Below are 57,671 nucleotides of genomic sequence, written 5' to 3'. Positions count from 1 at the left end.
CAGAAAGGTGCACGGCATGAACCGCGATTACGATTACATGGGTTATGTCATTCGAGTCAGCACAGAACCCATCATGGAGCCGGCGCTGCGGAAGTTGCAGATGATTGACCGAGGCTACATAGCATTGGTGGCGATTTACAAGCCCGAAGATTCTCTCCCGTGCTGCCCGGAGATGCGCCTCACGGACCTCGGCGATAGATGGTTTTCGAACGAGGTCGATGCGCTTATGCGAGGCTTCAGTGTAGGGCGACGAATTGTGGAAGATGGACTCGGCCGCAGGGCAGCTTGACCGCTGCAATTGCGTAGGTTAGCCGGAGTTCCAGGGGAGCCCCGCTCGTGCTCAAGTGAGGCGACCTAGCTTTATCCCAAGGTCACTCTAACTCCGCCATACAAAGTCCCAATCCCGCTCAGCGTTCCGGTCCGTCCGTTGACCGTCGGCATGCTCGAGTCGCCTGGCACCAAACGCGGCGCTAAACCCGCAATGGCTGGCCGCGGCGAGGTCACCGTTATGCGCCGCTTCCATACACGCTTCAACAGAGTCTATACCGAGAATTTCAACAGTGACCGAGCACACTCAAAACGTCGATTTGAAGATTGTTTGAAAGACCCGATACTTTCGGTCTCTATTCTGCGACGCGAATGGGCCGACGCGATGCACGTGGTGGACCTTCGCTCAATCGCATAAGCGAAGTGAAGTATTCAGGCGACCGAGTCGCGAGCCAGGTCCTGACTGACGCTCGCGAGAGTAGCTGACGTCCCAGCACGAGGTGCAGACTTCGCTCAACCAGCATTAAGGGATATTCCGGACCGAGAAGCCCAACAATGGAAACCGCTTTCTGCAGTTTCCGTTCTTGCCGCTGCAGGCTCGCAACGTAATCGCTGTCACGTCTCACGCTTCGACTTTGAGTAACAAGCTCTGCCGCAGGTGAAGCTACAAGAAGCGCCAAGGCGAAATCTCCCGTGAAGCAACGAGTTTGCCGCATCAGTTCGAGCACCTGGCGCCGTCGAAAGTTACTCATGCAGCAGAGGCAGAGCGTCGTGCGTTCGGGCAAACAATCAGGGGCCGCGAATCGGCTCTCTGACTGCTCCTGCAAAGGCACGTCGAATGTCGAAACAGGCTGCCGCCCGCCGACAGCACCGCCTTCCGAGGTTGTGTGGACGATTCGAGAGACCAGCATACTGGGAATCCGCTTTATGCCAACTTCGTCGAGAAGCGAGATGAATCCCGTGTCGCGAAGCAAGTCATCGAGAAGTCGTCGTAACCGACGATTTTCTTCCGCGACGTGCGTCATTGCGTTGGCGGTGCGTTTTGTGCGGATACATTGCGCCCGCATCACGTCCTGCATCCGTTCAAGTCGTGGCAAGCGGCAATATTGCGATGTCTTCGATACATCGCTCTGCTGGTCACCGATGACCGGGCGAGTACGCGCAGTCATCTACGCTCCAAAAAACGTCCAACCTGCGTCAGTCCTACACTGTCAGTCAGGTCCAGCAGAATACGCAGGTCAGAATGGCGCAACAGGTTGAAATCCTCTGCGTTGGGACCCACGAGTGTTGCGAACTTACCCGGCTGAATACGTCCGGCGGGAATGACAAAGAAGTCGAGAAATTCCCGGATACCCCTCAGCATCCGGCAATACACCAAAAAGTCGATATTGAACCTGTCTGGCCACCGTGCACTCCAGTACGGAGTTTTCCCATCGACCATCCAGGGGGCACGAGCAACTATCTGAAATCGAATCAGGTTGTCGACACAAAGCGTGAGTGACTGCTTCTCATATGTCACCAAGTGGCCTCGTTCGGCGAGAACTTCGGAAGTCACGCGTGCTAAAAGCGCTTCTGCGCGGCGCTCGATGTCGCGATTCTCTTCGCGCTCGGGATTCAGGTTTGGCGCATAGCCAATCTCGCGATATGCCGCGTTGAGACTCCCAAACTCTGCCGCCACCGCTCTGGCAGAGGGCGCCCGGCGGTAATGCTTGAGTAACTTCTGGCTAACCTTCCCATATTTACGCACGAGCATCCTTAGACCATCGAGCAGTTCGTCCCGGTCCGGTGGGCGGCGGTAGTCGGCGAAGCGTGTCTGCACCGCTGAGAAGGTCTTCTGGTCAACGATGGCAGGGAACGCCTTCGGAACAGTTATCCACTGTTCTTCCGGAACTCGGTGCCAACCACCCGCCAGTTTCGATGACGTCCGACTGTAGACGCCGACTCCGGTGTAAGCGGGATTATGGAGAATCTGCGCGATGTGTCGGGGCAACCAGGGCCCGTTATCGCCGTTGACCAGACCAAAATCATTGAGCCTCCTGGCGATTTGTGTGCAGTCTGCCTTCCCCCATGCGTACCACTCGAAAATCTTGCCGATGATACCTACCTGTCCCGCTGCTGCTGGCATCAGCGTGACTCGGTCCGTCCTGATACTTTTGTATTCGTATTTCTCAAGCGTGCGTGTCGAGCCGCGTTTTTCTTCGTACAGGACTCGCTGATACCCGTAAGGCGGGCGGCCACAGACGTGAAACCCGCGCTCTGCAAGCACGCAATGACCGAGGAACACCTTCCGGGACAGTTCCCTGCTGTACTCGGCCGCCATTACCCGCTTGAGCGTTTTCATGACAGGCGACATTGGACTAGGGTCCACTTCGAATGGTTCTGCCACATAGACGACTTTAACGCCGTGGCGTCTGCACAGGTATTCGTAAAAGGCCGATTCGTCGACATCCTGAAATCTTCCCCATCTACTCACGTCGTAGACAAGCACAAGTGAGAAACGGCGCTGCGGGTCGGCAACATCGATAAGAAGCTGGTTAAGTGCTGGCCGGGCCCGAAGCGTCAGACCACTGATGCCTGCATCTTCGTAATCCCTGATAATGCGAATTGACCGCCCAGAAGCGTATTCGGCAATAGCTTGCCGCTGAAATATCGGTGAGCATTGCTGCTGGTCCGTTGACATCCGTAGGTATTGAACAGCGCGCTGTAGCGAATGAGCGGGCTGACGCCCGCTGCGGCTAGGTTGCATTTCGGTGCTCCTTCATGCTCGCGCTGATGGATAAGCCGTCTGACCGAAGTGGCAAGAAAGGGTGACGCAGCCTGTATGCAGCAACAGGGGGGCCGTCGTCAGCCCGGGTCATCGGCTGTGTTGCCTGGTTTCAGGGTCCGTCGGCCAGTCCCTGTTTGGCCAGCTTGTCGACACATACTTTGTGCAGCGTCTGCGCACTAGGCCGCCGGTAATCGATACGCCAACTTCCCGCAAACAACTGGTTGAGCCACGTTTCATCGTTGCATTCCGGCTTCTGGAGAAACTCTATCGCGACCATGACCGAGAGCTTCGACAGGGCAGCTCGTTCCCGCGCAGGGCAATTTGCGCCGTTTGCACACAGCCAGAGCAGCACCGATTCTCCAAGATGCTGAGAAACCAACCATTCTCCAGTCCGTGCTCGTGCAATGAGTTGAGAAACCACCAGATATGCCAGCAGTTCCGCGCGCGCCTGGCCGTCGAGGTTGTAGGGAATTGAACCGTATGCGTCCATGTTTCTCATGCGCCTTCATTAATCTCTTCAGCGGCCTCAGTGTCATCGACCAGCGGTATCGTGCATCCGCTTCGGCAACGTCTGGTCACCCAGCCAAGTCTCTTGCCCGTCATCAGCTATCTCCCCGCTGTCTTTGCCTCAACCCTTCGAAAGTTCTTCGACCGGGGTTCGCGTGTACTGGGCCTCGAGCGCGCTGACTGTGCGTCACTGCTGATGGTGTCGAATTGAGTCGAGTAATCGGGATGATGCTCATCGAGCCATTGTCTGAGGCACCCATTTCCCATCAGTTTTGCAACGTAAGCCGCTGACACCGTGAGATGAAGATGTTCGATTCCATACCGCTCGTCGGTCTGGGCAACGGCAGTCTGAAGCATGGCGAGTTCACGTTCCAGCGTAGCGAGTTGCTCCGCAACTTCGCTCCGCACCTTCCGGTCGGAACCCGGCTCAAGCTGCTCCGGCGGAGTCGCTGCGACAATTGCTCGCGCGAACGACGACGTAAAGTTTCCCTGGCCGCACATAAGCTCAACTGCAGCAATCTGACGCAGCGGTTTGAGGAGCTTCAACGCTCTAAATGTAGTCGCCGGACACATCTTATCCCCAAGCAAAGCCGCCGCTTCCGGCGAAATACCTTCCAGCAGACTGGCTCGACGCTTGACCGTGTTGACGTCAATTCCCAGTACCTGAGCGATACGTTCCCTTGAGACACCCTGCCCAATTGCCCTGGCTATCATCCGCGCGTCCTGTGCAGAGGTTAGTCGGCTAATGTATCGATTGTATGTGTACGCCTCATCATCCGTTGCGATGATGCACTGTGCCTTCTCAAGGCCTAAGCGACGCAACGCCTCAATCCGCAGTCGACCGTCGAGAATACGGAACACCTCTGCGCTGCTTGAAATGCGCGCGACAATCAACGGCTCCACCAGGCCGACCGTCGCGATGGATGCCAGAATCTGCAGGAATTTTTTTCCAGAGGTGGCTGTTCTCGGAAGCTGCCTTGACGATTCCAGTGTATTCAGCTGAAGAATGACGGGCTGCGTTTCGAAGGTAGTTTTAAGGGGTTGGACTGTCAATGAATCCATGATTTAACCTCCCCACGGATACGTTGGTCGAGGACTCGGGGAAGAGTGGTAAGGCCCTCCTGCTCAAGCAGGGATACGAATTCGCGCTCGCGCATGAGCTCACGTAGCGCATGGACAATAAACGACAAACGCGCATGCACCAATTCAACTCTTTTTGCTAGAACTCTTTGACGTTCACTTTCCCGCATGTATAACCGACGTAATTGGTCCGGAGCCAATTCGTGTGAACGAGGACCGGAAGGACCGGCGTAGATGGGTAACGATTTTCCTCCCGCACGCGAACGACGGCTCAGTAGCCTGCGAACGACGGCCAATTGAGGACCTGTTAGCGTTCCCTCCTCATATGCTTCAACCAACGCGGACTGAACGTCGGCGTCATTCGCCCGTGAAATCTGGACGGCGATAGCGATAGGCATTGTTCCGGCTTCAACGGCGGTGATAAGTCTTTCCTCGCCCTGGTCCAGGAGAAACATCAGGCTTTCCAGATACGCAGGCGAGAGTCCCACTTTTTCTGCAACGATGTTGTCGGAGTATCCGCTCATTCGTAAGTTTTGGATGTCTCTCAGCAGCTCAAGCGTTGAGTGATTGCGTCTGGCGATGTTTTCCACAAGACTCATCACCAGACACTCGTCTTCAGGCTGGTCAATGATATTCGCGGGAATAGTGCCATACCCCAGTGCCTGCACAGCTTCAAGTCGTCCCTGTCCGCAGACGAGGTCGAACTCGAACGTATGTTCTTGTGATGTGCAAGGCGTTACTGTGATGGGTTTTTTCAGGCCCACCGCTGCGATGCTCTCCTGAAGCGTTTGTCTTTGGCGCTTGCTACGGCTCCGCGGATTGAGTACGCGAATGCTGCTAACACTGATATCCGAGATTGGAGCCAAGGCGTTATCTGACATTTAAAGCCTCGATGCGAGTCCGCGCTGTCAATTCAAGCAGGACACTCTCGTCCGGATAACGGAATGTTTCAAAAGGACTGCTGCTTCCCACCCTGACGGAAAGTGAGAATTCGTAGCCGGGGGGCAAGCTACCTCGCGGAAAGACGTAGAAATCGAGAGGCAGTTCAAACGCGGAGTCCTGACGCAGTACGACCAGAAGGTCCGGAGAGAAATAGGTTGGCCAGCGCACCCGCCAGCGAGGGCGGTGAGAATCGAACTGGACAACAAGGCATGTTGCGAATCTGACAACCAGTTCGTCATCGACGCGGATGGTCGTCTCGTCTCTTGATATTTCAATGACGTGGCCCAGCGCCTTAAGTGCACCGGTCGTCCTTTCTATGCATCCCTGAAGTGCGGCTCGAGACGCACGATAGACTTCACGCCCTGCACCGACGTAATCACGTTCAAACCCCACGCGCGCGTACGCGAACTGCATGCATCCAAAACGCCTCCAGTATGTCTTTCCTCCAGGCATTCCGGACGCATCGTCGATGGCCTTTGCACTGACGACCTCACTCGAACGGACGAAATCCTTTAACCTTTTCAGGATTTCGTCGTCGCTAAGGTTCTGCGTCCTGTTTATCCGAATTGCTTCTGCTGCCTTAAACGTTACCTGGTCTACGAGAGCTGGGAATGCTCCGTGTGCGCGCGACCATTCAGAGGGTAGGTTCCTATGCCAGTTCGCACCGAGCTTTTTGGAAGTCCTGCCATAGATATTGGTCCCGGCATATTTTTCATTGCTCAATATGCTTGTGATTTGCTGAGGATTCCAGGGGCGACCGTGGTTATTGCGCAGGCCGAATACATTCAGCCTGTCCGCAATCCTCTTGCATCCTAGTCCCTGAATAACGTACCAGTCATAGATTCGCCGAACGAGCGAAACTTCGCGTTCATCTCCGGGTACCACTATGACCCTATCGGACTGGAGATTTTTGCGTTCCTTGTCGCATAAGCGTCCCTTGACCGTGCCGTCTGATGCGAGCAAAAGCCGTTGCAGTCCGTATCCTGGCGCAGCTCCTTGCCAGAAGCCGCGCTCAGCGAGTCGGCATTGCCCAACGAACACTTTTTGAGAAAGCTCGCGACTATATTCACCTGCCATCGTTCGCTTAATCGTTTTCATTAAGGCTGCCGAAGCACTTCCGTCCCAAGCGAATTGCTCTGCGCAATAAACGACCTGAACGCCTGCCTCTCTGCACAGGTACTCGTAGTGAGCGCATTCGTCGACGTCCTGGAAGCGTCCCCATCGACTGACGTCATAGACGAGAACGAGACTGAACTCGTTGGCGCGAGATTGGACGTCCTGAAGCAGGTCAAGAAGAGCTGGCCGACCTTTGAGTGTTACTCCGCTCTTGCCCGCATCCTCGTACGTCGCGACGACAGTGATGCCTTGCTTCTCCGCGAAATCGGCAATGGCTAGCTTCTGATTTTCAGTCGAATACTCCTGATGGTCCGTCGACATGCGCACATATTGCGCCGCGAGTCGTCCAGCCAGAGACGATGACGAGCCGACCACGTGTTGCATTCCAACCTCCAGATGCACGCCGTCCTTAGTGATAGCTCTGTTGCGGTGCAAGTCAAGCAGTTAAATTAACTAATTTCTGATTTTTTGTTAGGGACCCAACCGCATCCCCCATCCGCGACCGATAGAACCAAATAGGCTTTTTTTTACTTCTGGCCACTGCTGAGGTTATTGCTGGGTATGTGGTTACAGACATAGCGCAACCTCCTCACATCAAACTATTTTCCATACGGGTCAGCGCTGCGGACATTGCAGATGATTGACCGGCGCTATATAGCATTGGCGCCGATTTGCAGCCCTCGGCGATAGATGGTTCTCGAACGAAGTCGACGCGCTTGTGCGCTGCTTCAGCGTACGATGGCGAATCGTGGAAGATGGACGGGGCCGCAGGGCAGCTTGACCGCTGCGACTGCGGAGGTTAGCCGGTGCTCCAGAGAGGTCTGGCTCGTACTCAGGTGGGGCAACATAACTGCGTAGCAAGGCCATTTAGACTTCGCCCTACACAGTCGCATTCCTGCTCAGCGGACGATAAAAGCCGGCTCACCAGGGAACAAGCTTTTGGGGGCAAACTCGACACATCGCAGCGACAACGCTCTCGCCCTTAGATATGCCGGTGGCAACGCTCTGCATCGCCCATAGCGTCCTCCCTGGTAAGCAGCCGCGCAGCGGTCAATGATGTTTGCAAGCGAGTTGCTTCGGCTATTCCATCACCCACCAGTCGTCGTGACTCAATAAGGAATAGCCTACGAAAGGCAACGTTCAAATAGCAACCCCATCCTCAACCAAGATATCTTTTTTGAGGTTTGGTCTGAAATCTATAGGTAAGCATCGGGTCCCCTAGACGCAATCGTCGAAGGTTCCTTCCGCCGTTACACCAGCTCCGCCAGACTATTTCGGGTCCCGCGCCTCTAGCTTCGCCAGCGCGTCCGTTTTCTCAGGACCCATCCCCGTGGTACGGATTTCCCTAGCGCGCCACCGGTCACTCCCCGTCCGCGCTAGCGGTCACTCACCGAAGCCCTTCATTCGAAAGGGGCGGCCCTAAACGTCGGACGGCTCGTGCTCGGCGACGCGTGACAGACTATTTATATCATCCTGAATCCGAGGATGCCATGGCTCACGGAAACTATCTTTTAATTCGAATTCGTTCGACGGAAGTCACCCATAGACAAAAGAAAGAATTTTTAGCCCATCGGTTCGCTGGGGGTTTCGTTGCCTTTGTGAGGGCTCCGTCTCGGGTGCTTGCGTCGCCGCTCGACGGAGTCATGGTTGTCGGCCCGAGCCGCATATTTTCGGGCAGACTAGCTGCCAATATGCCCTTCAAATGTTCATCCAACGGTGCGATGAAAAGCAAAATTCAGGAACTTGGTGTCAACTAAAAGCACGCGTTTCGCTGCTTGCAAGTTTCGTCTGTTCAATGTGGATAGGTTTTTTCCTGTCTGTTTTGTTTCCATGGCTGCACCTGGAAAGTCATGGCGTCGAGCTGCGCTCATCAGCGGATTGCAGAGAATCCTGTTCACATCTTGGCAGCACGCAAACTTTCGTCACATCCTCGTGAACACTTCGAGATTGCTTGTGCTGGGCTGGCTCTGGACCTGGCCTAAGGTCACGAACTTTTGGGATGCCACAATAGGCTCGATGCCCGCAGCCGGAAGTTGTGCATGGCTATTGGGCGCGCCATACACGATTCATGTCGGTGCAGGCGGCCTGTATATCCGCGACAACGGCGAAGCTCTCGCACGGTACTCTGCACGGTGCAAGGCGCCCAGTTAGCGTTCCAGCAATGCTAAGCGCGCTAACTCGGCGAAATATTGCGAGCCGACCGACAGGATATCGTCGTTGAAATCGTACTGCGCATTGTGCAGAGGTATGCCTCCTTTATCGGTAGCAATACCGTTGCCAATGAAGATGAAATTTCCGGGTACGACTTGGAGGAAGGCACCGAAGTCTTCCGAAATCATCATCGGAGCAACGTTTGCATCAACATTCTTGGCTCCGGCGACATTCGCCGCAGCAGTAACGGCGACTTCGACGAGCTCTGGTGTATTCACCGTAGGGACAAACTCATGCGTGTACTCGAAGTCACATTCGACTCCATGCATGCGACAAACGCCTTCGCTGACTTCGCGCATCCTCGTACTCAGTAGTCTCTGGACGTCTGGCGAGTAGCTCCGCGTGTCGCCCTTGATGACAACGTTGGACGGAATTACGTTGCGAAGACCATCAGTGATGACTTCTGTGCAGGAGATGACCGCTGAAAGACTCGGGTCAAGGTTACGCGAAATGATGGTCTGCAATCCAAGGACGATTTGCGACGCAATAACGATTGGGTCGACACCCATATGGGGGCGAGCTGCGTGCGTCCCAACGCCTTTGATGTGAATGACAAAGTTGTCTTCACTGGCCATGATGCCACCGGCCCGTGTTGAGAAACTGCCAGCAGGCATGCCCGGCATGTTGTGCGCGCCGAAGATAGCGTCGACCGGGAATCGCTCAAACAGGCCGTCCGCAATCATTGCCTTGGCACCTCGACCATGTTCTTCCGCTGGTTGGAAAATAATGCGGACAGTCCCGTCGAAATTCCGCCGTTCGGAAAGCAGCTGCGCTGCACCCAAAATCATCGCCATGTGGCCGTCATGGCCGCACGCGTGCATCTTTCCAGGTGTGCACGACGCATATGGCCGATTCGGCGCGTTTTCTGTGATGTTGAGCGCGTCCATTTCAGCTCTTAGGCCAATGACTCGCTTTCCATCGCCGACCTTAAGATTAGCGACAAGTCCGGTTCCGCCTATATTGCGATGTACCTCGTAGCGGAGTGTCTTGAGAATTTTTGCGACATATTCCGAGGTTTGGACTTCTTCGAAGCCAGTCTCCGGGTTGCGATGCAACTGCTGGCGCCAACCCTTTAGCTGCTCTTGCAGGGACGTTTCCATGGGAATTTCCTTGGTCGTTACTTTTGGCGGTTCAGTGTTCCAGAGCCTTCATCCATTCACGCTGGCGTGCGAGGACTGCTTCGGCAGACTCTCCGACTAGCTCGCGATACACTGAGGGCGCTGTCGCTCCCTCGGTGTTGATAACTAGCACATGGGAATCCGCACCAAGTCCAACGGCAGTGGCGAATTCGGGGCTGCGCATCAGCACCGTCAAGCCCGCGAAGCCCGCTGCGCCAGATTCACCCACGACGAGCGGTGGGTCGCGGTCCGTCCCGGTCGAGAGGGTTCGCATCGCATCGATGGCGTCGTTGTCACTGATGGTCATGAACTGGTCGACGCAACGCTCAAGAATTTTCCAGGCGAGTGGCGATGCCTCGCCGCATGCGAGCCCGGCCATCACCGAGTCGACAGTGCCGGTCGCAGTGGTGGCGTGGCCTGCAATTGCGCTCTGGTAAAGGCAATCTGCCTGCTGCGGCTCGACTACGATAAATTGAGGCCGTTCTGCACCATAGTGTTCCCAAAGATAGCTTGCGACGCCTGCAGCGAGGCCACCGACTCCGCCCTGAAGGAAAACGTGGGTGACAGGCGAGCGCGAGGTACTGCTCTCGAGTTGGACAATGGTTTCGCTTGAAATCACGCCATAGCCCTGCATGACATCGCGAGGAATTGCTTCATAGCCCTCGTACGATGTATCCGACACGACGTTCCAGCCATTTTCCTTCGCCAGTTCCGCAGCGTACTCGACTGACTCATCGTAACCGCCCGCAATACGGACAATCTTCGCACCATACTGAGCAATTGCTTCTTCGCGCTCGGCACTGACGTTTGCATGAAGAACAATCACACACTGGCAACCGATATCCCGGGCAGCAGCGGCCAGCGATTTCCCGTGGTTTCCATCGGTCGCGCTAATCACCGTTACATTTGCAAGCAGTTGGGAATATTTTCCTGCAACAAGGTCTCGCGGATTCAGATTGTGGGTGTGCCACTGCCGCAGCAATAGACGCATCAATGCAATCGGCGCACCCAACGCCTTGAAACTGCCAAGCGGGGAACGAAACGACTCGTCCTTAAGACTGATGCTTGCCACGCCCAGCGCGGCCGCCATATCCGGCAAGGACCATAACGGCGTGGCCGTTCGGTTAATCTGGTCCCAACTGAAAAGCCACGCGCCGCTTTCGTCCGCTGCCTTTTTGTTCAGAATTTCTTGTAAATCCTCTGGGTAAGCAGAGCGCAACGAACGGGGATTGGTTAAAAGCATCGGGATAACTCCGTATTACAGCGAAGCAGTAGCGTCGCGTTTCATCATCGAAAGCGACTGGTCTAAGCCCAGTCAAGATGAAGAGATAATATTGCGTTCGCCGGTTAATTTGTAATCGAATTCATCAGCAAAAACGAGATAATTTCTCGTGACAGGGGCTTTTTAGGACGAGCTGCTTGGCATCACCGCTCATCACTTCCGCTTACTTGCGTACGACAGACTTGTCCGTCCATTCGCCCTTCACAAACTGGCGTACAGTAATTGCGCCATTGCGAATGTCGCCTGCCGTGTCGAACTGAATAGGTCCTGTCACGCCGTCTGTTTTGACTGACTGCAACTTCGCTAGATACACCTTCGGGTCTGTCGAATCGGCGGCCTGCATTGCGGCTGCTATGGTCATAACCGCGTCGTAGGCATACGGCGCATAGAGCTGGACCGGTGCATTGAACCGTTTTTCAAATCGATTGAAAAACGCCGTGCCTTGCGGCATTTGTGAAGGAGGAACGCCGGCCAGCGTGCAATACACATCACTCGTCATTGTGGAACCGGCAAGTTTGATGAATTGCGGGGTGCATGCCTCGTCGCCGGCGATGAACTTCACGTTGAGTCCAAGTCTACGCATCTGTTGAACAAACGCTGCAGCCTGGGTGTCACCGCCAGTGAAGGCAATGCCATCTGGGCGACGACTCTTGATGCTCGTCAGAATTGCCATCCAGTTTGTCGTCTTGTCGCTGCCGAATTCCCGGCCGACGACCGTCCCACCATCTGACTTGACCGATTTTTCTATTTCGTCGGCGAGCCCCTGCCCGTACGCAGTCCGGTCGTCGACGATGACAACCTTGCTCGCCTTCAGGTCATGGACCATATAGGAGCCCATTACCGAACCTTGTCGCACGTCGTTTGCGACCATGCGAAAAACGTTCTTGAGACCTCGCTGGGTCAACAGCGGGTTAGTAGCCGACTCGGTAATCATCGGGATTCCGGCATTGCCGTATATCGTGGAAGCCGGAATTGACGTACCAGAGTTTGCGTGGCCGACCACCCCTGCGACCTGGTCATCGACCAGCTTTTGAGCGACTGTCACTGCCGTCTTCGGGTCCGCAGCATCATCCTGTGAATCCAGAACGAAGGTCACCTGCTGTCCGCCAATCCGCAACTTCCTGCTGTTAAGGTCTTCAATCGCGAGACGAACGCCGTTCTCGTCGTCCTTTCCGATGTGCGCCAGTTCTCCTGTCAACGGAGAAACCTGGCCGATTTTGACCGTAGTATCGGCCAATGCTAAGGTCGCCGTCGTGGTGACTGAGGTAGCAAGAAGGAGTCGGCAAAGCAGTTTGGTTTTCATGTTTATATAGTCATACTGAAAGAGTATTTGCTTATCGTCGTTCGAACGAAAGAGTCCTTTAACCTGCCTTGCCCGTAAATTTCTGGTCGAAGCTAGCTGGCGTTGCATGCTCAAGGTAGGTGTAGGGTGGAAGCGTTTCATCGCTCCCGACCGACAGAACTCCCGGTGCAAGCGTGGACGCTGCATTTGCGGATATGCACGCACCAGCGAAAGCGATAGCAGTGGCGCTGAGAGAGACAATGCTGGCAAGCAGTCGAAGTTTCATTGTTAGCTCCGGTTTTCATCGGGCGGGGAACGGGGCAGGTTCGAACCCGCCGGCAATTGCTCTGTGACTCACCTCGCCATCGATTTGGGCGAGCAGTCCGGATATCACAGCAGGACCTAAACCCGCTTGACAAGAAGAGTTTATTGCGAGACAACCTTTAATCTTTATCTAAAAATGCTCGACTTTCGATAAAAATTCTCATGCCACCGACCTTGCGCAATTTGGAACTGGACGATTTCGACCTGAAAATTCTGGCAATCGTCCAACGGGATAATCAGACGCCCCATAGGGAAATAGGTCAGGAAATCAACCTGTCGGTGCCATCGGTCGCTCGTCGCCTGCAGAGGCTAAGAAGTGCGGGTGTGATTGCAGCAGACCGCAGTGTCCTAAGCCCCAATGCGCTCGGTGCGCGAGTGACGATAATCACGCACGTTCAGGCTGAGAACGAGGCAATCGAGTTACTCGACGCGATGAAGGCGAGGTTTGAAGCGTGCGAACAAGTGCAGCAGTGTTATTACGTGACGGGCGACGTCGACTTCATTTTGATTTTTTGTACGCGCGACATGGACGAATACACTTCGCTGACCAGGTCGCTTTTTTTCGCTGAAGGGAACGTCAAAAGCTTCCGTACGTTCGTTGCGATGGAACGGGTCAAGACGACTCTTAATGTTCGCATCGAATCAAAGAAACCTTAGGATTACGGAATTAAATAGCCAGGTTTTCAAATTACAGATGAAAAACAAATTTCAGGAACTTGGTGTCAACTTAAAAACACGCGTTTCGCTGCTTGCAAGTTTCGTCGGTTCAATGTGGATAGTTTTTTTCCTGTCTGTTTTGTTTCCATGGCTGCACCTGGACAGTCATGGCGTCGAGCCGCGCACCATCAGCGGATTGCAGGGAATCCTGTTCGCGCCCTGGCTACACGCAAACTTTCGCCATATCCTTGCGAACACTTCCGGATTGCTTGTGCTGGGCTGGCTCTGCACCTGGCCAAAGGTCTCAAACTTCTGGAATGCCACGATAGGCTCGATGCTTGGGGCAGGGATATGTACGTGGCTACTGGGAGCGCCTTACACGATACACATCGGCGCAAGCGGACTGGTCTTCGGTTATGCCGCGTACCTTGTAGGGCGCGGCCTTTATATCCGCGACATGCTTTCGGTAGCAGTCGCGCTCGTCGTGGTCGCGGCGTATGGAATGACGATGTTCATCGACGCGTTGCCACTGACGCCGGGCATCTCGTGGCAAAGTCATGTCGGAGGTGCGATTGGCGGGATTCTGGCCGCCCGTGCGGGTCGGGTGTCGCGCGCCAGCCTACGCTAGCTGCAACACATCCATGCATGCAGCGTAGAGCAGACAGGTTAGCCGTGGGTATCCACCCACGCGGCCGCCCACGAAATTCCGAAGGCCCGAGCCTATTCCTCGGTTTCGCAGGTAGCAAGTACGCCCGAGCCTTCGATTAGCTTTCTGCTAGACGTGTGCATGTCAGGTGGGACAATCTAACTGCGCAGCAAGCTCTGCCAGACTTCCGACCACGTAGTCCCAGTCCTTCTCGGCTTTCAAATCGGTCTGTTGGCCTTGCCCGTGTTCGAGCGGCCGGACAACGAAGGCCGTTTTTAGTCCGCATTGCCGTGCTGCAGCGAGGTCGCCATTATGCGCCGCGACCATGCAGACCTCGGCAGGGCTCAGACCGAGAATCTCAACGGTGTCTGAGTAGACGCGCAGCGTCGGCTTGTACGCTTTAACGACTTCCGCGCCGAGAATTGCATCCCAAGGTAGCGCAGCCCGCTTGGCCATGTCGACCATCAGTCGGATGTTCCCATTAGACAGCGGCGCGACGATAAATCGACGCTTTAGCCGCAACAGCCCCTCGACAGAATCAGGCCACGGACCGAGTCGATGCACCCAAGTTTCAATTCGGCCAGTTCCTCCGCCGGAATCGAGCCCACCTTGATGCCAAAATCCGTCAATACCTTAGTCAGGTTCTCCATGTGCAACAAGTCGAGCCTGACGAACGCGCGCCGGCCACTCCGAATTTCTTCCATGGCGGGCGAATACTGACGTCGCCAGGCATTGGCGAGTTCAAAGGCATCGACAGAACTTGCGTGGCGGGCGAGGAACGAGTCGACGTCGTGCGCCACGCCGCTTCGCCAATCAACGACAGTGCCAAAAACATCAAATAGTAGCGCTTTGATTTCAGAGGTATCCGTCATTTGGTGCCTCTCGACCGCGCCGTGACAGGCGAAGAGCGGCAGGTTGAGGCGCCAACGGACGAAAAGACGCTGCCACTAATGTCTTGTGGACATTTGCGCATGGATTCGCCCGACTACCTAGACGGTGTTTTTGGCACGGAGCCGGCAGCTATGGACCATGCCATTGATGAGTTGCTACCGCCTGTACTGGCAAACGCAAGCTGAAAATAACCAGAAAGTTGTGAGCCTGTCAGCGGTCTGTTCAGTCAGGATTTGACTTGGCAAGTCACTCGTCGGGGCGTGCAGACATGCTTTCGACCATGAGACTCGTCGTAGCATCGAGCTGCTTGCCCTGTCGCGTGATAACGCTAAAGAGCGACGAATAGGAGAACGCGGACGGAGCAAGGGAAAAGAGCTCTCTTTCGTCAACCCACCGCTGCGCGTAATGGCATGGCAGATAACCGATGTATGTACCCGTGAGCAGCATCGTCAGGATAGCCTCCATCGAGAATGCAGTCCCCACGCGGTTAAACGCCACATGCCGCGGCTTGTTGCTCTCCAGCATGTAGCCTCGCTCGACATACGGCGCCTCGGCAATCGCCTCCATCAGTCCGACCCCGGACGCCGTCGATAGCGGATGACTTTTCGCGCAATAGAGATGCTGCTCCTCGGAAAAGACAGGCGTGTAGACGAGTCCCGACAGGCGGTGGTGGAAAGCTCCAATCGCCAGCGCGATTTTCTCATCTAGCACCGCCTTTTCGAGCCCGTCAGGCGGCATGACATGCAGCGTCAGATGCGTCGACTCTAACCTCTTGCGAAAGCGCTGCAGCGCCGCGACCGTCGGTGAGCCCGGGTATGAGAGCAAGCCGTCGACCACCCCCAGTGCCAGTCTCGCGGTAGGCTGGCCGCTTAACGCACCCACGCTGTCAAGAAAGCGGCTCACATCGGAGAACAGGACGCGGGCTGCCTCGTAGACCGCTAGCCCCTCTTCCGTCACCTGAAAGCCCTGTCGTCCACGGTGACAGAGCTTGGTGCCAAGCCGGACTTCAAGGTCGCGAACCATGATGCTCAGGCGCGGCAGTCCCGTATTAAGGATTGTCTGGGCGGCGGTGAAACCACCGGCCTCGACAATCGTGCAGAACACGCGCAATGATTTCAGGTCGATGTCTGAGAGATTTCCAAGCATGGTTATCGTAAGCGATGGCACTCCGCCAGCCGCTTGAGGAAGCATGCGCGCACATGAGCGTTAAGGCTGCTTACGCGTCAAAGCGCTGACGATAAATCAGTTTTCTGCAAACGCAGGCTGTTCGCTCGCGATTGTACGACGTTGAGCGTGCGCTTCGGCAATCACGCAGAGCAATTCGAACATCATCGTGGCGCCCACCAACGCCGTATTACCGCTCGGGTCGAACGGTGGTGAAACTTCGACGACGTCGCCACCAACCAGGTGCAGGCCACGTAGGCCACGCAGCATCTGCTGCGCTTCCAGCGTCGTGATGCCACCAATTTCCGGGGTACCGGTACCCGGTGCAAAGCACGGGTCCAGCGCATCTACATCGAAGCTCACATACGTCGGCCCGGTGCCCACGACACGCCTCACTTCCTCGAGAGTTGCCGCGACACCGATATCCGCAAACTCCTCCATTTGGATAATCCGGATACCAGCGGCCTTTGCGAAATCCAGGTCGTCCGCGGAATACACAGAACCGCGAATGCCAATCTGCACGGTGCGATGCGGGTCAAGCAGACCTTCTTCGACGGCACGTCTGAAAGGCGTTCCGTGAGTGTACGGGTTGTCGCCAAAGTACGTATCGTTGGTGTCCGAATGTGCATCGAAATGCACCATCCCCACCGGCCGGTCTTTAGCTATCGCTCGGAAGATAGGCAGGGTAACGAGGTGGTCTCCACCCGCCGAAATGGGGATTGCTCCTGCCCGATGAATAGTCGAGAAGAATTGTTCAATCTGCCTGAGCGAATCCAGCAGGTCAATTGGGTTCACGGGCGCATCCCCCACGTCGCCGACACGCAGAAGGTCATACGGTGCAATGCCGCTCACGTGATGAACCCGGCGCATGAAGCTGGACATGTTGCGAATCTCGCGCGGTCCATGCCGCGCGCCAGCCCGATTTGTCGTACCGCCATCCCAAGGGACGCCGACAAGAGCAATGTCGACGTCCGTGAGATTAGTCACGGTTGGCAGACGCATGAATGTCGGAATGCCGGCGAACCGCGGCACGAGTCCCGCATCAAGCGGTTGAGGCAGATTGCTGGCCATGAAAGCTCCTTGAGGATGGGTCCGCACCTGACAAACGTAGCACCAAGCCGAGTCATGAAAATTTTCGGATGAAACAAGTCAGCTTTCCTTTCTGCGTAACTACGCATGTCGCTTTCGCAAGTCGATAAGTTGACTTTATGCCGCCGGAATTGATGAGGGATTTTGACCTTTCTAGAGTTTGGCCACCAAAGCGCTAAGGCGCCATTCCCTCATCGTGTGGAGTTGCCATGTCTAAACCGAATAACTTTTCTGGGAAAACGTGTCTGGTGACCGGCGCCGCGAGCGGCATTGGTTACGCGATTGCACTCGCCTTCGCGCGTCGCGGAGCGCATGTCCTGCTGAATGACCTTCCCGGCAGCAAAGGGCTTTGTACGCTGGCTGACGAGATTCGGCAGTCCGGAGGCACGTTTGCGCTGGTAGAGGCCGACGTGTCGGACCCTGTTGCCGTGGCAGCCATCTTCTCGGATATCAGCCATATCGACGTGCTCGTGAACAATGCCGGCTTCCTTCAGGAATCGCCGTTCACCGAAATGACCGTTGGCATGTGGGACCGCATGATTAAAGTCCACCTGTATGGAGCGTTTCACTTCTGCAGGGAGGCCGCGCGTCTCATGAAGGAGCAACGCTCCGGACGAATCATCAACATCGCCTCGGACCTCGGGCAAGTCGGCTGCGAAAACCTCGCCCACTACAGCGCAGCGAAAGGCGGAATCATCGCCTTAACCAAATCACTCGCCCGCGAACTGAGCAGAGCCGGCGTGCTCGTCAATGCAATCGCGCCGGGAGGCGTACTGACGCCAATGGTCGAGGCGCTCGGGGCGACGTACATCGAGGAGGAGTCTGCGCGCTACCCGCTCAATCGGCTTGGCACGACACGGGAAATCGCAGATGTCGCCCTATTCCTCGCGTCTGAGGCCTCGTCCTTCATGACGGGGCAGATAGTCGGGGTGAACGGAGGCGGCGTCATGAATGGCTAATCGGTAGTTCAAAGGTCCCGGACGTGGACGGGCCAGCCCTCCGCGTTCCGACTACCCACCTGTTCTACAGCGAGACCACACGATGAAACTCTCAGACGTTATTGGCTATGACCGACACGGCACTGTCCAAGAAGTGCCGACAGCGCTGAACAAGGGCACGCTAGGCACCAAGGATGTCACGCTTTCCGCACTCGGCTTCAATGCACCTGCGTGGGTAGCCGCTTCCTCAATGTCGATTCTGTATTCGATATCCGGACATCAGGCACCGCTTGCCATCCTGATTGCTTACTTCTTCCCGATGCTTGTCCTGGCGTTCAGCATGGTGTTTCTGACGCGACAGGCTCCGTCGGCGGGTGGCGTGTTCACCTTCAGCTCCCGCTTTCTCCATCCAGAAGTGGGGACCGTTCTGGGTTGGACCTACACCGTGGCTTGCACGGCCGTCACGCCAATGTGCGCGCTGATTAGCACCGAGTATATTCAGGCGCTCTTTCCGGCGCTCGCCGGTCTGCTAAATGCAAAGATTATTGGCACCTTGCTGATATTGACTTTCTTCGCCATCTCCTGCAGAGGCGTCGGGGTCACCGCAAAGGTCGCAGGCACCTTCCTCATTTTCGAAATTGCCGTCGTCGCGGGCCTCGGTCTGCTCGGCATTCTTCGGCCACACGTCGACGGACTGTCGCTCGCTTCAATGTATTCGCTGAAGCAGGCCGGTGGTCTGTCATCCATTGGCCCGGGCGTGCTTTTTGGTGTCTGGATGCTCGCGAACTTCGACTCGGCCATCAATTACATTGAGGAAGCCCGCGTACCAGTCCGGACGGTGCAACGCTCGCTACTACTCGTTCTGACATCGGCATTCGTCATCTACAGCCTTGCCGCTATTGGCTGGCAATACGCCGTCCCCGTCGTCAAACTCGCAGCAATTGTTGAAAATGGAAATGGTGGCCCGATAGCTGCCGTCGCGCACACCTACCTGCCCTCATCCATGACGTGGCTTGCCCTTTTTGTGGTTATCACGTCCGCTTGCGCCGGACTGCAGATATCGTCGAATGCGGCGGCCCGTACGCTCTATCGCATGAGCGAGGAGAATCACCTCCCCGCCGCGTTGAGTGCGGTGAACAGTCGCAAGGCGCCTTGGCTCGCCACGACAATCGTGTCCATCGCCGCGATTGCTCTCGTCTGGTGGAAGCCGCTCGACAAGATTGTCTGGTACTACGATGTGGTCACCATTACGCTCGTCGCCTCGTACATCTCGGCGCTTGCTGCCATGCTTGTCGCCGTGTGGAAGCTGCACCGCCCGCTGCTTGCGACGTCGCTGTCGGCGCCTGTTGTCCTTGCCATCGGTGTACTCGCCTACATCGGGTACACGTCCGGCGCCAATCCCGTCTCGCCAGAGGACCTGTACAACGCGTGGTATCTCGGCGCAGCAACGCTGGTCACGGGCCTTCTTATCGTCGTCGTCCGTCGCCGCTCGCGCATCGCCCGCAGTGGACGGCCAGCGAACATCGAGGCATCGTGACGACTAAATGACCTGAGTCCTGACATAACGGGGATGCTCATGCATATGAAATCATTTGAATGGCCCAACGGCTATCACGCCGCTGTGTCGTTGTGCTTCGACGTGGACGCTGAGTCTGGATGGGTTACCGACGCAGCGAACCACAAGCGGCTCTCATTAATGTCGATGGGGGCGTACGGACGCCGGGCGGGTGTTCCCAGGATTCTGGACCTACTTAGGCGCCACGAGCTTAAGGCGCAGTTCTTCATCCCGGGCTATACCGCGGAGATTGACCGCGAGCTCGTTAAAACCATCCATAACGACGGACATCCGATTGGTTGCCACGGCTATCTGCATGAGCGTACCGACGAACTGACTTACGAGCAGGAAGACGACATCCTGGCCCGGTCAAAAGCAATTCTGGAGGACATCACCGGCGTTTCACCAAATGGATTTCGCGCGCCGCTATGGGAAGTGACCCCTCAAACACTTGAGCTACTGGGCAAGCACGGCTTCGAGTTCGACAGCAGCCTCATGGGAACAGATGTTCCCTACTCCGTTCAGGCTGGCGGGCGGCGCCTCCTCGAGCTGCCCGTGACGTGGCTACTGGACGACTGGGAACAGTTTGCCTATTCTGCCGTGCCGCAGGTCGGTGCAGTCATCGAGGAGCCTGACAAGGTATTCAGGCTGTGGAAGGCGGAGTTCGATGCGCTGTATCGGGAAGGCCGCTACTTCATGCTGACAATGCACCCGGAAATCATCGGCCGGGCCTCACGCATCGCGATGCTGGACGCGCTGATTTCCCATATGAAGCAGCACGAAGACGTCTGGTTCTGTACGCCGCAGGAGCTGCTCGCGGCATGGAAGGAAAAGCAGTTTTTGACTGAAGACTTGCCCTATTGAAGGAGGTGACAATGGCGATTCTGGTTACAGGAGGTTGCGGGTTTCTTGGGCAGACGCTACTTTCCCAGCTGTGCGCGGACGACAGGACCGCAGTCAGCTATGACCGTCGTGCGCGCGAAGACGATGAGCGGGTTGGCCTGAACTATGTCCAGGGTGACCTGAGCGACCTGCCCCTGCTACTGGAGACAATCGAGCGCTTTGCGGTCACGGAAATCATTCATACCGCAGCGATTTCCCATCCGTTCTTTTCCCGGGAGATTCCGTATCAAACGGTTGTGACCAATGCGCTGGGTACAACCAACGTCTTCGAAGCGGCGCGGTTAAAGTCCATTCGTCATGTGGTCAATTTCAGTTCGGAGTGCGCATACGGCAATAACGACGAACTGGACACCGTGACCGAAGATGCACCACTTAACCCGACCACGCCCTATGGCGCGACAAAGGTATTCACGGAAAAACTCGCCGCCGTCTATAACAACCTGTATGGCATGCGCATCGTGTCGCTCAGGCCAGGCTGGATTTACGGGCCGGGCCAGTTCATGCAGTGCTATCTGAAGACGATGCTGCGCAATGCCATTTATGGCATGCTGACCAGGGAAGATTCGGGACGCGACTACCGCTTTCAGTATGTCCATGTTAGCGACGTCGCACGGGCGAGCATTCTCGCGCTCAAAGCTGACATGTCCAGATTCAGCGTGTTCAACGTCACCGCGGACGACCAGCGGTCTTATGCCGAAGTAGCAGCTCTGGTCAAAGCGCAGTTCCCTGATGCGCAGATTGATATTGGTCCTGGCACCATCGATGTACTGGACCGGAACGGGCCATTCGACCAGACCCGCGCCCGCGACGTCCTGGGCTATACGCCTTCGGTCTCGCTAGAAGATGGCATTGCGACATACGCGGACTGGTTGCGCCACCATCCGTACTGAGAGTTTCCACACGCGGCGCAGGCCGCGCCGGTCTGCTAACGCCCAACGCACAGACTTCTGCCCAGGAGCCCCTGAAGCCCACACATCCCCGCTCTGCCGGGATGTGCACAAGCGCCTTCAACCCCTCAGGCAGTGACGCCTACAATGCTATCGGCGATTTGTGCGTCCTGAACGGCTACACCGGTCAGGTCCGCAACAGTAATCTGTTTGCCGCGCGAATCGTCACGGCCGCGCTTTCCACTTGCCAGCAAGGTTCCGAGCTCGGTCAGTTGCTCGAGCTGAATCAGTCCCGCAGACAACGCATGTGAGACTTCGCCGTACTTGCTGCATTGAGCAATCGAGTCGACCACAATCACATCTGCGCGACTAACGATAACGGGGTCGAGCTCCTGCTTGCCCGGACCGTCGGCTCCGACCGCAGTGATATGCGTGTCATCCTGAACCCAGTTGGACTCCAGCAGCGCCTTGCGCGAGGGGGTCGCGGTCACAATGAAGTTCGAATTGGACGCGACACCGTCAGCGGTATCGTGAGCATGAACCGAGAAGCCGACCACCGACATGTCGTCGGCGAACTGAGCGCGTCGCTCGGCATTTGGTTCCCAGACGTGGACTTCGCGGCACGAAGTGACCGGGCGTAGATACTCAAGCTGCAACCGCGCCTGCACGCCGGTGCCGATGATGCCAATGCCGTGAACCTCAGGCGGCGCAAGTACACGTGCCGCAAGCTGTCCGGCGATAGCCGTGCGCACGCAGGTCAGCCAGCCTTCATCCTGCAGTAATGCGACGGGTGCACCTGTCCTTGCCGAGAAGAGCATGACAAGTCCACTATTGCTAGGCAAGCCAGCAGCGGGGTTGTTGTAAAAGCCAGAAGACACCTTCACCGCGAAAGTATCGGCCCCGTCGACATAGGCCGACTTGATGCAGCATTCGCCGTTAATCGCTTCGAACTGGAAGTTCTGAATCGGCGGCACCTGGGTCGTCTTGCGCGAATAGGCGATGAAGCCCTGCTCAACCATGCGCACAGCACGCTCCATATCGAAGCGCGCAATGATTTCGTCTTTCGTCCAGATTTTCACTTTACGGCCTCGATGAATTTGTTCAGCATGATGTTCCGACCGCACAGTACAACAGCCACCGCGCGTCCCTGATAGCGGGGCGCCAGACGAAGCAGCGAAGCCAGCGCGACGCCCGCGGCACCTTCCACCATAAAGCGGTCGGTCTGAGCGAGCAGTTTCATCGCAGCGCTGATTTCTTCCTCGGTCACAAGGTCAGTGTCCGAAATCACCTTCTGGCCAATGCCAAAAGTAATCGTGTCCGGCTCGATGCCGCCCGCCGTGCCATCGGAAATCGTGTCGCGCTCTTCGACTTCGATAATCTCGCCCGCTTTCAGGGAGCTATAGAGTGCGGTGGAGTTGGCCGGCCAGCAGCCGATGACTTCTGTCTCCGGGCTCAGGTGCTGGATGGCCGTCCCTACCCCCGAAATCAGCCCGCCCCCGCCGACAGAAGCGAAAACCGCAGCCAGGTCGATGCCGGCCGCGCGCGCCTGCTCGCTCAACTCGACCCCGATGGTGCCCTGCCCTGCAATGACGTCGATGTCGTTGTACGGGGACACGAAAGTCATGCCCTTGAGTTTCGCCTGCCGACCCGCTTCAAGTTCGACCGCAAGTGACGTGTCATCGATTGTGATGACTTCGGCTCCCAGCGCGCGGATGGCGTCAAGCTTGATTGCCGACGCAGAGCTCGTCGCATAGACCGTGACCGGCACTCCCGCGAGCTTGCCCGCGAGCGCCACACCCTGACCGTGGTTGCCGCTCGAGACAGTCAGCACACCGTTGCGGCGGGTCGCTTCGTCGAGCAGACGAACTTTGTTGGACGCACCGCGGAACTTGAACGAGCCGGTTAGTTGGAGATGCTCGCACTTCAGATACACCTCGCAGCCGGTCACCTTCGAAAGCATCGGACTGTGCGAAAGCGGCGTCACCGCAACTTGTGGGCGAATGGCGCGATGCGCCTCTTCAATCCGCTGAAATAAATCGTTTGTCACCCGTTACCTCTCAAATCTTTCAGATGGTTGAAAACTGTGGCACGCCCCATCGACAGCAGCTTCGCCACGTAATTTGCCGCGCTTTTTCCCTTGAATGCACCCTCTTCATGGAGTGCCTCGACGAGTGCGCGCTTATGCTCTCGCGTGAGCATGGACAGCGTGAGCTTACGTTCCTGTAGCCAGTGATTCAGAAAGACGTTCACCCGGTCCTGCCAGTCGTCGTGAAAGAGCTTCTCGGGTTGCGGCTGAAGCACAGTGCTCGACACCAGCAACTCAAGCGCCTGCTTCGCCTGTTCCAGGGCCGCCAGATGGAAGTTGATGCACATCACACCGATGGGCTCTCCCGCTTCAGTGCGCACGACAACGCTGGTCGACCGGACCTTGCGACCATCCCAGCCAAGCTTCTCGTAGGGGCCAATGACCGTCTCCCGGTCATCGAACTCAATATCGTCGAGGGCTGAGTCGTCCCCCAGTTCACGCCTGGACTGGTTGTTCGCGACGTAGACCACGGTCTGCGTCGCAAGGTTATGGAGCACAACTTCCGTGTACGGCGGAAACAGCATTGCGATGCCGTCGGCCACTGCGCAATAGGGTGCGAGCGGTCCAAGCGATATCTTCCGGTTGGCTCGTCGGGCTCCGGTCTTCGGAGCCTGCTTTGCCTGCTTCACGGAATGATTGGAACCGTTCGTCGAAGTGTTTGCTCTGGTCATGACATAGCCTTTTTGGAATGCGGAATGCGCATGCAGCATGCCGCACTTGCGGCTCAATGCACGGCGAGGTCCACGGTGAAATACTTTTTCAGAAGTTGCTGGTAGGTGCCGTCGCGCTTCAGCTCTGCAAATGCGCCGTTAAGCGCGTCAAGTAACTCATGGTCACCCTTGCGCACGCCGATACCGACACCTGTTCCGATGATTTTCGCATCATTGACAGAGTGGCCAGCAAAGACGAAGTCTTTCCCATGCGCCTGGTTCAGGAAGCCGAGACTGGCGGCCGTCGCATCGACGAAAGTCGCCTCAATGCGGCCCGCAACCAGGTCGTCGTACACCTGGTCCTGTGTCTGATAGCTTTCCACGTCCACGTTCTTCGGCGCCCACATCTGCTTGGCGTACTGCTCCTGGATGGAGCCTTGGAGCACGCCTACCTTATGTCCTGCCAGCGATTCCGCGTTCGGCTGCAACGTGCTGCCTTTCTTCGCCACCAACTGCGCCGGTGTCAGATAGAGCGGGACTGTAAAGTCCACCTGTTCGGCGCGCTTGGCATTGATGTTCATGGCGGAATCGATAGCGTCGAACTTGCGTGCCTTGAGGGCAGGAATCAAGCCGTCAAACGAGTTCTCCACCCACACACACTTTGCCTTGAGTTGTGCACAAAGTGCATTGCCGAGGTCGATATCAAAGCCCTGGAGCTGGCCGGTCGCCGTTTTGGATTCAAACGGGGGATACGCGGCTTCGACGCCAAAGCGGATTGTCGAAAATTCCTTTGCTTGTGCCGAAAACGAAAACGCGCTCATAAACAACGCGAACACGGCTACCGCACGCAATGCCTGCTGCCTCATGACCAACCTCACTCTCTCGTGGAAGACCAAATAAACGACCGTAATATCGGTTTCGGCAGCATCTGGGGGTAATCCCCACACCGCGAGCGGTGGCTCAGTGTATGGGCAGGTATGTTGCTGAATCTGTACCGATGGGTATAGACTAGACTTTATGGTATAAATGGTCAAGGGTCTTTGAATAGCGCTCAATCCTCATGTCAAGGTGGGCTTGCGAGGGGTGCTGTCTTTGGGCCGGTCTAATAGACCGGCTGCCAGGACATTCCATAACCCGGACTTTTTAGTCTAATTCTCGGGCTGCCTCGCGACGGGCAGCGCAGAGGTCCAAATCAATCAGGATGAAGGCGGGGGTTTTATGGGACGGCTGAACATCAACTGGGAGCGCGAAGGCCGACAAGCGGCCTACCTCGAACTGCCGAGCTCAACGAATGCGAGCGCTTGGCAGAACCTGCGCATACCAGTCTTTTACTTCCGTGGCGGTGAGGGTCCACGAACACTTCTGATTGGCGGGAGTCATGGCGACGAGTACGAAAGCCAGGTGGCATTGTCAAAGCTCGCGCATGGCCTCGACCCGAACGTCGTGCTCGGGTCGATTATCATCATTCCGTCGCTGAACCTGCCAGCGGCGCTTGCAAGAGCGCGCCTATCCCCACTTGATGGAGGCAATCTGAATCGTGAGTTTCCGGGTGATGCGCGAGGAACGGTGACGCAGCGCCTTGCACACTTCGTGACTCATGAGTTGGTGCCGCGCGTCGACAATGTGGTCGACCTGCATTCGGGCGGGCGAACCCTACAGTTTCTCCCTTGTACTTTCATCCACGAACAATCAGATGCTGCGCGCACCGACGCCTTTCTCGCGGCCGCCCAAAGCTTTGGAGCGCCGCTGACCGTCATCCTTCGCGAAGACCATGCGGACGTCATGCTCGATGACGTCGTCGAACGCGCCGGAAAATTGATGCTGGCAAGTGAGCTGGGTGGCAGTGCGTTGGTGACGCCGGATACCGTCCAACTCGCGTCTGATGGGCTGTTGCGACTTCTGAAGCATCTGGGACATTTAAGTGGTGACCACTCCCAGCCCATGGTTGCAGCGCCTTCGAGGGTGGTCTCCGTGCCAGGGCCGGAATACTATCTGCATGCCGACGACACCGCGCTCTTTGAGCCGATGCGAGAGCTCGGAGAAACTGTTCAGGAGGGAGCGGTCATCGGCTTCTATCATTACATCGACCGGCTGGACCGCGCACCCGTACCCTTGCACGCCCCGCACAGTGGCCTTCTGTTGTGCACCAATGGCGAGGCATTGGTGCACCGTGATGACACCGTCGCCGTAATCGCGGCCGACTATTGGCGCTAGACGAACCTGCGCTTTTCAGAGCCGCTTCGCGGTGCGGGCGGGCCCGCAGCCGCTCAAGCGGTACTCGAGACGCTACTTTCAGCGGGACTTTTTGCGGGCATGGGCCACAGAACTCTCTCCCGCGAGCGCCCTCTGAAAGCAGAACGCTGCATCGCACAGATGGCGGGGCGTGGCTTTGAGATAACTGCGTGGTTCCTTGCCCCAGATGAACTCTCTGCGTTTTGCGAAATCGTGAGGGTGCACGACTTCCAACTCTATGTAGCACCGTTCAAAGAGGTCATGGAGGTCATGGAGGTCGTGGAGGTCGTGGAAAAAGTGCTCCAGCTATCTTCGACATAACTTCGTTGCTTCCGATGAACCGAGTTGGGCAGCGGAAGCGAGACTGTCAGATAAACACAAGCGCCAGTTCGAGGCGGATTTCTCACGGAGCCTGAAAGAGTATACACGGAGTTGGTAATATCAAAGGCCATCTACTTACAATCGAACATTCAAGCACCATTGCATGGACATCTTTTACTACTGGCAGAAGCTCGAAACAAATCTCAAGCACGGCGAGGTCGGATACTTTGCTTCCAACAACGCGAAGCTCTCGGACCTTGCTGGTCGCTTGCCCAATCGCATCTGGGTGTTCAAGACGCCGAAGGGCAAGAAAGGCTCAATCCAGCTCGTGGGGTCGCTGTTGGTCTGCGATGAGCCATGCGTTGCAGTCAATACTAACTATGCGAACGTGATTTACTACGACCCATTTTCGCCTGAGTCGGTCATCTACGCTGAGTCTGGAACGGCAGAGCGAATCGCTGAAGTGTCAGGACATTTTCAGTACCGATTTCATGCGGCGTTCAGCGCAAATTTTCACGGTGACGCTGGAATACAGGCGCTGGAAGCCAACGTCGTGCGTGAATTGGAAACGATGGTCGGACACTGGCCCAAAGTCCAGATGCTCGAAAAGGTCCAAAAACCTGAGAAGGTGTACCCCATCAATCCTTTTGCTCGACCAGCCCAATAAGGGACGCGAATACGATGAAGCGACGAGCGACAGTTATATGTGAGCGCGAAGGCAACGTACTACTGGTTGCTCGAGAGCGTGGTCGTTGGGCCTTCCCAGGTGGCCGGCAAAAGGCCGGCGAAGAAATTGCGTCGACTGCTATTCGCGAGCTTGAAGAAGAGACGGGATTGCACGTTTCGAGCAGCCACTACCTCTTCCAGTTTCGGGGCTTGCGAACCCGGCACTTCGTCTTCATTGTCAGGCTGCCGGAACATGCGGAGCCGGTGCCGTCGAATGAAATAGCCCGCTGTCAGTGGGTCAAACTGAAAGACCTTGCGAAGTTGGAAGCAAGTATTCCAACCAAGGGCATCGCGGAAATCTTTCTTCGTCAATCCCGCAGCAGCGGGCAACCGCAGGATAAGTCTATCCAGACATTGACAACGTGACCAACACGATGGTGCCTATCATCGCGGTTTGGCCCTTTCTAGCGAGCCACCTATCGTGTTGTCCCGTACCGCCGGGGCCTAGTTAGCCAAAAATAAGTATCCTCTTCTGGGGCACGCAAAGCGCTTCAGTCATTAATGGTGACGACCATTTCACCCGTGGACGCTATGCGCGTCCAAATCCTTCAAAGCTCCAGCCCTCTGAACAAGCGGGTACTTGTGACTTACAAACGGCTTCATGGTTCCACCTTCGAACCCAGTCGTAAGTTAGCTAAGCCGACCACCTATCAAAACCGGAACTGCAAGAATCGGTCTTTGCAGGATTTGTCACGCGCGTACCTGTCGGGCCAAAAAATTTAGTTGAATTCAACGCTCAGGAACAGGCCATGCGGCGTGTCAGGAGACTTCCCTGACCAAACGCGGCGTGTCGCCGCATCTCGCCAGAACTATCCAACCGTTCTGAGACGTCAGCCGCGAACCGCCGCATCCACTGTGTGCGCTGCGCTCGAGGTTCCTGAATCCGACTCGCCCGGCGTTCCAGGCGGTTAGCCGTCCGGCCCGGCTTTTGAAAGGACAACATCATGTTTGTACACAACAAACGGCTTCAATACACGGTGCGCGTTACGGCCCCGAATCCCGGTCTTGCAAATCTGCTGCTTGAGCAGTTCGGCGGCCCCCAAGGCGAGCTCGGCGCAGCCTGCCGATATTTCACTCAAGCTGTTGGGGAAGACGACCCCGGTCGTAAAGACTTACTGTTCGATATTGCAACGGAAGAACTGAGCCATCTGGAAATCATCGGCTCCATCATCGCCATGCTGAACAAGGGGGCTAAAGGGCAACTCGCAGAGGCAGTGGAAAGTGAAGCGGAGCTGTACCGTTCCATGACCGGTGGAGGTAATGATTCGCACACCACCTCACTACTCTATGGCGGCGGACCTGCCTTGATTAACTCTGCAGGCGTACCTTGGTCGGCGGCTTATGTGGATACGATTGGCGAGCCTACGGCCGACCTGCGTTCAAACATCGCGGCCGAAGCCCGGGCCAAGATTGTCTACGAGCGACTGATTAATGTGACGGATGATGCTGGCATCAGGGAGACGCTTGGTTTTCTGATGACACGTGAAATCGCCCATCAGAAATCATTCGAAAAGGCGCTTCATTCCATCCAGCCAAATTTCCCGCAGGGCAAGCTCCCCGGCGTGCCGGAGTTCACAAGCGTGTACTACAACATGTCTAAAGGCGACGACTCCCCGCGCGGTCCGTGGAATGAAGGACCGGACTGGGAATTTGTTGAATCACCGGAGCCGGCTGTCGACGGGGGCGACGGATTAGCGAGCGTCAATGTATCGGGCAACGACGTTGAGGTGCTGAGTGCGATGGCTGCACGCACGGCATCCGATACGGCAATAGACCCTGTAACCGGCGCGGACCTAGGTGCAGGACAGGCTGTTAAATAATCAACTGAGGTCCAATGATGAGGGGCGTTGCTTGTGCCCCTTGTCAATCGGTCATGCTTTCTGGCGCGAAGAACGGGAGGATTCGCTGACGCATGCGGTGTGGGACGTCCCCTCACCAATGTCATCTAGGGCTCAATTGACTTCTCACCTGATGCGCCTACAATGAATTTTGCTGCATTGCAGCAAAGGACCTCCCGGTCCTCGGCGTGTGCTCCATGGTCGAAGGACTGACCGATTACGCACTCGTCGTCTCCCCTTATGGAGCAGTCATGAGCACGCTTATTCCCCAGCACGCGTTCGAAGCCCAAGCAGCAACTATTCAGCAACTGTTCGCATTTTCGACGAAGGCCTTCGAAGGCTTTGAGAAGCTAACGGCGCTAAATCTTCAGGTGTTTAAGGCGACGCTTGCCGAAAATCACGCGCTTGCAGTGAAGGCCATGTCCTCGAGGCCCGACGAGTTATTGGCGCTCTCCGCCAGTCTTGGTAAGCCCACTGCGGAAAAATGTCTGGCATATGGTCGGCACGTACAGGAAATCCTCGCTGATGTTCAGGGCGGACTCACTTCAGCCAGTCAATCACAGACTCAGCGCTATCAGAAAGACGCCCGAGGATTCGTCGCAGACCTCACGAAAGCCGCTTCCTCCGCCGCGGACATAGTTGTAACTGAGTGACAGTCTGCGCCGGCAATAACATGTTCGTTGAAGCGTTGAAGGACTACCCGTTTACGACTGTTTCGGCGACTTCACGAAGGCACGCTGGTTCGCCAGAATGCTTAATAAAAAATAGTGCGTCAGGTCAATTGGCGGTCGCGACTTAACAGGCTCCCGCAGACTTTTGGAACATTGGGGTGCCGGCCATTGGCATTCCCGCTGATGTGGTCTACGAGTATCGCTTCGGACGTGCGACACACTTCAGTCTATTTACCATCGGACGGTCTTGTCGGTTGGCAGGGGTGCGCTGGTATCGACTCTGAATATCAGCGGAATATCGCAGTCGAGAATGTCAGTCACTGGAGTATGCTTCGCAGGTCCGACATACTTCACGTCGTTTCGCACTTGCTGGCCGAACCTCAGCACGGCGCGCTTCGCAGTTTCGTTGACAGATGCGTCGCGACGGTTCTGTAGTTCGAAGGCTGCCCCCACCTTCGCCAACTCAGGACCGTCCCGCGATAGAGGAAATAGAAAAATGAAGGCGGCCCGCAAACCTGCAGCTGAAAGACAAATCCGTATTGAAAGCGCTTTTGAGGTAGAACTCGCTGTCGGCGCCTCGCATGTCGAGAGCATGCTGCACGTTGCATCCCGTACAGCATGCATCGAAGACCTGGTGCAGAGCTTTGTACTGCGACACGGAAGTATTGACCTGCACCGATTTCTAGTGGCGCTTGCGGACAGGCTGGACGCGCGTGGAAATAGTATTGGTGCGTTGGCGGTCCGAGAGTCCGCGACATACGGGGCGGTGCCGATAGCAACTCACCTACGCGTGTAAACCCGTCACTTCGACAAGCAGAATCTATCGATTCTGCTTTTGTCGTTCTGCGCCTAGCTATCACGCGGGATTTTCAGATGAGGCGAATATTCAAGTAAGCCGCTCGGTAATTAGTGAGGCATGCGAATTGCGGTCCTCATGATAGCGGGTTCACACCTTCCGGTGCCAACGACCGCTATGCTGAGGAGACAGCCATGCGAAATTCAACAAAGGGATTTTTGATTGCAGCCTTATGTATCGGTATTTCTGGCACTGCATACGCGCAGAGCGCAGGCGGTGGTGCCGGGGGCGGTCAGGGCGGGACAGGTATGAGCAAGCCGAATGCTAGCGGTTCAACCAATACGGTTTCCGGCGCATCCGGAGCAGATACTATGGCGCCGGGCGCAACCACTTCGCACAAGAAGATGCAGAAAAAGTCGAACGCCGCCATGCCGGCATCTGCGACTAACCCCGCCTCAGGCGGCAGCTGAAAGCGTTATGCGCTTGACTGACTTTCTACCGGTAGTCGGGGATGCACAGATAGATAAAGCCTTCACGCGGAAGTTCTGAAGCCGCGTCCCGGCTTATGTATTCGCTTGCGAACCCGATGCATCGGGTTCGCAAGCGCGTTCAATTCGGGCCGGTAGCAGAGCGACGGCTGTCGGTGTGAACACTGCCTAACTTGAAGTTCCGCGTACAGTGCCGGGAGGCCGATGTGACTACCGCTTATGTAGTAAAAACGGGTGAACATTTTCTATGTAGCGCTGAGGACGGTGACATCGGCCTCGCACCTGACATCAAAGAAGCCAAGTCCTTCGCCTCTCGAGAGGAAGCAGAAGAAGCGGCGGACACGCATGCTGACCCCGGATACGAAATCCTGACTATCAGTATATCGGTTCGCTAATTCAAAAATGGTTCGTCTTTTTTGGACAGGCCGGATGGGCAGCGAGATATGCATCCTCGCGATGCGCAAGGCTGAAGCGATGATGCCCGTCAGCCCGACAGCAGCTTCTACTCAGTTCACATTTTTTCCGTAGTCTGATGAAAACTGCGGGTTTCACATTTAGCTAGCGTTTGACGCTACGTTCAATTCTGTGGGACGTCGAGTCAACACGCCGACTGTCAACTCCGACCATCTTCAGTGTCGCGTCAATCATATTCAGCTCCTGACCAAAGTCGAGCGGCCACTCTTCACCGTCGCACCTGACGGTCATACCGTTGTGCATCGATATAACGGAGCGTGCCTTGTACAAAGCATCGACAAGCTTAGTTTTGCTCCTTTAAATGACGCAGGTCACATGTTCCGTCCGGTCGAATGCCTAACTTCTCGCCCGGCTCCGAATTTCCGCCCGCGACGAACGGGTGCGCATGACACTGTTGGCGATTAACCGCCGCTTTTGACTGCCCTCCATATCCAGCAGGGGCTTCAGCGATAGCTGGGTCAAAGGTTAAAAAGTGTCAGTTCGCTATCGTGGATTTGCGTGTACGATACTGTATAAATATACAGTACATTGATGCCATATGACTAGCGCAGCCGCCACCGCCGAAGAGATACATCCGTCCTTGTGGCGGGCGTCCCAGCTCGCGCGCGGCCGCGGCCGGGTCGTCGAAACAGGCTACCCAGCGCTATCCGCGGAGCTTCCCGGCGGAGGCTGGCCCGTCGGCGCGCTTGTCGATTTGCTGGTCCAGCAAGCCGGCGTGGGAGAGCTAAGACTTTTGCGTCCCGCGCTAAGCGCGACTGCGAATCGGCCTGTTGCTTTCGTACAGCCGCCCCACACGCCAAGCGGACTCGGATTGAACTACATCGGACTTCCCATCGAGCAGGTCCTGCGGGTCAAAGCGCAGAAGACAGCCGATGCACTCTGGTCGGCCGAGCAGATTCTGCGCGCAGGTAGCTGCGGCGCACTCATTTTCTGGACGCAGTACGCGCAAGCCTCATCGCTTCGCCGGCTGCATCTGGCGGCGCAATCATCCGAGACCCTGTTTGTGATGGTCAGACCACTGGCCGCCGCGCAGGATTCATCGCCCGCGCTATTGCGGCTTGCTTTGAGACCATCAGCCGACGGTCTGACCGTCGACATTGTGAAACGACGAGGGCCCTCTCGCGCAGAGCCTCTGTCGATTCCCCTTCAGCCAACTCCTGTTCTGCTTTCCCAACATGCGCGTCTTTCTCGCCGTCCACTTGCCGAAGTTGCCGCTCGAGGTCTTCCGACCGAAGTGGTCACCTGAGCCGCCACATGGGAGTGCCGTGCTCGAGAAAGACAAGGTTGTCATCGCCGACAACGCGGCTCGCGCTGCAGGTGTGCGTCTCGGCATGAAGCGCGGCGGTGTGTTGACGCTATCGCCAGAAACCGAGATGCACGAACGCGACGCGGGCAAGGAGGACGCAGCGCAACGGGAAGTCGGAGTTGCACTGATGCGCTTTTCGCCCGAGGTTACCTTGCTCGCTGAAGCGACCGTCGTGGTCGAAGTCGGCGCCAGCTTGCGGCTCTTTGGCGGGCTGCTTGCGCTGTGTCGCGAAGCGAAGGCTGTACTCAGGACACTCGGGCTAACTGCCCGCATTAGCGCCGCGCCCACCGGTCAGGGCGGATGGCTGCTTGCCAAGTTTGGCAATCGTCGCGTGCTCAAACTGGCATCGCTCGAGCAACGCCTGTCCTTCCTCCCAATGATGGCGGTTCCCGAAGTGCGGCCGTTCGGCGAGTGGTTCTCAGGGCTCGGCTGCGAGACTGTCGCCGACATAAGGCGCCTGCCTCGTGCCGGTTTGCAGAAACGATGTGGTGAACATCTGCTCGACTCGCTGGACCGCGCGTTCGGAATCGCGCCCGAACTGTTCGAATGGCTCGAATTGCCACCCAATTTTTCCGTGCGCATCGAGTTGCCAGACCGCCTCGAGCATGCGGACGGTGCCGTGTTTGCAGCACATCGGCTCATCGTGCAACTGTGTGGTTGGCTGTGCGCCAAGCAACTGGCGGTCACCGGCATCAAGCTCCTCCTCGAACATGAGCGTGGCCGCGACGCCATCGCGCCGACGGCTATCGACATCGCATTGGGCGAGCCTACGTGGAAAGAGGAGCATCTTGTCAGGTTGCTCAAAGAGCGGCTCCACCGCGTTGAGCTTACTGCACCCGTCATCGCATTGCGGCTCGACGCATCCCGGGTGGAGTCCGCGGCGCCTGCTTCAGACACCCTCTTCCCTGAGCCCGGTGGCTCCAAGGAAGACCACGCACGGCTTCTTGAGTTGCTCGTCGCGCGGCTTGGCGAAGAGAATGTTCTTCGGTCCGCACCGAGTGCCGACCATCGGCCCGAGATTGCGAACCGCTGGATTCCAGTAGCTCAAAAGTCAAAGCAGGACGCACTTCCGCTGGGGCTTCCACGGCCGACATGGATGCTGGACAACCCGGTGAGGTTGTTGATGCGTCAGCATCGCCCTTTCTATGGTTCTCCGTTGCGGATGGTCTCGCCTGGTGAGCGTATCGAAGCCGGCTGGTTTGACGGTGAACTGGTGACGCGCGACTATTTCGTTGCGCAGGCGGACGACCAGAGCTGCTACTGGATATACCGCGAGCGCGTCAGCAGTCGCGACGCCGAGGAAGAGCAGCGCTGGTTCCTGCACGGACTGTTCGGCTGATGCGTCATGGATACTACATTCAATGTCCTGCCGGCGTATGCCGAGCTTTTCTGCCTCTCGAATTTCAGCTTCCTGCATGGCGCATCCCATGCCGAGGAGCTGTCTGAACGCGCCGCACAGCTGGGCTATTCGGCGCTCGCGGTGACCGACGAATGCTCGCTCGCGGGGGTTGTCCGGGCGCATGTCGCAGCGAAAAAGGTTGGACTGCCGTTTATCGTCGGCTCGTACTTCCGTCTGGTCAATGCCGATGGTTCGCCAGCGTTCGGACTGATTTTGCTTGCAAAGAATCGTGAGGGCTACGGCAACCTGTCCGAACTGGTCACGCTCGCCCGCACGCGCGCACCAAAAGGCGAATATCGCTTGACACCGCAAGACCTGTCGCGACCCGAAAAGGACTATCGGCACCTGTGCGGGATGCCGGATTGTCTCGCTATCCTCGTACCCGATTTCCCGGCGAAGGAGGACGTCCTCGCCGCACAGCTTGAGTGGCTGGATGACGCCTTTACCGGCCGCGCATGGGTAGGTCTGGTGCTACACCAGCGAGCCATGGACGACATCCACCGAGGCTCGGTCGAGTTTGTTGCGCGCAATCTGGATGTGCCCGTCGTCGCGCTCGGGCACGTAGTCATGCACGTGCGCTCGCGCAAGCCACTGCAGGACACCATGACCGCAATCCGGGTCCGCAAACCAGTGCACGAGTGTGGTTATGACCTCGCACCAAATGCCGAGCAGCATTTGCGCTCACGATTACGTCTCGCCAATCTGTATTCTGCCGACGCGCTCGCGGCGACGGTGGACATCGCGAGTCGCTGCACCTTTTCGCTCGATGAGCTGCGCTACGAATATCCGGACGAACTGGTGCCGTCAGGTTTCACGCCAGCGGGATATCTCCGCCAGGAAACGTACATCGGTGCGCAGCGACGTTTCCCATCGGGCATCCCTCACACTGTCCAGGAACAGATTGAACACGAGTTGGGACTTATCGCCGAGCTCGAGTACGAACCGTACTTTCTGACCGTCTACGACATCGTCCGCTTTGCCCGTGGCGAGCACATCCTGTGTCAGGGGCGCGGTTCGGCCGCCAATTCTGCAGTCTGCTATTGCCTCGGCATCACAGAGGTCGACCCGGCGCGCGGCAACATGCTGTTCGAGCGGTTCATCAGCAAGGAACGCGGTGAACCACCTGATATCGACGTGGACTTCGAGCACCAGCGACGCGAGGAGGTCATCCAGTACATCTATCGCAAATATGGTCGCCACCGCGCAGCGATTGCCGCTGCCGTGTCGACTTACCGGCCACGAGGCGCATTGCGCGAAACCGGAAAGGCGCTTGGCATCGACCCGCAGATTGTCGATGTGGTCGCGAAGAGCCATCACTGGTTCGACACGAGTCAGGACCTGCTCGCACGCTTTGCAGAATCCGGGTTGGACCCGGAGAGGCCACTCATCCAGGCATGGGCGAGACTCGCGTCGCAGTTACTCGGCTTTCCCCGGCATCTGTCCCAGCATTCCGGAGGCTTCGTCATCAGTCGCGGCAAGCTTACGCGGCTGGTGCCAGTTGAAAATGCTGCGATGGCCGACCGTTCCGTCATCGAATGGGACAAGGACGACCTCGAAGCGCTTGGACTTCTGAAAATCGATGTGCTCGCGTTGGGTATGCTGTCTGCGATTCGTCGCACTCTGGACATTGTGTCGGAGCAGCGTGGTGAGCGCTTCGAGATGCAGGATATCCCCCCTGAAGACCCGGCGACCTACGACATGATTTCTGCCGCCGATACAGTCGGCGTCTTCCAGATTGAGTCGCGCGCACAGATGTCGATGTTGCCGCGCATGCAGCCGCGAGCCTTTTACGACCTCGTCATCGAAGTAGCCATTGTGCGACCGGGTCCGATTCAGGGTGGCGCCGTTCATCCGTATCTGCAGCGCAGGCAGGGATTCGAACCGGTCACGTACCCGAGCGACGCGCTTAAGACCGCGTTGGGTCGGACGCTTGGCGTGCCGATTTTCCAGGAGCAGGTCATGCAGGTGGCTATCCTGGCCGCCGGATTCACTGCCGGCGAGGCTGACCAGTTGCGACGGGCGATGGCCGCATGGAAACGCAAAGGTGGGCTGGAAAAATACTACGACCGTATCGTGAACGGCATGCAGGAACGCGGTTACGACCTGGCGTTCGCGGAGGGCATCTTCGAGCAGATAAAGGGCTTCGGCGAATACGGGTTCCCTGAAAGCCATGCGGCCAGTTTCGCGTTGCTCGTGTACGCGAGTAGCTGGCTGAAATGTCACGAACCTGAGGCATTTCTCGCAGCGATGCTGAACTCGCAGCCGATGGGATTCTATTCGCCTTCGCAGCTGGTGCAGGACGCTCAACGACATGAAGTCAAAGTGCTTCCGGTGGACGTGACCATAAGCGGATGGGATTCGTCACTTGAATCGCGCGCAGGTGCACCGCGTCCAGCCGTTCGCCTCGGTCTGTCGCTGCTTCGCGGCATGAAGGACGGGGCTGCTGAGCGGATTGAGAATGCCCGGGCGGTCCGCCCGTTCGAAAGCGTCAACGACCTGGCTCGCAGGGCTCAGCTCGACCGGAAGGACCTTCACGTGTTGGCGGACGCCAATGCGCTGACCTCGCTTGCAGGCAACCGAAGGCAGGCCTTGTGGCAATCAGTTGCAGCAGTACCGGACCGGGATATGCTTGCCGTTGCTGCGGTCCAGGATGAGACGCCCGAACTCGGTGCGCCGACGGAGGCGAACGATATCGTCGCGGATTACCGCTCAGCTGGACTCACTCTTGGACGGCATCCGCTCGAGTTGCTCCGGCCACAACTTCTCGAGAACCGGCTGATGCCCGCATCGACATTACGCACGTACCGCGACGGGCGACTGGCGCGAGGGTGCGGTCTCGTGACGGTCCGGCAACGTCCTGGCACCGCAAAAGGTGTGATGTTTGTGACGCTCGAAGACGAGACGGGCAACGTCAACGTCATCGTCTGGCCCAGTCTGCTTGAGAAGCAGCGGAAGGAAGCACTTGGCGCGTCTTTACTTGCTGTGTACGGGACGTGGCAATGCCAGGGCGAAGTGCGACATCTCGTGGCGCAGCGGCTGGTCGACATGTCACACCTGCTCGGCGGACTCGTAACTGCGAGCAGGAATTTCTGCTAAATCCTTGCAAATGGGTATCATGAAATGACGAAACGGAGGCATTCATGTGCTACTCGGCTCAAGTCGTGGCGGACTATCGAAAATTCGTGCGCATGTTCGGCGCTTTGATGGACATCCACGAGTTCGCACGCCTCTTTTTTGAGCGAGCCGAAGGCGCGAGCAAAGCCAAAGTACCGAAGGCAATGGAAGATGCTTTTGCAGAACCGAACACCGATGAGGAACGCGCCATCAAAGCGGCCATCGACCGGTTTAACGGAGCCCAGACTACAAAGCTCGAACAGGACCTGTTCAAGCAGCGTAAGCGGCTAGCGGACGCCGAGCGGACGTTGCAGACCAAGGTAACTAAAGCGGCATCCGAGAGTCAGCGAATAGCCACCGATAAAATCGCGTGGACCCTTGGCAAGCTTGACGACATTCAGCGTGCCGAGCTGAAGCCGAGAGACTCGCGCATATTTCCCGGTCACTATGCCCCAGTGATGGTGTTGGAGAATGGGCAGCGCGTCGTCAAACCCATGCGCTATCAGTGTCGTATTGCTGGCAAGCCGGCATCATACGATGTGAAATATCCGGGCACGTATAACGCTCGGCGCGACAATCTGGAAGGGTTCTGGAAACCATGCTTCGGATACACGCACGGTGTCATGCTTGTCGACGTCTTTTACGAAAATGTCAGCAAGGCCAAATTCGAAGGTACGCTGTCTGAAACTCACGACCGGAATGAGAACGTCGTTCTGGAATTTCGGCCGAGCAACGGCGAATTGATGCACGTCGCCTGCTTGTGGTCTCGATGGAGCGCATCCGGTCAGCCAGACCTGCTCTCATTCGCTGCTATCACGGACGAGCCACCCGTCGAGGTTGCCGCCGCCGGTCATGACCGTTGCATTATTCCTATCAAGCCCGAAAACATTGATGCATGGCTCAATCCAGACTCGAAGAATCTGGATGCCATGTACGCAATTCTTGATGACAGGGACCGACCGTATTATGAGCATCGATTGGCCGCATGAGCGATGCGTGACCATGCGACACACAAATGGAAGGCCGGACTCACCCTGCTTATAAAGCGGCAAACGTACCGGAACGTTCGCGTCGGACACTCCACTTCTGGACTTGACGTGCGTTGCTATCGACAACGTGACGGGTTTGCGAGCAAAGGAATGCTACGTTTGCCTTCGATGCGACACCGTCTTTGTACGGATTCTTCAGAAACCGCGAGTGCAGTACGTGTGGTCGCTCGTGAACGCAGTCATTGACTCCAGCGTCAAGCGACGCAGGAGTCTGACATTATCGCTACGGAATCACTTTGCGGAGGCCTTCTTCTGTGCTGCTCGTACTGCTTGGACGACGCGTAACGATGTGTCCTTCCTAGTTGCTCCTTTGGCTTGACCTGTTGAGGGGCGCACGACAGGGCTATCTGCAAGTGCAAACAGGTAAGCCGCGGGGTCTTCAACTGACGGAAGCAATGCAGGCGGCCGGCCACGTCCATTCCATGTCGCACCGGTTTCCGGGTCACGAAACTTGACGTCCAATGTCTCCGATTTGTCGGCGCTCTGTGGGCCCGTCCGCCTCTCCAGTTCGGCTTTTTTGTATGAATCAATATCAGCCGTAGTAAGCCCGTACTTTCCCATCAATTGGCTGATGGTGTTTAAAACTGCATCGGACCTCCTAGCGGACAACTCTGCGGATTCTGCTCGCAGCTGCGTCAACTTCTCTTGAATAGCCTCTAATGTGGTTGCCATATTTTTGTCACTGAGGGCTAATCCAGGTAGACCGGGAATCACGTCGTCTCCGCCAATGGTGCTTGCGGTCGAAGTTATTCCATTTCAATGAAGAGGCGCTCACTCATTTCGTCAAAAAGCGAGCCTATTTGCAATGGGCTGCATCGATTGCTACCTGGGTACCCACTCAATCAATCATGGCATACCCCTTTCCCGTCGCTCGTCTGCCCTTTCTGCAGCATCTCCAGTTTTATTCGCCGCGATGTCCGGCGCCTTCTTCGTCTTCCAGCCAGAACGTCGGAACCAGCTTGCCTCCATTTCGCCATTCCTGGACGAAGTGAATGCCTGTCTGTCCGTCCCAGAACTGATGCCCCGCATGGTCGAGCACAATAATCTGGAGGTGGCCTTCGTAGGTCGACGCGGCAGCACCAAAGGTTTTGAAGAATCGCTTCACGGCTTCTGAATCTTCATCCGGTACCTTGTAGTTCTCTTCAATACTGCCATCAGTGAGTCGCCGCGGGAAATATACTTGACTTGGTTGGTCAAAAACGAGCAATCCTGGAACAGGTGAGTGATTTTCTCGCGAGAAGAGAAGATGGAGCGCCAGAAGTGCCGCAACGTGATAAGTGAGCCAATTTGCACCGCTTCCAAGCTGCCAAAGGTAATCGGCGCCGCCATTTTCGTTACTAACTTTGACGGTCAGTTCTTTCATGTCGAGCTGCACAGCAGCATTTTTGTCTTCGGCATCTAGATTCTCGGCAATCCGCCCCATCCACCGCGTCAGCCGCTTCTGAGCCCGCTCGAGCCTTGCATGGTAGGAGTGACCCGACAGCTCCCCTTTCAACTTTTCAATACGCGCCAACATCTTGTTCAGTTCATCCTTTGACGCGCTACTCTCTCGGCCTTTATACACGTCGAGTGCTTGCTCCAGCGCGCCGATGAAACGTGCGGCCTGCGTGACCAGCAAGTTTTGCTGCCTCGCGCGCTGATTCCGCGCTTCAATTCCTTTCCTGGTTGCGGCTACTGCGCCGAGTTCATCGACAAGCTCACGCAGTTTTTTTTCCAACGCGACCCAGTCACGGTCATATACCGATGGCGCACGCGCAACTCGTCTCGCTTCAGACTCTACAACTACAAGCGCATCGACAAGTGTCTCGACTTTCTCAGCATGGCCATCAAGGGACTGACTGCACACGGGACATGCTACGTCGACTGTCTCTTCAGTATGAGCGCGTAGCCACCTCGACAGTCCAAGGCGTTCCTGCCGGGTGTTGAGCGATAGTTCGAACTGATTGACCGAAGACCGAAGGTCAGAAAGTCGGCTCATGCGATGCCGAACTTCTGCTATTTCAGCATTCAGGGTCGCCTCTTGTTTTGCCAATTGCCCGTACTCATCGACCACCTTTGCGATGACTTCAGCATGCAGTGTCGGCTGGGGCAAGTTGGCTGTGGTCAACCCTGAGAGAGCTTCCAATATGGCAAGTTCCTCAGCATCCTTCAGTGAGTCTGCCGGTAAAAAGCCGAGCTCATAAGCCTCGGCCACCCAGTTCCCAAGGTTCGCTCGCCACGTTGCGGATGCGCGCTCGTAAGCAGTCAGCTCCTTTTCGAGAACGCGCGCCGCTCTGCGAAGGCTTTCGTACTCCCACTGCTTCTCGAGGATTTCAGGCGTCGTTACGCCTAGAACATACGGAAATATCGCCCGCAGTTTCTCTCGGTGCTCCGTTGTGTCCGCGCGGTAGAAGAGGACGTCGGGATTCGCGACCAAGTTCTGCGGCTGGAAGCAGAACGCCATCAGGTCTCGAAAGCTGGGGCGCCCCGCGTAGCCACTCGTTGTGTTTTGGGCGTCTGTACCGAGGCGCGTCAGCCTTGCCAACCGGTCCATCGTCAGCTTAACGCGGTCGACGTTGGTATTCGCGATGGGCACATCTAGCGGAGTCTTGCCTTCCTGCACATCCTTGACGTACATATCAGTCGAGGTTGGCTGCCTTCCTGGTTCAGGCCGCGCAAGCAGCATTAGCCCCTCGTCCGTATCAACTACGATTCCAAACCACGCCACTGCTTTACGGATGACACCAACCGGGATTGCACACCGCTCTGACCCGAGACAGTAGTCAATGATTGGAATAATGGATGACTTTCCGGTCTTCGATGCGCCAGTGATGACGTTCGCTTTGTCTCGCTCGAACGGCACTACCTGAGGAGAAATGCCTGCCTTCCTCGGCCACAAGATGAGTTCAATAATTTGCAGCTTCAATCTACAGCTCCAGACGAAAAACGAAGCAGAATTCCCGCAACGAAACCCCTGCGGCCCAGCGTCCCAACTTCTCAGCTGCCTTCATTAGTTCTTTGGGCATCTTCCCTTCCAACACCGGAGGCTCTTTTACACGGCAACGAAATGTAGCCTCTTCGGTCTGGACGGATAGCAGGCCGGCCCGCAGAGCGATGCCTAGACTTTCACTCGACAGATTACGCATGCTCAAGACGTTCATTTGTGCCGTCGTCGAGATGGATTCATCATTGTTCAGCTTTTCATCAATCTTGCGCAGACCCTTGTTGGTCCTGACAACGACTTCAAGAGTCGACTTGTTGTACAAAAGTGGAATTACGAAGAACGCATATGGAAGAGGCACTGCATCCTCCGATTGCGACGCGAACGCCCGTCCGAACTGCCATATCAGCGCGGCACCGAGTCCAGGATTTTGGACTTCCCACATCTCTTTGTTGAGCATATAAGACCTAAATCGCGGCTGCCGATACGAGCGCCTTCCAATCAGGATGCCACCCAATTTTCAGGTCGTTCGCAATCTCGTGGAAGCTCCCCCGAGAAAAATATGTTGGAACGTTCACCGTCTGAATTCGCGCCTCTTTCGTCATGCAGAGAAGGAGAAGCTTCACACCTCGCTGGATTGGTGTTTTCTCCGTATGGAGCGTCTTAACCTCCAGTGAGCACTGTTTCCAATGGTCTTGCAGCTCTTCAACGAAGGGACCGATACTACGCGGGTTCAGATATCCAAGTGCCGCCCACGACGTCCGCGCCGACGAAGCTCGCATATAGTCTTTGATATAGGTTTCAATCATTTCATCCTCCAGCTCAAGAACATTCAGCTGCCGGACAAAATTCGAGCCTTCGAGATGCTCCTCGATTTCGCTTCGCTGGGGTGTGAGCGTGTGTTCTGGAAACTCCGTCAGCTTGCCCATGACTCGCTCGTAAACAACGAGGCGATACTCCCTGAAGTCGTCGAAGGGGATGCCGACAACCCGGCGCGCTTCAATCTGCGCCATCACCTGGGTTTTCGTCCAGCCGAGAAGCGATTCCGTTACTTCGTCGACGTGCTCAATGCGAACATGCGCAGAAATTTCTGCACGCACCTCTTTCACTGGGGACGCACTTCCTTTCTCAATAGAGAAATACGTAACGATGGAGGCAATAACTTCGTCGTTGTTGGCGAACACTCTACGAAGCTGCTTAACAAGCGCCGCAGGGCTCTCATCGTCAAGCTCTGATTCGTCGCCCGACGGGCCACTCCGGACCCTATTCGCGGCGCCCTTGCCCGCCCTTTTTACCTCTTCGGTCTCGAGGTCCTCGGCGAAGCGTTTACGAAGCCTCCCAACGAGTTCAATGGCGTCGTCGGTTTTAGTGCAGTTGTGCAATTCATCCGCAATCGGGCCATCGTAGGGTTGTGCCACGTACAAAACATAGACCGAAGCGACCGGCAAGGAACCGTCACGCCGCGCATCAATCCAGTTGGCCAAAGTTTTCCAAAGCGATACAGCTCTATCCGCAATTGGATTGTGAGCGAGTCCACTCTTATCCTCTTCGGAGACCACTCGACCATCTGTGGTCCGGGTAGAAACGTCACCAAGATGCTCGAATGCGACTACATCACCGGTCCTCGCACGCATGAGATGCCATAGGACTCGAACTTCCTGGACCAAAATCCCATATGCTTGACCCGGAACAGAAGAACTCCGCTTCACACGCGGCTTCTTCTCAATTTTTTCTTTGGTAGACATGGCAGCTTTTTCACAATGGCATCATTTCTCCGATGACGCCGAGGTGGTCTTTTCTTTCTGAACCTGCTGATACAGCGCAAACCCATGAGGCGTGACGAACCCGCCAAACCATCAACCCCCGGTCATTTCCATTGGCAGCACTCCAACTACAAGCTACGTCAGTTACGCATCAAAGCAATCGAGGTAGACGAAGACCCTTATCCTCGAGGAATGCCCTAACTAGAACTTGCCATCGTAAGATTGTGCATGCAATCACACCTCAAATCCATCGAAGAATGAATGGTTAGTTGCCTTTGCAACGTGGACCCACGGGAGTCTTTGAAGCCATATCGAAACTATGCAAAAGACATACAAGCCTTACCACGGCGCCGCTACCCTCAGACACACAGTATTGAGCGACGGGGAAACATGGCTCAACACTACCGCTCCGGCGCCTACCATCAACCCAGCCATGATGGCGCGCGCAGCTATGCCGAGACAGCGGGGCAGCCGCCGCAGATTGGATTGCCGAATCGGACGACCGCATTTCGTTCCGTTTGCGTTTCGCAGGCCGCGCAATATTCAGGACGTAAAAGCCGGACACGAGGGTTTCCCGCTAGTTGTAGTCAGCGGCCGGCACCGTCGCCCGGCCGTTTTAGCGCGAGCTGCTCGCACGACGGGTGCTTCAACACTTCTCCCATGGCCTCCGTTGCTTCCATGTATCGTGACTGCATCCAAATGGAGCTTTCCTCCAGAATCTGCGCGGTGTAGTCGGTCAGTTCGCATCGCTCTAGCAAGTCTGCTACAGCGTCCAGTTTTCCAAAAAAACGCAGGGTGTTTGCTACGTGCTCTAAGGCGGAGGTCTTTTCGATGAGATGAAAGACCGAATGTCTGAACTCGTCCTCGCCTGATGACCGCTTCGCCAGGAAATCCCGAATCGAGTAGTCTCGCTCTCGCTCGAAGGCCTCGCTGTAATGCAGTCTATCCCGTGAGAAATAGAACATCGCGCTTAGCTCGCCGAAAGCTTCTGGAGTCACTTCGTTCGACAATCGCGGCCAAGCTGTCATTCGAACGTCGCGTTTGTCGTCCAATATATCTCTCAGGTCAAAGGCTTCGTAACTCTCTGCTTCTTTGATTAAGGCATCGACATCGTTGGGAACTCCCTTGAACTGCCTCCTCAATTTGTCAAGGTCGTGATAGTCGCGCCAAGAATCAAAAAACAACTGTAGATGCGTAACAGTTAGGTGCAGAAACGGTTTCGGTGCATCAATGAGCGCAGCCATTTCCAAGTTTCGCTCGATGATTTTCACCGCTTTAGAAAACTCCTGCCCGCTCAGCCCGAACCGCGAGCAAATGTCATTTTTCGCATCAGTAAAAACGGACGTTGGCCAGTCTGCCCGGGGCGGCAAACTGTATGCCACGCAGATAAGGTCGAATCGCGACAGATTTGCTGTGTAGGTTTTGTAGCGATATTCATCTACCAGTCTCGCTCCCAAACGGTTCAGGTCCTTCAACTTCTCAACAAGCAACTTGAACTTCTTCCACAAAACTCCAAGGTTGATAATCGCTAGCTGTGTCAGATGCTTTTGGTTGTCCCTATCAAACGGATAACGGAAGACTTGTCCTGTTGCGTCTACCTCAGCGAAATCTGCAATACCCCTATCCAACTGCGCTATTAGGTCCAAATACCGACGGTCAATTTTTGCTGCATGCTCCTTGAAGTAATTCCACAGTCGACCAATATTATGTGAAGTCTCGACGTCTATATCGGTCAAACGGATGTCATGATGGACAAGAGATGGAAACACTCCAATTGCTGCTTTTAAATAAAGCTCTATAGCATGCCGCATGTTAAAGCAGATAGGATACACAAACGTATCCGTTGAATGCTTCAAACCCCTGTTCTCAAGGACCTGTTCCAGCAAAACGTTCGCGGCATTCGCGAACCCTTCAGCATAGTCGACAATTCCTGGCGAGCCGTTATTTCCCACGCATGCATTTGCCCATGAAGGAGATGAGTTTCTAAAAGTTTCGTTAGCGAATCGCTCAAGCATAAAGGCCTAGGTCTTGATGTAAGGGATGGCGTGCCCTCATATTTTATCGCCCATCGACAGAAACAGGCCGCAGGTCAAGACGATGCCAAGTAAGGTTCAACCCGGTCGTTTCCGCCACAGAAATGGAATTCATGTTCACACCGAACTCCGTCAGCACCCTGACCACATTTCTCACGCGCAACAGTTGACGTCGCCAGGCATCGGCAAATTCGGAGGTAACTGAAAGCAAACTTCCCGCGGTCAGTTGCAGTTTGTGCTGACTGTGCTACCTAAGCTGGTTGAGGTACAGTGAACGCCCAGACTGGTCAAACGGACCGTCTGAGGTTGGCGGGCATTGACCGCTTGCATGTAGTTTGCCCACGCGTTCATGCTGTTTGCAAACTGCTGACTCGCAAGCTGCTGAGCCTGCAACTGATGGTCTTGGTCTTGTAACATCCGGGCCTCCCGATATTTTTCGGAAGCGTCAACGGCCGCCTTCCCAACGGCATAGCGGCGCTGGGCAAACTCACCATATGTCAGCTTCTGCTGGTAAAGGCTGACCACCAGCTCACTGACCTTCGCCTCCGCCTCCGAACCAAATGCCATTTCCTTTCGGATGACCGTTTCTGCGAGCGGTGAGGCGTTTGCGGGTATCGGATTTACCGCTCGTTCGCGCTCCATGCAGGCGTCACGCAGCGTGGCCCACTTGGAGATGAGCGGGCGCTCAGCGGAGGACGGGAATGAATCGAGTGATGCGTACTGAAACGGCGGCGGTGAGTCGAGCTTGCGGATGAACTGAATCTTCTCGCGCAACGGGTCAAGTTCATGCGCGGCCATGTCAGCGTCGCACTGTTGGTGTGCAGCGTCGAACTGAGCTGCTATTGCATCGTGCTGAGCCTTCGCGGCATCCGCTGCCTCTTTCCGATGGAGGCTGCCCCCGCCGTTAGCGTACCCTCGCGTTCCCGGAAGACAGTCCGCCCATGCGATACCAATTGCACAATCGGCAGGATGGTTGGCGAATCCAGGTCCTACGGTACTGCATGCTTCAAGCAACGCGACCGTTACTGACAAACCAGCGAGCTTCTTGTTCATTTTGATGAGCCCCATGCGCGCAGAATCTCGCTGCCCTCGACAGGGAGCAACCCGCGCGATATTTTGTTTTAGCGTGAGGATTCTACTATTCGTCGACACACACGTCGCTACTCCGCGCGGGCGTAGCATGCCGAACAGCATTCGTGCAGGCACGGGCGCCTTGGCGGAGGACGAGTGCCATTATTTCGCAACTGACGTCGGTTTATCTGAAACCATCGCTCCCCCGCCAGCAAGCTCTACGGATGTCGCGCGGTGCATCCGCTTACCGTCATGAACTCCAACGTATAGACCTGCCGGAAACGGCGCCGTGCCGACTATTACAAAAACGAAGCCCGCCAGTTCCGCCTTCCCAGCCACTTGCGCCGCTTCCTCAGCCAGGGCAAGGTCGTCCGACGACGGATGAGGATGTGGCTCGGGATGCGTGTGCCACAGGCCCACACAATGCAGTCGTGCCTCAAACATTTTCCTGCGTTCCGCGTCGACGAAGGTTTTATCCAACACAACCCGGGTACGTCCCGCCGTCTTCGGTCGCAAGACTGTTGCAATCTGCAGTGTTATCTCCTGAGACAGCAGTGACGCCGAATACAACTGGCCAACGCTTTCGTTGGTGAGCCGCCCCCGCTGGACATGAGCGCTCAAAGTGTTGATTACATCATCACTGAAAACCAGCTGCCACTGCGCCCCTGGAATGGCGAAGCTCAGCATGATTCCCTACCCCGGCCGCTAAGCACATCGGCAAGTTCACGCGTCAACCGCACCGAATGAAAGCTGTCGTCCGACTGCGGAACCAAGGGTCCAGGCACAACACGCACACCTAGTGACTCGAAGAAGGCCGATGAACGCACGGTCGACCACACCATTGACCGCAGTCCTCTTTCATCATCCAAGACGCGCAATATGCATTCGCAGGTAGTCGCAGCAGCTTGCGACGCGTCCGCTGGCCCATACTCGTGGAAACCGGAATTGCATGCAGGAAGAACGATTTCCGTATCTTCGTGCCATTCTGCGACGTGAATCTGTAGGACAGGGTCGTCCTTAGGCCACACGGTATCGCTGTCGACTAACACAGTGTGCGAGGCGGCGCAGAAGGGTTCCATCCAGGCGTGAACAATCGGCGTACCGCGGAAAATGCTCTCGCGAACCTGGCTGAGAAATGTGCGAACGCTTTCCTCACCAGTGCAATCAATCACCAGGTCAAACGCCCCGGGGCGACACTCGGAAAGAATCCAGTCACCAGCTGCCGCGCCATGACCTTTGACAACTGCTCCCGGGATGTCTGCGTTGAGCTGGGCGGCCAGCTCCGCGGCCTTCTCATGAAACACCGCACGCATCCCAAGCGGATGCCGGGAAACGTTCTCCGGCATCAGAACTTCCTTGTCTACGAGTGTCAGGTTTTGAAGACCAGCTTTTGCCAGGAAGATGGCCAGAGGCGCTCCCAACGAGCCGCAACCCAAGAGCAGAATCCGCTTCTTCCTGCGCTTCTCGATTCCGCCGAGCCGCTGGTCGCGAACGATAGCCCAGTCGGGGTCCATGCGGGTCACTTCGCGCGGGACGATTTTCGGACCGTCACAGCTGCGAAGCACCGGCTCAATCAGCTGATAAGCGTATGCAGCGTTCTCCGCGGTCAGGATAACGTAACGAGCCGGTGGCTGCGACGGGTTTGCAGCCCACCACTCACCAAGATTGAACGCTCCGTCGGATGACTCCTTCACAAGCTGAGCGAGTTCGCTAAACGTTCGCGGCCAGCTGCTCGGAGTCCAGCAAATCGATGCGGGGAGCGGCACGAAAAGCGCTCGCCCTATTTCCATGGTTTTATGCGCGAGCTTATGCCGTTGAGCGAGGAAGTTCGGGTCCACGTTGGAGCTGCAAGCCAATGCGATGCGACCATTCAGGTAGGATGCCACGCGGCCCTCGGCGACCATATGCGCACGCCCAAAAGCATTGAAAAGTCGACTGACACGTCGGCGCATTGAGGTGTCCCCGCCGCCCGTGCAGAAGCGATTCCAGTAGGCAAGCGCCTCACGCTCGAATTCGTCGGTCACCCATGCAATGTCGCGACATTTGTCCAGGAATATTTGGAAAGCTCCGAGCACGTCGCGAACAGCCTGCACTGGCTCATCGTAGGCGTTTGCCGTACGGTTGCCGAGGCAGACCAGCCCCGGTCCCTCCACGTGCGGAAGGAGGAGGCAAAGGGCCCTGTTAACCATAATGCGGGGAGGCAACGCTGGGAAACCACGCGGCAAGACAAGCTTCACACGCGTGTATCCCCGCAGCACGGGGTGCTGGAGGTCGAACTCCCAGATGTGACTCGAGCCGGAGCGTGCTCCGACGCGCGTCAGGAATTCTGAACCGGCGCCATCAAGCCAATGAACAACTGCTTCAATCTGCTTCTGAAACTGCGCCGCCTGCACTTCATGACTCATGCAAGGGTGTTCTTTTTGCTGCCCGACGGGACGGGGACGACAGGGTCACGCCGCTCGCCACCCGGACCAGACCTAATCAGCGAATTCAGAAGGCCGGACGGCGCGGGAGCGAAACTAGCCTTCCATGCCTGCACACCATCCTCTCCGAAGACTTTTCGAATCTGTGCCTCGCCGCTACGCGAATATGAGTCGGCAAACAGCGCTTTGAGGTCGGACTTGAGCTGCTCGTGCCAGCCATAGAACGCACGCGCTCGCTTCCCCTCATCTTCATTCCAGCGCTCTGCGAAGTTCTCGCCGACATGACCGGGGTTGCAAACGCTATATCGACCGCTATGAAAAGCAATAAAATCGGGCATGCCCTCTACCACATCGAGCAACACCTCGATAGCGTTCGAATACATGTGGCGATTCACAATTGCGGCGTTGTACGCGTGCGTTGCCAGAGTCACCAGAATTACCGAAATCGGCTGCCCTTCTTTGACTTCGTCGGATTTTCCGTAGTACTGCAGGTCACGGTGAAGCTTTATGAGCTGCACAGTGCGGCGAAGAATGTCGTCGATTGCAACCTTCTCGGAAGGCAAGTCGTCGATTTGATGGCGTGCCTCGGCTTTCGTCAAACGCACCGACTGGAACCCAAATTTCTGCTTCGCAGCTTCACAGAACCAGTCTGCAAAGTCTTCCGGGTTTGACGGAGTCCAGTGCGTCTTCGGGTCGCGAACACGAAGGTCCGTGCCGGTAATCTCATAACTACCAGGCAACGCGGGCGTGACGTCGAAATAGAACGGCTCGTTTGCATATTGCAGGCGCCAGCAGCGCGCCTTCGGCTTCGGCTCGCCGGCGGCGTCGTTGAGCCCGCGCAGCGAATCGCCGAAGGCGTTGAAGAATTCGTCAGAGTCCACACCGGAGAAGTGGTCACCTCCCAGCTTCACGACGATATCGAGGTCAAATTTCTGCCTGCCGCGTGGCGCTACGGTTGTCTGCGTACGCATTGAACCCTGGACGACAATATGGACGTCAGTCTCATCAACCTCCAGCTTTCGTGCCACTTGCCTGGCGAGCGTCTGGTAGTGCGCCCTAGCGCGGTCGCGCTCCTCTTTGCTTAGCTCCAGCTTCGAGAGAAGTCCCGCCATCAATTCTTCCCACTGTCGAGCTTCCTGGTCGAAGGTTGCCTTCTCCATGAAGGCTTTGGCTAGCGTACGGTTGTTGGTCATTTCTGGTCTCACTCCGCTTCAGGTTAGAGGCACTTCGCGGTCTGTCGCAACGTTCTTCACATAAGAAGACGCAATCTCAATGGTCGGCTTGAACTGCCCCCGGGTTCCGTCCGTCGTCCGCGCTCTTTCGTAGAAAGCAATGCGGCTTTGATGCCGACTCTGCAGCTTCTGCCCCAGCCTTATACAGGCCGCTGTCGGGGCTATCGGAACGCAATGAATACGGCTAACGCGCCACTTCTCCTGCAAGCTCTGCAATGCGTCATCGAACGCCTTGCCAACCAGTTCAAGGTCGTATGGATGCCCGATAACACTCCGCGAAGGTGTTGGCACGACAACCTCTACCACCGGCATCTTCCATGCCCCGTCTTCGTAGAACTCTGCTGGTAGTTCCCCGCGGGGGACCCGGTCTGTGAGGCTGACCAGCAGCAGAGCTTCGGTTTCACCGTTTGTCGGCTCCCGATGTACTACGACGGAATACTTGCTCGGGTCCGGCCTTTTCGCATCCTTCGGCCACGCCCATTGGTCACCTTGCGTGTTGTCCCCCACGGAGTTCCTTTCGAATTGGAAAACCTGAACGGAACGCGCCTCGCCAATAAGATGTCCTGCCAACACCAGCACCGACATCAGATGGAGCGGGAATACCGAAACTACTTCCGCCTGCGCACCGCCATATGTAGCACCTGTAAGACGTGCTCGTAACGCCGGGATGTCCATGCGCGCCCACTGGTCAAACTGCGTCTCCCAAAAATGCGGCGACGAGCCATCTCCCATCTCGTTGCCGTTGTAGGCAAACCAGAATGGCTTCCCGCCTGCCGGCCGCAGCTTTGCAGCGCGCATCGCTTCCTCGGCCCGACGCTGGTCAAAGACCACCGACTGATTGAGGATGTTTCCGCCGACCACAATCATGTCCGACGAGGGAAAGCGAAGACTGCGAAACAGGCTGGCAACCTGTTCGACGTTGGCTGCGCGCATCCCATTCAACGTATCGACGGAATACTCGTCGGGAGATACACGGTCGATGAGGCGATGACACTTGTCGCACAGAAGCATCACGTTCTCGGCCGTGTCGAATAACCGCCCCGACAACTTTGCATGACCACGCGGCCCGTCCACCGACGATGCGATGATGTGCGCGAAGTAGCTGAAGTTGCCTAGCGTATCCGTGTTTGCGTCCAGCCAGAGATTCTCACCGCACCCCTCAAACTGACAATGCCAGCCGGCCTCCGCCCCGACGCGCTTGCGCGTATCCGCCGAAATCTCCCCTGTCCTGCCCCGGTCCTGCGCCTTCGGCCTCTTGAAGCCCGTCAATATGTCGCGGCGCTCCGTCCACCGCGACACGTCCCCTTTCCGATAGACAGTTGCGCTCGCAGCGGCATCGAGTCCAGTTTCCAATGAATCAACTTCGAGCCATTTGAAGTTCTTCATGGCCCCCTCAACTACTGCACGGGACTGGTCTCCGAAATCTCCGCTTGCCTCGAATCGCCATTCAGCGTTCTGCTCACGCTGCGACGCAACGGCTACCCGCTGCTTGTCTGCAATCAAGACAACCGGATTCCCTCTCCGGAGGATTCCGCGGAGCGCCAAAGCTAACTCGCCGTCCGAAATACCGCGGATTATCTCGGCATTCGAATCCGCTTCAGAAACGGTGTTTTCAAGGTCGCCCATAGACGCAACAGGTTGTGTCATATTCAAAATATAGTGCAATAAAACACAAGATATAGTAATTTTACAAAATGCGCAATCTGTGAACATTCTGTTTAAGAAATCGGACTGAAGGCGCAGAGGCGGAGTAAATCTCCGTCTTAAAAAATTTTCTAAAAACTCGTTTAGCAAACGTTTGCTATTCGTCAAAAAAGCTTCCACATCGTTACTCGAGGATGTATTGATGCGTTTTGAATGGACAAAAAACTCGGGGCGCTCTGAACTGATTGAAGGTATTCCAGATAGGGAGTTCCCGATTGCAGTTCGCGGCTATGGCGGCATGTTGCCAACCCTGCGCGGCGGGACTACGCGGAAGGTTTTCGTATCTTTTCAGAATCTGGATGAGCCGGACACGCCACCGTTCCACGAGGAAGTGTCATTCAGCCACCTTCGCGCGCTGCGCGTCGGCACGGTCTGGCAGAAGCGGCGCTACGTCGGAGAAGTGCAGTATCAGGAGCTGGGTCCCACGGAGGTCAATTTCACACGTGGCGAATGGCGGCTGATATCACCGATAACGGAAGTGCAGGCAGGGCGTCCGGCTCCATTCAACGGCCAGTACCGAGCGTCGCGCCAGAGCGAAGATAAAGAGCGAAGCTGGATGCTCGAATTTGGGCTACCAGGGAATCGCACTCTCCTCGTCCCGTGCCTGGAGTTCCTGCTTCGCTGTTACGGAATCTCGGAGGCTATCCCGCGTGCGTTGTGCAGCATGCCGTGGAGCGACGCGATGAAGCAGTTTCTAACGAGCCTGACGCCTGAGGTGAATGCGGAGGACAAGTTCATTATCCGGCTCACGGAGCGCGCGCAAGACGGCGACCGAAACTTCCTTGCACACGTACTTCACACTGAACTAGGACGGCAGGTAACGCAGGATATTTCCGAGCAATGTCTGATGGAGGGGAAAAATGAAGACCTCATTTTCCCTCGCGTGCAGCCTTGGTTTGAGGGCAAGCTGCCGGTCGCAGCCCAAGGAGTCTGGGTGCGGCCCGGACAAACTTTTCTGGCGCTTCGCATCGAGCTACGTGGTCATCCGAAATGTAAAGGCATCGTTTGCTACAAAACCAGAAAAAACGAGGTCGTTCGAAGGTCGGACGACCAGACCGACGAGCATGCGCGTGAGGGCAGCAGGAGCTACGCATTGTCACCGGAAGCGAACTTAAAAGTTCACGTTCCTGGCGTCGAGCATAGCTACGGCAACCTGCATGTCGAAAGCCGAGAAACACGGGGTGTCCACTTCCCATTTGGGCCAGAGCCTGACATTACGAACATCTTTGAATCTAAGCCGAGCGTTATCGTCCCACCCGGAGGCGTAGATGCGCCGGGCATCAACATCAATGGTCAAGATGCGACGGATGCTCCAGTCGCGTATCGTATCGTGGTGGCTGACGGGACGCTGCTTGAAATGTGGCGCGCGCTCCAGGTTTTAAAGACTCAGCACTCCAAGCACATACACAGCCTCAAGTGGCTTCACGCTACCCGGGGTTTCGTCGACGACGAGACCCCAGAGCTTATCGCGCTGCGCGAGTTTAAGGAGCATGACCAGGTCAAACCAGAAATACGCAACTGGGTAACGCGCAATGCCAAGACCGAGACACCGCGGGGTGTCCTCGTGCTGCGCATAGTTGCTTCGGTTCCCAAGACCAAAGAAAGGAGGACTGTTTACGTCCTCGAAATCGAGCGGCGGCTTAAACGGAGCAAGGTCGGTAAGAAGACAATAAGCGAAGAAGCGGATAGCTACCGCGGCCTATCGGCAGTGCTGGCTCCGGCAACTGACTTCGATGATTGGCTGCAGAAAACCCTGTCGATGATTCGCCAACTTGCTGGCCATGTAGTCGAACTCGAATCGACACATCCAGACCTCATCGAAGCCTTCAAGCACAGTCAGTCCAAGTCAGAGACTACTACCCCATTTCGGTCAGCGGCTCTCCTTGCTTTGAAGAAGGGGGGAGTCGAACTGTAATCGTTCGTGCTCGTCGCCAGAGGGCGAGCACGCGCGACCCATCCCTCCACAACTGAACGGCGGCTATGAGCGGTCGAGTGTGTACTCAGCTGAGTCTCATCTCGATGAAAACCGTCAAATCGGACATTCTGCTCGGCGAACTCATGAACTCTTCTCATAGGGGTATGCGGGTGCGGCACCTTTTTTGGACACCACGTTAAGAAGTACACTGCCTCATCCTAATACCCCTCCAAGGCCTTCGGCAGCGGTCAGCGGATGCGTCTCGTGGATACTCCGGCGCAAACTTTGAATTCGCTCATCGGCAACCGGTCCGAGCATTCTTTGGGACGCGCCCAACGCTACCCCTACGGACCGTAACGCGATTATGCAAACCACGTCATTGTTCGAAGTTCGGACACGGTGGTGCCGCTCCGAAAAACGCGAATCTTGACCGCTTGCATATACGCAATAGTCACTACCGACGAAACGTTCTCATTGTCCCGGCCACGTTGCGTCGTTGTTCGGTTCGACCTACGGTTAATAAACGTCTCCTCCATATCTCCCCGATATGGATTTAGCCCACCCACCCTGCGGGCTTTTTTTTTAATGTTCCTCGAAGAACGGTTGCGGTTACCGCCCCTTCAGAAACGCCCTACGTCTCAACTTCCACTTGTCGCTTCCAATGTGCCGAAGGGTCGGAGCAAGTGCTCTTTTACATCGCCAATATGTGCGGCGGCCCACATATGAAGAAGCACGAGGCATGGAAGAAAAATCAGCCGTCGTCTTTAATTCACTCGACCAGCACGCTTATTTCTCGTTGGTCGCTGCTATCTCATCCGCGCTTGAGCACCGCCGCACGGCGTTCGTGGCGAGCCTGTCTGGAGACTGAACCATCATGCCAACCATGCTGGATTACTTCGCGCCGTCTCTGGCCAGCTTCGAGGTGCAGCGAGCACAGGTCGCACCGATGCTCGCGGGACTGCGATTTGTAAACTCGATGCTCGATTTTGCGTTCTATGACGTACCGATGTTCAAACGGGTCTTGGAAAAGGACGGCGTTGAAATTGAGTGGACCGACGGCGCAACTGGCGCACCGGTGCAACCGCTGACAGACCTCAGCGCTCTGATGAACCCCGAAGGTTCCATTCTTGTCATTGACGCGGCTAACAGCCCTCATATCCGGCGTTTCAGCGATGTTGAAACCTTCCTCGAAGCGAGCACTGGAGGTGTCAGCCTAATCGACGCAATCTCAGTGAGCGGTGTTGGCAGCTCTGCACTTGGCTCGGCCGCGCTTGCATGGAACGCTTCCACTGCGCTGGAAAAACCGGTTGCAGCTATCGTTCCCGGTTACGGACTCGCTGATGTCATCCAGCAAGCGCTCGGCGGGTGGTTTGGATTCGAGATGTACAGCTACTGGATAAAGCAGCCCGTGCAAAACGTGCTTGCGCAGATAGCGCCGGGTGCTGCGTCGGTCGGACGCAATCTTCTCGCAACCACTCCAGGTCATGCCGAGGCACCCGGTACACAGGTACCGGTCTTTCGCCATGGCAGTGGTTCCTCCGACGTCCTGCACGCGATTCTTGAAGCCACCGACAACGTGACGACTCTGCTCGGCCATAGCAAAGGCGCGCTTGTCATCCAGAATGCGATTGCGGACATTCCCGCTGCCCACTTATCGCGTCTTCATGTCATGACCTTTGGTTGTGTAATCCCCGAAGATGCTGCAATTAAGCGCTATGACCAGTTCCTTGGGACGTTCGACGCACTTGGATTTTTGAATTCAGGTGGAAATTGGCCCGAACACAGTGTGTCGACATGGCACAGCACCAACACGGTCTCGCATCTCTCGATGCGCGTTTCGACTTTGGCAAAACACTGCTAGCAAGAGCCATTTTCTGCTTGAACGTAACGCCTTCGAATGAAGAGAGGTCGGAATGCCATTGAATCAACTCATAGAATCCGGCAATCCGATTTCGCCGCTGCCCGATGTTCAACGCACGACGTTCTCGCTCGATGTTCTGGGGAGGTTCGTTTCTAGTATTCGTAGCTGCGATTGAATCGCTCGTGCAAAAATTCCTCGACACTCCCCCGGGGGTGTGTAGACGTTGACCAGCGGAAAAGCAAGCCAATTAACGATGCGTTAAAAAACGCCACCACGGATGTCTCAAGTGCTGCAGGGGAAGCCATCCTTAGCGGCGTACACGTAGCGATGAAGGTTTCAGGAATTCTCTCTTGCGCATGTCGGTGACAAATTCTTTCGTGATGATGCGCAAAATCTATTTGCCATCCTAGGAAACGTGACTTGGCCATTGCGCTGAAGAGCGTGTATGAAAACTCGCTCGAGATATATCCATACGTTAAAGTCCGTTCCTCGATTGCTCGCGCCTCCCCGTTTCCTCACGGAAGTAATGCACATCGACGGCACTCCACGCCTAACGTTCGAAGGCTTAGCGAGGGGCGCGCGCTCGGTCATTCTCGAGTTCATCCGTAGAGCGCCGACCAGCAAGCGTGAAGAATTCGATTACACCAACGATTATCCAAATCTGCTGAGAATGCCGTTGGCGCCGAACATGTGGATACGAAATCCAGAGGTTCTCACAACCGACACGACCCATTTGTACCTCAACGGATTTTTCATCGAACGCGAACAACAGCGGTTACATCCCACAACGCCCATCACCGGTCCTCAAAAGTAACCGAGAAAATTGGGCAGTTGTCGCCAGTCCGCGCGATGCCGAAAACAATGCTTGCCATTAGTGACACTGCACTACTGGTTCGCTCAATGGCTAGCGGATGCAGAAAGGTCTGACGCTATAGCAAAAGCTCGGTAGATAACCTGTTCTCAAACTCCCCCTGCTTTGCACTGCTCTCAAGAACGACTCCTTGTGACCGCGCTTAAACAAGAGAATGAGAAGTCACACATGCGCTAGGTAGCGTGAAACCGAGTACCTTGATGCGCCGATTTTTTCTCGAGAGTTCGCACTATAGCGAAGTGATATCAAGCCGGATACCAGCAGGGAGACCGGAACGCAAAACGCAAAGTTCGCACATCGGTCGAGAACTTAACTCACCACAGTCTCAACATTAAACTAAATAAACTATCTCTTTAAATTCAATGCTCTAACTCTATTCACCGGGATTTATTGTGTTACAAAAATAGAACACTCTCACCCCGCTTATTTATTGTGTTACAACAAATCAACTCGCATAAATTCGCATGTGCAAGTCAGTTTTAGTGGACATTTTTAAACTCTTGTTTATCCTATATTTCTATTAAATTGGATTAACGGTTATTCAGATGCCAAATACAGCGAGAAAGACAGTGCTGAGTGAGTTCGTAATGACAACGGTAGCTGAGGAGACAAGCGCTGGGGCAGCTTGCGTGTCTCTTGCACTAGGTCAAGGAGCACGCGAACGGTACTACACAACCCCTGACATAGAGTACATGGAGCAGTGTGGATATGACGCGCTTCTTCATTTTCCAGCGGTATTTTGCGGCGATGGCTCACTTTGGGCAGAAGCAACCATGTGGATAGTCGACTTGGTCGGGGACGCGACTAATCCGAACATGCTTACATATTCAAATGTGGCTGACGACCTCGCTGCCTATAGGCGATTTCTTGAAGAGATGGATATCGACTGGCTCGCATTCGGGAAAATGAAGCAACGTCGCCCGACGTACAGATACAAGGCATGGCTTACGACATCGGCGCGGGGACGCATCATCTCTGTCAGCATCGCGAAACGACGAATGTCTACCGTTGTCCGATTTTACCGATGGTTGTTCGACGACTTAGGCTTCAGGCCCGAGAATCAGATGTGGATTGAATCACCCAGTCAAGTCCGCCGAGAAAA

Annotated in this window: 48 protein-coding genes and 1 pseudogene (1 of these 49 cut by a window edge); 23 read left to right on the top strand and 26 right to left on the bottom strand. The window is 56.1% G+C overall.

The genetic code is table 11. The features are described 5' to 3' along the window. Positions 1 to 16 precede the first annotated feature (16 nt). On the top strand, positions 17 to 289 hold the full coding sequence (locus ABH945_RS23060; RefSeq protein WP_074768958.1) for a hypothetical protein: 273 nt from the start codon (positions 17 to 19) through the stop codon (positions 287 to 289). A gap of 334 nt (positions 290 to 623) precedes the next feature. On the opposite strand, the gene ABH945_RS23055 is transcribed toward ABH945_RS23060, so the two are convergent. The 10 genes from ABH945_RS23055 to ABH945_RS23010 form a co-directional block, all read right to left on the bottom strand. Then, positions 624 to 1,436 (bottom strand): hypothetical protein, encoded by an 813-nt coding sequence (locus ABH945_RS23055; protein ID WP_143026343.1) that lies wholly within the window; start codon positions 1,434 to 1,436, stop codon positions 624 to 626. Beyond that, complete coding sequence (locus ABH945_RS23050; RefSeq protein ID WP_074768960.1) at positions 1,433 to 3,013, bottom strand: recombinase family protein; 1,581 nt, start codon at positions 3,011 to 3,013, stop codon at positions 1,433 to 1,435. The genes ABH945_RS23055 and ABH945_RS23050 overlap by 4 nt, the downstream gene beginning before the upstream one ends. 130 nt (positions 3,014 to 3,143) lie before the next feature. Then, positions 3,144 to 3,524 carry a hypothetical protein gene (locus tag ABH945_RS23045; protein WP_143026344.1) on the bottom strand — a complete coding sequence of 127 codons (381 nt, stop codon included), beginning with the start codon at positions 3,522 to 3,524 and terminating at the stop codon, positions 3,144 to 3,146. A 116-nt stretch (positions 3,525 to 3,640) separates the two neighbouring features. Then, positions 3,641 to 4,603, bottom strand: coding sequence for a plasmid partitioning protein RepB C-terminal domain-containing protein (locus ABH945_RS23040; RefSeq protein WP_074768964.1), 963 nt, complete (start codon positions 4,601 to 4,603; stop codon positions 3,641 to 3,643). Continuing rightward, entirely contained in the window at positions 4,591 to 5,502 is a 912-nt protein-coding gene (locus ABH945_RS23035; RefSeq protein ID WP_429252044.1) for a ParB/RepB/Spo0J family partition protein, read from the bottom strand. The genes ABH945_RS23040 and ABH945_RS23035 overlap by 13 nt, the downstream gene beginning before the upstream one ends. After that, on the bottom strand, positions 5,492 to 7,063 hold the full coding sequence (locus tag ABH945_RS23030; protein ID WP_074768968.1) for a recombinase family protein: 1,572 nt from the start codon (positions 7,061 to 7,063) through the stop codon (positions 5,492 to 5,494). The genes ABH945_RS23035 and ABH945_RS23030 overlap by 11 nt, the downstream gene beginning before the upstream one ends. 1,763 nt (positions 7,064 to 8,826) lie before the next feature. After that, entirely contained in the window at positions 8,827 to 9,990 is a 1,164-nt protein-coding gene (locus tag ABH945_RS23025; RefSeq protein ID WP_074768970.1) for a M20 aminoacylase family protein, read from the bottom strand. A gap of 31 nt (positions 9,991 to 10,021) precedes the next feature. Further along, positions 10,022 to 11,251 carry a diaminopropionate ammonia-lyase gene (locus ABH945_RS23020; RefSeq protein ID WP_074768972.1) on the bottom strand — a complete coding sequence of 410 codons (1,230 nt, stop codon included), beginning with the start codon at positions 11,249 to 11,251 and terminating at the stop codon, positions 10,022 to 10,024. 202 nt (positions 11,252 to 11,453) lie between these two features. Continuing rightward, positions 11,454 to 12,593 (bottom strand): branched-chain amino acid ABC transporter substrate-binding protein, encoded by a 1,140-nt coding sequence (locus tag ABH945_RS23015; protein ID WP_074771126.1) that lies wholly within the window; start codon positions 12,591 to 12,593, stop codon positions 11,454 to 11,456. Between the two features lie 58 nt (positions 12,594 to 12,651). Next, complete coding sequence (locus tag ABH945_RS23010) at positions 12,652 to 12,858, bottom strand: hypothetical protein (RefSeq protein WP_143026345.1); 207 nt, start codon at positions 12,856 to 12,858, stop codon at positions 12,652 to 12,654. Positions 12,859 to 13,058: 200 nt separating this feature from the next. Here ABH945_RS23010 and ABH945_RS23005 point away from each other — a divergent pair, with 200 nt between their 5' ends. Then, on the top strand, positions 13,059 to 13,553 hold the full coding sequence (locus ABH945_RS23005) for an Lrp/AsnC family transcriptional regulator (protein WP_429252043.1): 495 nt from the start codon (positions 13,059 to 13,061) through the stop codon (positions 13,551 to 13,553). A 37-nt stretch (positions 13,554 to 13,590) separates the two neighbouring features. Next, positions 13,591 to 14,181, top strand: a complete 591-nt coding sequence (locus ABH945_RS23000) for a rhomboid family intramembrane serine protease (RefSeq protein WP_074768976.1) — start codon at positions 13,591 to 13,593, stop codon at positions 14,179 to 14,181. Positions 14,182 to 14,343: 162 nt separating this feature from the next. On the opposite strand, the pseudogene ABH945_RS22995 reads toward ABH945_RS23000, so the two are convergent. From ABH945_RS22995 to speB, 3 genes and pseudogenes are all read right to left on the bottom strand, one after another. Next, positions 14,344 to 15,071, bottom strand: a pseudogene (locus ABH945_RS22995) (haloacid dehalogenase type II). 265 nt (positions 15,072 to 15,336) lie between these two features. Continuing rightward, positions 15,337 to 16,236: a LysR family transcriptional regulator gene (locus ABH945_RS22990; protein ID WP_074768978.1), complete on the bottom strand. Its 900-nt coding sequence runs from the start codon at positions 16,234 to 16,236 to the stop codon at positions 15,337 to 15,339. Between the two features lie 96 nt (positions 16,237 to 16,332). Further along, positions 16,333 to 17,325 (bottom strand): agmatinase, encoded by a 993-nt coding sequence (gene speB / locus ABH945_RS22985; RefSeq protein ID WP_074768980.1) that lies wholly within the window; start codon positions 17,323 to 17,325, stop codon positions 16,333 to 16,335. A gap of 227 nt (positions 17,326 to 17,552) precedes the next feature. On the opposite strand from speB, the gene ABH945_RS22980 reads away from it, so the two are divergent. The 4 genes from ABH945_RS22980 (at position 17,553) to ABH945_RS22965 (ending at position 21,629) form a co-directional block, all read left to right on the top strand. Then, complete coding sequence (locus ABH945_RS22980) at positions 17,553 to 18,302, top strand: SDR family NAD(P)-dependent oxidoreductase (protein WP_074768982.1); 750 nt, start codon at positions 17,553 to 17,555, stop codon at positions 18,300 to 18,302. An 82-nt stretch (positions 18,303 to 18,384) separates the two neighbouring features. Continuing rightward, positions 18,385 to 19,818, top strand: coding sequence for an APC family permease (locus ABH945_RS22975; protein ID WP_074768984.1), 1,434 nt, complete (start codon positions 18,385 to 18,387; stop codon positions 19,816 to 19,818). Positions 19,819 to 19,857: 39 nt separating this feature from the next. Next, the gene (locus tag ABH945_RS22970) at positions 19,858 to 20,700 is read left to right on the top strand and encodes a polysaccharide deacetylase family protein (protein ID WP_216350616.1); all 843 of its coding nucleotides are present in this window, start codon (positions 19,858 to 19,860) and stop codon (positions 20,698 to 20,700) included. Between the two features lie 11 nt (positions 20,701 to 20,711). Further along, complete coding sequence (locus tag ABH945_RS22965) at positions 20,712 to 21,629, top strand: NAD-dependent epimerase/dehydratase family protein (RefSeq protein ID WP_074768986.1); 918 nt, start codon at positions 20,712 to 20,714, stop codon at positions 21,627 to 21,629. Between the two features lie 125 nt (positions 21,630 to 21,754). Here the strand turns inward: ABH945_RS22965 and ABH945_RS22960 are convergent, their stop codons facing one another. From ABH945_RS22960 to ABH945_RS22945, 4 genes are read right to left on the bottom strand one after another with little or no spacing between them, the layout of a single operon-like run. After that, the gene (locus tag ABH945_RS22960) at positions 21,755 to 22,705 is read right to left on the bottom strand and encodes an ornithine cyclodeaminase family protein (RefSeq protein ID WP_074768988.1); all 951 of its coding nucleotides are present in this window, start codon (positions 22,703 to 22,705) and stop codon (positions 21,755 to 21,757) included. Further along, positions 22,702 to 23,673 (bottom strand): threonine/serine dehydratase, encoded by a 972-nt coding sequence (locus ABH945_RS22955; RefSeq protein WP_429252042.1) that lies wholly within the window; start codon positions 23,671 to 23,673, stop codon positions 22,702 to 22,704. Before ABH945_RS22955 ends, ABH945_RS22960 begins: the two co-directional genes overlap by 4 nt. Further along, entirely contained in the window at positions 23,670 to 24,440 is a 771-nt protein-coding gene (locus ABH945_RS22950) for a helix-turn-helix transcriptional regulator (protein WP_429252041.1), read from the bottom strand. Before ABH945_RS22950 ends, ABH945_RS22955 begins: the two co-directional genes overlap by 4 nt. Next, on the bottom strand, positions 24,437 to 25,228 hold the full coding sequence (locus tag ABH945_RS22945; RefSeq protein WP_074768992.1) for an ABC transporter substrate-binding protein: 792 nt from the start codon (positions 25,226 to 25,228) through the stop codon (positions 24,437 to 24,439). The genes ABH945_RS22950 and ABH945_RS22945 overlap by 4 nt, the downstream gene beginning before the upstream one ends. A 352-nt stretch (positions 25,229 to 25,580) precedes the next feature. Here ABH945_RS22945 and ABH945_RS22940 point away from each other — a divergent pair, with 352 nt between their 5' ends. The 11 genes from ABH945_RS22940 to ABH945_RS22890 all read left to right on the top strand — a co-directional run bounded on the left by ABH945_RS22940 (position 25,581) and on the right by ABH945_RS22890 (position 38,716). Continuing rightward, positions 25,581 to 26,576 (top strand): succinylglutamate desuccinylase/aspartoacylase family protein, encoded by a 996-nt coding sequence (locus tag ABH945_RS22940; RefSeq protein ID WP_074768994.1) that lies wholly within the window; start codon positions 25,581 to 25,583, stop codon positions 26,574 to 26,576. Between the two features lie 502 nt (positions 26,577 to 27,078). After that, a complete protein-coding gene (locus tag ABH945_RS22935; RefSeq protein ID WP_074768998.1) occupies positions 27,079 to 27,582 on the top strand; it encodes a hypothetical protein in 504 nt (167 codons plus the stop codon). Positions 27,583 to 27,596: 14 nt separating this feature from the next. Further along, positions 27,597 to 28,007, top strand: coding sequence for an NUDIX hydrolase (locus tag ABH945_RS22930; RefSeq protein ID WP_074769000.1), 411 nt, complete (start codon positions 27,597 to 27,599; stop codon positions 28,005 to 28,007). Between the two features lie 578 nt (positions 28,008 to 28,585). Continuing rightward, positions 28,586 to 29,461, top strand: a complete 876-nt coding sequence (locus tag ABH945_RS22925) for a manganese catalase family protein (protein ID WP_074769002.1) — start codon at positions 28,586 to 28,588, stop codon at positions 29,459 to 29,461. A 269-nt stretch (positions 29,462 to 29,730) separates the two neighbouring features. After that, on the top strand, positions 29,731 to 30,132 hold the full coding sequence (gene phaP / locus ABH945_RS22920) for a TIGR01841 family phasin (protein WP_074769004.1): 402 nt from the start codon (positions 29,731 to 29,733) through the stop codon (positions 30,130 to 30,132). 1,008 nt (positions 30,133 to 31,140) lie between these two features. Then, entirely contained in the window at positions 31,141 to 31,416 is a 276-nt protein-coding gene (locus ABH945_RS22915) for a hypothetical protein (RefSeq protein WP_074769010.1), read from the top strand. A gap of 224 nt (positions 31,417 to 31,640) precedes the next feature. Further along, positions 31,641 to 31,829: a hypothetical protein gene (locus ABH945_RS22910; protein ID WP_074769012.1), complete on the top strand. Its 189-nt coding sequence runs from the start codon at positions 31,641 to 31,643 to the stop codon at positions 31,827 to 31,829. Positions 31,830 to 32,446: 617 nt separating this feature from the next. Further along, positions 32,447 to 33,154: a translesion DNA synthesis-associated protein ImuA gene (gene imuA / locus ABH945_RS22905; RefSeq protein ID WP_074769016.1), complete on the top strand. Its 708-nt coding sequence runs from the start codon at positions 32,447 to 32,449 to the stop codon at positions 33,152 to 33,154. Further along, the gene (locus tag ABH945_RS22900) at positions 33,084 to 34,553 is read left to right on the top strand and encodes a Y-family DNA polymerase (RefSeq protein WP_171910293.1); all 1,470 of its coding nucleotides are present in this window, start codon (positions 33,084 to 33,086) and stop codon (positions 34,551 to 34,553) included. The genes imuA and ABH945_RS22900 overlap by 71 nt, the downstream gene beginning before the upstream one ends. Positions 34,554 to 34,559: 6 nt before the next feature. Beyond that, positions 34,560 to 37,709 carry an error-prone DNA polymerase gene (locus tag ABH945_RS22895; RefSeq protein ID WP_429252040.1) on the top strand — a complete coding sequence of 1,050 codons (3,150 nt, stop codon included), beginning with the start codon at positions 34,560 to 34,562 and terminating at the stop codon, positions 37,707 to 37,709. A 44-nt stretch (positions 37,710 to 37,753) separates the two neighbouring features. Further along, on the top strand, positions 37,754 to 38,716 hold the full coding sequence (locus ABH945_RS22890) for an SOS response-associated peptidase family protein (RefSeq protein ID WP_074769020.1): 963 nt from the start codon (positions 37,754 to 37,756) through the stop codon (positions 38,714 to 38,716). A gap of 961 nt (positions 38,717 to 39,677) precedes the next feature. On the opposite strand, the gene ABH945_RS22885 is transcribed toward ABH945_RS22890, so the two are convergent. From ABH945_RS22885 to ABH945_RS22845, 9 genes are all read right to left on the bottom strand, one after another. After that, positions 39,678 to 41,681, bottom strand: a complete 2,004-nt coding sequence (locus ABH945_RS22885; protein ID WP_429252039.1) for a DUF3732 domain-containing protein — start codon at positions 41,679 to 41,681, stop codon at positions 39,678 to 39,680. 1 nt (position 41,682) lies between these two features. Continuing rightward, entirely contained in the window at positions 41,683 to 42,156 is a 474-nt protein-coding gene (locus ABH945_RS22880) for a three component ABC system middle component (protein WP_074769026.1), read from the bottom strand. A gap of 7 nt (positions 42,157 to 42,163) precedes the next feature. After that, on the bottom strand, positions 42,164 to 43,441 hold the full coding sequence (locus ABH945_RS22875) for an ABC-three component system protein (RefSeq protein ID WP_074769028.1): 1,278 nt from the start codon (positions 43,439 to 43,441) through the stop codon (positions 42,164 to 42,166). A 605-nt stretch (positions 43,442 to 44,046) separates the two neighbouring features. Next, positions 44,047 to 45,411, bottom strand: a complete 1,365-nt coding sequence (locus ABH945_RS22870) for a hypothetical protein (RefSeq protein WP_074769030.1) — start codon at positions 45,409 to 45,411, stop codon at positions 44,047 to 44,049. A gap of 303 nt (positions 45,412 to 45,714) precedes the next feature. After that, on the bottom strand, positions 45,715 to 46,545 hold the full coding sequence (locus tag ABH945_RS22865) for a hypothetical protein (protein WP_143026348.1): 831 nt from the start codon (positions 46,543 to 46,545) through the stop codon (positions 45,715 to 45,717). Between the two features lie 180 nt (positions 46,546 to 46,725). Next, a complete protein-coding gene (locus ABH945_RS22860) occupies positions 46,726 to 47,250 on the bottom strand; it encodes a Mov34/MPN/PAD-1 family protein (protein WP_083380051.1) in 525 nt (174 codons plus the stop codon). Continuing rightward, a complete protein-coding gene (locus ABH945_RS22855) occupies positions 47,244 to 48,968 on the bottom strand; it encodes a ThiF family adenylyltransferase (protein ID WP_074769034.1) in 1,725 nt (574 codons plus the stop codon). Before ABH945_RS22855 ends, ABH945_RS22860 begins: the two co-directional genes overlap by 7 nt. After that, positions 48,965 to 50,179: a nucleotidyltransferase domain-containing protein gene (locus ABH945_RS22850; protein WP_074769036.1), complete on the bottom strand. Its 1,215-nt coding sequence runs from the start codon at positions 50,177 to 50,179 to the stop codon at positions 48,965 to 48,967. The genes ABH945_RS22855 and ABH945_RS22850 overlap by 4 nt, the downstream gene beginning before the upstream one ends. Positions 50,180 to 50,197: 18 nt before the next feature. Then, the gene (locus tag ABH945_RS22845) at positions 50,198 to 52,042 is read right to left on the bottom strand and encodes an HNH endonuclease (protein WP_429252038.1); all 1,845 of its coding nucleotides are present in this window, start codon (positions 52,040 to 52,042) and stop codon (positions 50,198 to 50,200) included. 22 nt (positions 52,043 to 52,064) lie between these two features. On the opposite strand from ABH945_RS22845, the gene ABH945_RS22840 reads away from it, so the two are divergent. The 5 genes from ABH945_RS22840 to ABH945_RS22820 form a co-directional block, all read left to right on the top strand. Then, positions 52,065 to 53,837 carry a hypothetical protein gene (locus ABH945_RS22840; RefSeq protein WP_429252037.1) on the top strand — a complete coding sequence of 591 codons (1,773 nt, stop codon included), beginning with the start codon at positions 52,065 to 52,067 and terminating at the stop codon, positions 53,835 to 53,837. Positions 53,838 to 54,576: 739 nt separating this feature from the next. Continuing rightward, positions 54,577 to 54,705, top strand: a complete 129-nt coding sequence (locus tag ABH945_RS22835; protein WP_290439532.1) for a hypothetical protein — start codon at positions 54,577 to 54,579, stop codon at positions 54,703 to 54,705. Between the two features lie 6 nt (positions 54,706 to 54,711). Next, a complete protein-coding gene (locus tag ABH945_RS22830; protein ID WP_074769042.1) occupies positions 54,712 to 55,698 on the top strand; it encodes a hypothetical protein in 987 nt (328 codons plus the stop codon). Between the two features lie 445 nt (positions 55,699 to 56,143). Beyond that, positions 56,144 to 56,512: a hypothetical protein gene (locus ABH945_RS22825; RefSeq protein WP_143026351.1), complete on the top strand. Its 369-nt coding sequence runs from the start codon at positions 56,144 to 56,146 to the stop codon at positions 56,510 to 56,512. An 830-nt stretch (positions 56,513 to 57,342) separates the two neighbouring features. Next, positions 57,343 to 57,671, top strand: partial view of a site-specific integrase gene (locus ABH945_RS22820; protein WP_429252036.1) — the 5' end (the start) only. It continues 898 nt past the right edge of the window; 329 of the gene's 1,227 nt are visible here — the first part of the coding sequence; its start codon is at positions 57,343 to 57,345; its stop codon lies beyond the right edge, outside the window.

Source organism: Paraburkholderia sp. GAS333, from assembly GCF_050435665.1.
Lineage (GTDB): Bacteria > Pseudomonadota > Gammaproteobacteria > Burkholderiales > Burkholderiaceae > Paraburkholderia > Paraburkholderia fungorum_A.
The sequence above is the reverse complement of the archived record's forward strand: the minus strand, read 5'-3'. Positions and strand labels throughout refer to the sequence as shown.

What these genes read in the sequence shown, in the direction of transcription:
- ABH945_RS23060 (WP_074768958.1), top strand. Translation starts at nt 17, where the DNA reads ATGAACCGCGATTACGATTACATGGGTTATGTCATTCGAGTCAGCACA.
- ABH945_RS23055 (WP_143026343.1), bottom strand. Translation starts at nt 1,436, where the DNA reads ATGACTGCGCGTACTCGCCCGGTCATCGGTGACCAGCAGAGCGATGTA.
- ABH945_RS23050 (WP_074768960.1), bottom strand. Translation starts at nt 3,013, where the DNA reads ATGCAACCTAGCCGCAGCGGGCGTCAGCCCGCTCATTCGCTACAGCGC.
- ABH945_RS23045 (WP_143026344.1), bottom strand. Translation starts at nt 3,524, where the DNA reads ATGGACGCATACGGTTCAATTCCCTACAACCTCGACGGCCAGGCGCGC.
- ABH945_RS23040 (WP_074768964.1), bottom strand. Translation starts at nt 4,603, where the DNA reads ATGGATTCATTGACAGTCCAACCCCTTAAAACTACCTTCGAAACGCAG.
- ABH945_RS23035 (WP_429252044.1), bottom strand. Translation starts at nt 5,502, where the DNA reads ATGTCAGATAACGCCTTGGCTCCAATCTCGGATATCAGTGTTAGCAGC.
- ABH945_RS23030 (WP_074768968.1), bottom strand. Translation starts at nt 7,063, where the DNA reads ATGCAACACGTGGTCGGCTCGTCATCGTCTCTGGCTGGACGACTCGCG.
- ABH945_RS23025 (WP_074768970.1), bottom strand. Translation starts at nt 9,990, where the DNA reads ATGGAAACGTCCCTGCAAGAGCAGCTAAAGGGTTGGCGCCAGCAGTTG.
- ABH945_RS23020 (WP_074768972.1), bottom strand. Translation starts at nt 11,251, where the DNA reads ATGCTTTTAACCAATCCCCGTTCGTTGCGCTCTGCTTACCCAGAGGAT.
- ABH945_RS23015 (WP_074771126.1), bottom strand. Translation starts at nt 12,593, where the DNA reads ATGAAAACCAAACTGCTTTGCCGACTCCTTCTTGCTACCTCAGTCACC.
- ABH945_RS23010 (WP_143026345.1), bottom strand. Translation starts at nt 12,858, where the DNA reads ATGAAACTTCGACTGCTTGCCAGCATTGTCTCTCTCAGCGCCACTGCT.
- ABH945_RS23005 (WP_429252043.1), top strand. Translation starts at nt 13,059, where the DNA reads ATGCCACCGACCTTGCGCAATTTGGAACTGGACGATTTCGACCTGAAA.
- ABH945_RS23000 (WP_074768976.1), top strand. Translation starts at nt 13,591, where the DNA reads ATGAAAAACAAATTTCAGGAACTTGGTGTCAACTTAAAAACACGCGTT.
- ABH945_RS22990 (WP_074768978.1), bottom strand. Translation starts at nt 16,236, where the DNA reads ATGCTTGGAAATCTCTCAGACATCGACCTGAAATCATTGCGCGTGTTC.
- speB (WP_074768980.1), bottom strand. Translation starts at nt 17,325, where the DNA reads ATGGCCAGCAATCTGCCTCAACCGCTTGATGCGGGACTCGTGCCGCGG.
- ABH945_RS22980 (WP_074768982.1), top strand. Translation starts at nt 17,553, where the DNA reads ATGTCTAAACCGAATAACTTTTCTGGGAAAACGTGTCTGGTGACCGGC.
- ABH945_RS22975 (WP_074768984.1), top strand. Translation starts at nt 18,385, where the DNA reads ATGAAACTCTCAGACGTTATTGGCTATGACCGACACGGCACTGTCCAA.
- ABH945_RS22970 (WP_216350616.1), top strand. Translation starts at nt 19,858, where the DNA reads ATGCATATGAAATCATTTGAATGGCCCAACGGCTATCACGCCGCTGTG.
- ABH945_RS22965 (WP_074768986.1), top strand. Translation starts at nt 20,712, where the DNA reads ATGGCGATTCTGGTTACAGGAGGTTGCGGGTTTCTTGGGCAGACGCTA.
- ABH945_RS22945 (WP_074768992.1), bottom strand. Translation starts at nt 25,228, where the DNA reads ATGAGGCAGCAGGCATTGCGTGCGGTAGCCGTGTTCGCGTTGTTTATG.
- ABH945_RS22940 (WP_074768994.1), top strand. Translation starts at nt 25,581, where the DNA reads ATGGGACGGCTGAACATCAACTGGGAGCGCGAAGGCCGACAAGCGGCC.
- ABH945_RS22935 (WP_074768998.1), top strand. Translation starts at nt 27,079, where the DNA reads ATGGACATCTTTTACTACTGGCAGAAGCTCGAAACAAATCTCAAGCAC.
- ABH945_RS22930 (WP_074769000.1), top strand. Translation starts at nt 27,597, where the DNA reads ATGAAGCGACGAGCGACAGTTATATGTGAGCGCGAAGGCAACGTACTA.
- ABH945_RS22925 (WP_074769002.1), top strand. Translation starts at nt 28,586, where the DNA reads ATGTTTGTACACAACAAACGGCTTCAATACACGGTGCGCGTTACGGCC.
- phaP (WP_074769004.1), top strand. Translation starts at nt 29,731, where the DNA reads ATGAGCACGCTTATTCCCCAGCACGCGTTCGAAGCCCAAGCAGCAACT.
- ABH945_RS22915 (WP_074769010.1), top strand. Translation starts at nt 31,141, where the DNA reads ATGCGAAATTCAACAAAGGGATTTTTGATTGCAGCCTTATGTATCGGT.
- imuA (WP_074769016.1), top strand. Translation starts at nt 32,447, where the DNA reads ATGACTAGCGCAGCCGCCACCGCCGAAGAGATACATCCGTCCTTGTGG.
- ABH945_RS22900 (WP_171910293.1), top strand. Translation starts at nt 33,084, where the DNA reads ATGCGCGTCTTTCTCGCCGTCCACTTGCCGAAGTTGCCGCTCGAGGTC.
- ABH945_RS22895 (WP_429252040.1), top strand. Translation starts at nt 34,560, where the DNA reads ATGGATACTACATTCAATGTCCTGCCGGCGTATGCCGAGCTTTTCTGC.
- ABH945_RS22890 (WP_074769020.1), top strand. Translation starts at nt 37,754, where the DNA reads ATGTGCTACTCGGCTCAAGTCGTGGCGGACTATCGAAAATTCGTGCGC.
- ABH945_RS22880 (WP_074769026.1), bottom strand. Translation starts at nt 42,156, where the DNA reads ATGCTCAACAAAGAGATGTGGGAAGTCCAAAATCCTGGACTCGGTGCC.
- ABH945_RS22875 (WP_074769028.1), bottom strand. Translation starts at nt 43,441, where the DNA reads ATGTCTACCAAAGAAAAAATTGAGAAGAAGCCGCGTGTGAAGCGGAGT.
- ABH945_RS22865 (WP_143026348.1), bottom strand. Translation starts at nt 46,545, where the DNA reads ATGAACAAGAAGCTCGCTGGTTTGTCAGTAACGGTCGCGTTGCTTGAA.
- ABH945_RS22860 (WP_083380051.1), bottom strand. Translation starts at nt 47,250, where the DNA reads ATGCTGAGCTTCGCCATTCCAGGGGCGCAGTGGCAGCTGGTTTTCAGT.
- ABH945_RS22855 (WP_074769034.1), bottom strand. Translation starts at nt 48,968, where the DNA reads ATGAGTCATGAAGTGCAGGCGGCGCAGTTTCAGAAGCAGATTGAAGCA.
- ABH945_RS22850 (WP_074769036.1), bottom strand. Translation starts at nt 50,179, where the DNA reads ATGACCAACAACCGTACGCTAGCCAAAGCCTTCATGGAGAAGGCAACC.
- ABH945_RS22840 (WP_429252037.1), top strand. Translation starts at nt 52,065, where the DNA reads ATGCGTTTTGAATGGACAAAAAACTCGGGGCGCTCTGAACTGATTGAA.
- ABH945_RS22835 (WP_290439532.1), top strand. Translation starts at nt 54,577, where the DNA reads ATGGAAGAAAAATCAGCCGTCGTCTTTAATTCACTCGACCAGCACGCT.
- ABH945_RS22830 (WP_074769042.1), top strand. Translation starts at nt 54,712, where the DNA reads ATGCCAACCATGCTGGATTACTTCGCGCCGTCTCTGGCCAGCTTCGAG.
- ABH945_RS22825 (WP_143026351.1), top strand. Translation starts at nt 56,144, where the DNA reads ATGAAAACTCGCTCGAGATATATCCATACGTTAAAGTCCGTTCCTCGA.